General features: G+C 50.3%; 28 protein-coding genes. 14 read left to right on the top strand and 14 right to left on the bottom strand.

Annotation, left to right across the window (positions count from 1 at the left end; translation table 11 throughout):
- Positions 1-302, top strand: a 302-nt coding sequence (locus EA408_03455) for a hypothetical protein (protein TVR74156.1), incomplete at its 5' end; no start/stop codon positions are given.
- A gap of 75 nt (positions 303-377) precedes the next feature.
- Here EA408_03455 and EA408_03450 read toward each other — a convergent pair.
- The 3 genes from EA408_03450 to EA408_03440 all read right to left on the bottom strand — a co-directional run bounded on the left by EA408_03450 (position 378) and on the right by EA408_03440 (position 6485).
- A complete protein-coding gene (locus tag EA408_03450) occupies positions 378-1820 on the bottom strand; it encodes a glycoside hydrolase family 10 (protein ID TVR74155.1) in 1443 nt (480 codons plus the stop codon).
- A 100-nt stretch (positions 1821-1920) separates the two neighbouring features.
- Positions 1921-4854 carry a T9SS C-terminal target domain-containing protein gene (locus tag EA408_03445; GenBank protein TVR74154.1) on the bottom strand — a complete coding sequence of 978 codons (2934 nt, stop codon included), beginning with the start codon at positions 4852-4854 and terminating at the stop codon, positions 1921-1923.
- 41 nt (positions 4855-4895) lie between these two features.
- Positions 4896-6485 (bottom strand): T9SS C-terminal target domain-containing protein, encoded by a 1590-nt coding sequence (locus tag EA408_03440; protein ID TVR74153.1) that lies wholly within the window; start codon positions 6483-6485, stop codon positions 4896-4898.
- Positions 6486-6575: 90 nt separating this feature from the next.
- Between EA408_03440 and EA408_03435 the strand changes: the two genes are divergently transcribed.
- Positions 6576-9032 carry a T9SS C-terminal target domain-containing protein gene (locus EA408_03435; GenBank protein TVR74152.1) on the top strand — a complete coding sequence of 819 codons (2457 nt, stop codon included), beginning with the start codon at positions 6576-6578 and terminating at the stop codon, positions 9030-9032.
- 74 nt (positions 9033-9106) lie between these two features.
- Positions 9107-10036, top strand: a complete 930-nt coding sequence (locus EA408_03430) for a sugar phosphate isomerase/epimerase (protein TVR74151.1) — start codon at positions 9107-9109, stop codon at positions 10034-10036.
- Between the two features lie 35 nt (positions 10037-10071).
- Here the strand turns inward: EA408_03430 and EA408_03425 are convergent, their stop codons facing one another.
- Both EA408_03425 and EA408_03420 read right to left on the bottom strand, forming a co-directional pair.
- Positions 10072-10812 carry a hypothetical protein gene (locus EA408_03425; GenBank protein ID TVR74150.1) on the bottom strand — a complete coding sequence of 247 codons (741 nt, stop codon included), beginning with the start codon at positions 10810-10812 and terminating at the stop codon, positions 10072-10074.
- A 178-nt stretch (positions 10813-10990) separates the two neighbouring features.
- Positions 10991-11881 carry a sugar phosphate isomerase/epimerase gene (locus EA408_03420; GenBank protein ID TVR74149.1) on the bottom strand — a complete coding sequence of 297 codons (891 nt, stop codon included), beginning with the start codon at positions 11879-11881 and terminating at the stop codon, positions 10991-10993.
- Between the two features lie 182 nt (positions 11882-12063).
- On the opposite strand from EA408_03420, the gene EA408_03415 reads away from it, so the two are divergent.
- The 6 genes from EA408_03415 (at position 12064) to EA408_03390 (ending at position 19471) form a co-directional block, all read left to right on the top strand.
- A complete protein-coding gene (locus EA408_03415) occupies positions 12064-13386 on the top strand; it encodes an acetylxylan esterase (protein TVR74148.1) in 1323 nt (440 codons plus the stop codon).
- 235 nt (positions 13387-13621) lie between these two features.
- Positions 13622-15688 (top strand): M3 family peptidase, encoded by a 2067-nt coding sequence (locus EA408_03410; GenBank protein TVR74147.1) that lies wholly within the window; start codon positions 13622-13624, stop codon positions 15686-15688.
- Between the two features lie 137 nt (positions 15689-15825).
- Positions 15826-17220, top strand: a complete 1395-nt coding sequence (locus EA408_03405) for an MATE family efflux transporter (GenBank protein ID TVR74146.1) — start codon at positions 15826-15828, stop codon at positions 17218-17220.
- 133 nt (positions 17221-17353) lie between these two features.
- Positions 17354-18235, top strand: coding sequence for a YicC family protein (locus EA408_03400; protein ID TVR74162.1), 882 nt, complete (start codon positions 17354-17356; stop codon positions 18233-18235).
- Positions 18235-18813 (top strand): guanylate kinase, encoded by a 579-nt coding sequence (locus tag EA408_03395; GenBank protein TVR74161.1) that lies wholly within the window; start codon positions 18235-18237, stop codon positions 18811-18813. Before EA408_03400 ends, EA408_03395 begins: the two co-directional genes overlap by 1 nt.
- The gene (locus tag EA408_03390) at positions 18794-19471 is read left to right on the top strand and encodes a nicotinate-nucleotide adenylyltransferase (GenBank protein TVR74145.1); all 678 of its coding nucleotides are present in this window, start codon (positions 18794-18796) and stop codon (positions 19469-19471) included. Before EA408_03395 ends, EA408_03390 begins: the two co-directional genes overlap by 20 nt.
- 49 nt (positions 19472-19520) lie before the next feature.
- Here EA408_03390 and EA408_03385 read toward each other — a convergent pair whose 3' ends face one another.
- The 5 genes from EA408_03385 to EA408_03365 all read right to left on the bottom strand — a co-directional run bounded on the left by EA408_03385 (position 19521) and on the right by EA408_03365 (position 23721).
- On the bottom strand, positions 19521-20081 hold the full coding sequence (locus EA408_03385; GenBank protein TVR74160.1) for a 2-oxoglutarate ferredoxin oxidoreductase subunit gamma: 561 nt from the start codon (positions 20079-20081) through the stop codon (positions 19521-19523).
- Between the two features lie 10 nt (positions 20082-20091).
- On the bottom strand, positions 20092-20886 hold the full coding sequence (locus EA408_03380; GenBank protein ID TVR74144.1) for a 2-oxoglutarate oxidoreductase: 795 nt from the start codon (positions 20884-20886) through the stop codon (positions 20092-20094).
- 7 nt (positions 20887-20893) lie between these two features.
- On the bottom strand, positions 20894-21958 hold the full coding sequence (vorB, locus tag EA408_03375) for a 3-methyl-2-oxobutanoate dehydrogenase subunit VorB (protein ID TVR74159.1): 1065 nt from the start codon (positions 21956-21958) through the stop codon (positions 20894-20896).
- Between the two features lie 87 nt (positions 21959-22045).
- Positions 22046-22276, bottom strand: coding sequence for a 4Fe-4S dicluster domain-containing protein (locus EA408_03370; GenBank protein ID TVR74158.1), 231 nt, complete (start codon positions 22274-22276; stop codon positions 22046-22048).
- 122 nt (positions 22277-22398) lie between these two features.
- Entirely contained in the window at positions 22399-23721 is a 1323-nt protein-coding gene (locus EA408_03365; protein TVR74143.1) for a pyridoxal phosphate-dependent aminotransferase, read from the bottom strand.
- 287 nt (positions 23722-24008) lie between these two features.
- Between EA408_03365 and EA408_03360 the strand changes: the two genes are divergently transcribed.
- The 4 genes from EA408_03360 to EA408_03345 all read left to right on the top strand — a co-directional run bounded on the left by EA408_03360 (position 24009) and on the right by EA408_03345 (position 30543).
- On the top strand, positions 24009-25193 hold the full coding sequence (locus tag EA408_03360) for a twin-arginine translocation signal domain-containing protein (protein TVR74142.1): 1185 nt from the start codon (positions 24009-24011) through the stop codon (positions 25191-25193).
- A 46-nt stretch (positions 25194-25239) separates the two neighbouring features.
- Complete coding sequence (locus EA408_03355; protein ID TVR74141.1) at positions 25240-26130, top strand: hypothetical protein; 891 nt, start codon at positions 25240-25242, stop codon at positions 26128-26130.
- Positions 26131-26197: 67 nt separating this feature from the next.
- Positions 26198-27373: an oxidoreductase gene (locus tag EA408_03350; GenBank protein TVR74140.1), complete on the top strand. Its 1176-nt coding sequence runs from the start codon at positions 26198-26200 to the stop codon at positions 27371-27373.
- Between the two features lie 170 nt (positions 27374-27543).
- Entirely contained in the window at positions 27544-30543 is a 3000-nt protein-coding gene (locus EA408_03345) for a hypothetical protein (protein TVR74139.1), read from the top strand.
- 26 nt (positions 30544-30569) lie between these two features.
- On the opposite strand, the gene EA408_03340 is transcribed toward EA408_03345, so the two are convergent.
- The 4 genes from EA408_03340 to EA408_03325 are packed head-to-tail and all read right to left on the bottom strand — an operon-like array spanning position 30570 to position 40080.
- The gene (locus EA408_03340; protein TVR74138.1) at positions 30570-32633 is read right to left on the bottom strand and encodes a CoA-binding protein; all 2064 of its coding nucleotides are present in this window, start codon (positions 32631-32633) and stop codon (positions 30570-30572) included.
- A gap of 50 nt (positions 32634-32683) precedes the next feature.
- On the bottom strand, positions 32684-35581 hold the full coding sequence (locus tag EA408_03335) for a PD-(D/E)XK nuclease family protein (GenBank protein TVR74137.1): 2898 nt from the start codon (positions 35579-35581) through the stop codon (positions 32684-32686).
- A gap of 15 nt (positions 35582-35596) precedes the next feature.
- On the bottom strand, positions 35597-36571 hold the full coding sequence (locus tag EA408_03330; protein ID TVR74136.1) for a TIGR01212 family radical SAM protein: 975 nt from the start codon (positions 36569-36571) through the stop codon (positions 35597-35599).
- The gene (locus tag EA408_03325; protein ID TVR74135.1) at positions 36571-40080 is read right to left on the bottom strand and encodes a Dna2/Cas4 domain-containing protein; all 3510 of its coding nucleotides are present in this window, start codon (positions 40078-40080) and stop codon (positions 36571-36573) included. The genes EA408_03330 and EA408_03325 overlap by 1 nt, the downstream gene beginning before the upstream one ends.
- 310 nt (positions 40081-40390) lie before the next feature.
- On the opposite strand from EA408_03325, the gene EA408_03320 reads away from it, so the two are divergent.
- Positions 40391-40927, top strand: a complete 537-nt coding sequence (locus tag EA408_03320) for a class I SAM-dependent methyltransferase (protein ID TVR74157.1) — start codon at positions 40391-40393, stop codon at positions 40925-40927.
- The last annotated feature ends 28 nt before the right edge of the window (positions 40928-40955 follow it).

Here is a 40955-nt window from a genome sequence, read left to right as displayed (position 1 = left end):
ATGACTATCCCGTTGAAGGCACCGGTTCGGAGATGTCAAGGGTGGCCGTCAACCCCTACGACCAGGAGATCATTAACCTGGTAACCGCTATCAGGACCAACAACCCGGTAAACGAAGCACTGAATGTTGCATCATCCACCCTGGTGGGCATCATGGGCCGAGAATCTGCCTATACCGGCAGGGATGTGACATGGGCTGAAATGATGGAATCGGGCATGCGTCTCGGTCCGCGTGAATATGTCATGGGGCCTGTCGACATAAAGCCTGAACCACCGGTGCCGGGTACTGCCCCTGGAGCCTGAGTGTGAGATTCGCCGTAACGGCAAGGCATAGTTGAAATGATCCGACGCCGGCGACGGCCCCCTGGCGACTGAGCTTTATAAGGTAAACTGCCAGTAGTTGGTCTCTCCTTCCTGAAGGTGTACATCAAATTTTACCGTGCTGCCGTCGGGTTTGGTGACCGACACGTCGTATCTCCCGAAGAATCCCCTGAAGGAGATACTGCCGCCAGGATCAGTTACCAGGTGAATATTCCTTGTCATCCACTCATCTTTAATAAGCTTTTTCAGCCTGTCATATACAGGTTTGGGGTTGTATTCCGCATCCAGCAATCCCCCGCCCTCGAGCCAGACATTGCGGTCTGTAAATGCCCACCATGTTATTGAAGCAATCGAAGGATGCCCGAATGCCAGGGTGTAGAACTGCTCTGCAAATTCCGCCTGGGTCTCTTCTGTCCACACCCCCTCACGCCAGCCTGTGATATCTTTTCCGGATGACTGCGGAATGAATTCGGTAATATGAAGAGGAAGGCCAAACTGCTTGTAAAGATCAAAGGTTTTGTACATCTCAACAGGTGAGAACCACATCTCCCTCGGTTCATGCCCCTGGATACCTATTCCGCTTATCGGTGTATTCCTTCTTACCAGTTCACTGATCAGATCATAAAACCGGTCCCGTATCTCCGGTATTGCCAGTGTGAAATACTCATTTAATATATAATCGCCATCAGGATTTGCATCATAGGCCCACCTGTAGGATTGCTCAACCCAGCCGGCAAAATCGTCAGTTGTATATCCGGTCACGTTATATCTCAGACTGTTGTCATTGTCGGTGTCTGCCAGTGCAACATCCCAGGGAACGGTATTTACCGGCTCATTCACAACATCCCATATGTCGATCTTCCCCTTGTAACCGATAACATTGTTTTGGATTCTTGCCTTGTAAAGGTCTGTTGCCGTTTCCGGCGGAAGCCCCAGCAACCACTGCGGCGTGCCGGCCGGACTTGTCCAGCCGAGCGGATGTCCCTTTAATGTAATGCCGTTCTCAAGCGCCCATTCCAGAGCGGACTGGTTTCGCTGCCACAGGGGGTTACCGGCTGTCCTTTCGTAGCTTGCCCAGTAGAATGGCAGTATCCCAAGATTGAAAAGGGCTTTGAATCTATCTTTGAATTCATCCTCTTTATATGGCCGGGCTGAAGCGTGGCCGGCAATCTCGAAAAGAAGTGCCCCAAAAAGGAAGTCCTGCGAAACCTGGTCAATTTTCACCTCAATGTTCTCAAGCGGCTGCCCGTTCGCGCCGGTAAACACCAGTACCGCACCACTTTTTCGGTATTGTTCGATATTATGCCTGGCCACAGACAGGTAATCCTCTTCTATCTCCTGTTTAACTGACAGCAACTCCCCGGAGCTCCCCGACCCGATAAGGGATTCCATCTCCCTGATCTTTTCACTGGTGGGCTGACCGTAAGATATCCCTGTATCAAAAAGAGCTGTGCAAAACGGTAACATGATGCTGATAAAAAGGCAAATTACGGTTTTCATCTGTATTATGTTTTTGACCAGCCTGCATTCAGGTAAATTTTACCGGTAATGGATGCCGGGTGATCTGTTTAAAATTTATTGTAACATGCGAAGTTGCCTGTTAAAGCAGGATCATCCTTGCATACACTGATTTACTGCCTGAAGATACCCGTATCAGGTAGTTTCCCCCGGGCAGGGATGAAGTATTGATCAGCAGTTCACCTCCGGAACCCAGAAGCTCCTGCCTTACGATGGCCCCGTTTATGTCAAACAGACTCACAACAGCCTCCGCGTCAAAACCCGGAGCAATGATCCTCACCTCCCCTGCAGCAGGGTTTGGATAGAGTGTAACCTCCTTTTGGCCGGTGCCCGGGTATATGATCCCCACGCTAAGGGTATCATCCATGAAAGTAGCCGTAACGGAAATATCGGCAGCCGGCATTATGATGGTAGTAATACTGCTGTCAATATCAGTCACCGTCTGAACATCACCGGTCCACACATCAAAGATCTGCCCCTCAGGAGGTGTATCAGCTTCAATCTCAACCTGTGTCCCTTCCTCGTAATCACCGCTGCCACTGCCATGATTTACAGTCAGGTTGTACAGTTTGGCAGCATAAACAGCCGTAACGGTTATATCTTCTGCAGGCATGGTGACTGTGGTGCTGCTGCTGCCTACATCAGCAACATGTTCAACATCATCTGTCCACACATCAAAGATCTGCCCCTCAGGAGGTGTATCAGCTTCAATCTCAACCTGGGCCCCTTCCTCGTAATCACCGCTGCCGCTGCCGTTGTTTACCGTAAGCGTAAAAGTTTCGGCAAAATTCGCAATGATCTCCTTGTCAACGTTCATAACTATTGTCAGGGGATTGTCAGTTCCACTGGCATCTCCGGTCCACCCTGCGAAGACATACCCGCTGTCGGCAGTGGCGGTTACCCTCATTATCCGGCCATGATTATGAAGTTCTCCGTCCGAAGGTGCGGGAACAGTAACCGATCCATTCTCTGCAATAACCTCCAGCCGGTGTACCGCGCAGTTGCCGGGATCATCTGAAGGTTCGCGGCCTGTATTCCCGCCTGAACAGATGCCGCAGGCATCATAGAACGCCTCACCGTTCAGGTCGCCGTTGCAATCATATTCGGGGTTGACGAACTTGGAAAGAAGGCGTATGTATGGAAGCTGGTAACCAAGGCTGTTCTCGGTAACCGACCATGAGTTCAGCGGCCATGAAGCATTGAAATCCTTGTACGATTTCTGGTCGGGCTGGCCTTTCGGCGGATAGATAGACTCTGAATAGCATAGCTGGTTGTTTGAAGTGGATCCGCAACCTGTAGGGCAGCAGTCATCCCAGTCGTAGCCGGGATTGGGGCCTCCGGTAAGGAAGCCTGGCGCCGGCCCGTAAGTGGAGCTGCCCGCCCTGCCCCATGTTCTGCTGCCATCCCTGAACCAGGTGTGATAGAACTCCCTCACCCCGTTATTCGCGCCAAAGCGGAACATATTTGACAGGTAATTGAAGTTTAACGGATTGACGCCATGCGTATAGTTAATGTAACCTATGGCTGCATCGGCAATACGCGCAGAGTCAAGCAGGTCGAAACCGTACTGGAAGAGGCTGTAAAACATCATGCCCTGCCGGCTCTTAACACCGTTACTCCCCCATGTATAGTCCGCTATATGTGCCATATATGGATCCTTTTTACCGGTAATTGCCGGCCAGTTTTCACTGCCGTTCATCATAGCGCTGCCGTATACCTTTTTTATATCGTTTACAACATCAGGAGTTGCCCCATCAATCGTTGTATAATGAATCAGGAAATCCTGGTTTTCGGACTGAAAAGGGAAAGCAAAATTCCATGCGAACATATTGACCTTTCGATAATTATTGTCAAAAAACTCACGGTACTTTTCGTCGCCGGTCAACTCGAACAGAAAACATGCCGCCCTCAGCTTTCCCATCAATCTGCCATAATCATCGGTCTCCTGCTGACCTGCAGCCAGTCCCTGTGAGCCGAAAGCCGGGTCATTATTTCTGAATATCACATTTGGATTGGCCTCAGCCCAGTCCCATGCCGCAATTGCGCTTTCTTCAAGCAGATCAGCATAATCTTCCATGCCTATTGAGCGGTAAACTCCAGATGCTATGGCAAAAGCACCTGCGACCGCCGATGTGGCGGAAGTACTGGGCGGACCGTATCGGCTGGGGTTAGTTGCGGCAGAGGGGGGACTGGCATGAGCGGCCCCCACAACGCTCAGCACCCCGCCATCCTCTTCCTGCATCCGGAGCAGGTGATCAAGGCCCCATTTCGCTTCATCAAGCAGGTCGGGTATCCCATTGCCTGACTCAGGGATATTAAAATCATCTGTCCACACCTCCGGCCTTTCCAGATAGGCCTGCATCATTAACACGATATAGCTTGCGTTCCACCGTGTATATTTATTGTAATCGCCTGCATCATACCATCCCCCGCTTACATCCCTTTCGGTTTCCGGATCGTTTGTTGCATTGAACAGGCGGGCATTCAAATCCTGTCCCGGTCCGACGTGGCTTGCCCCATCAACCCACCCGGGCTCGGCGTAAGGCTCTTCCTTTGCAAATCCAGAGCGCTGGTAAAAGAAAGTTCGCATGGCCTGCCGCAGCACCTCGTTATAAACCGAGGGTGATATATTGAACCTGTAGGAACGGATATTCTTTTCAACATCTGCCACAAAATAGGTGCCTGTAGCCGAAACCTCTGAAAAATCAAAGTGCCACACCCTGTCGCCCGACGAAGCGTTTGTCCCCCCGTCCCTCCATGATACAGGTGTACCGGTAAAAACCGTATCACCCGTTGCGTTGTTGACGACTGCATAAAGAGAACCGGGGGTAAAAGAGTTATCAGAATCGAAACCCACCTGGGGATCTTTAATTACGGCAATCTTGGGCGCATCAGGCAGATATCCGTACTGATCGACAATGATGAATGGCGAATCAGACTGGCCTGCAGTCATGACAGGAATAAAGAGGTAAAGTAGAATTATCAATGTCCTTACCTTAAGTCTAATGTTTTTCATGGTGTATCAATGTTTGAAAGTTTATCTTATATTATTCAGATTTATTTGATCAAAAGCTTCGTAGTATAAGAATCCCGCTTATTGGAGATCCTAATAAAATATATTCCGGGTTCAAAATTATCAAGGCAAAGCAGGTTTTCCCCTGCATTAAGAGTTCCCTTCCTGATAAGTGTCCCTTTCATATCAACTATTGCCACTCGAAAACCTGATTCATCGACAGGAGTTTTTATTGTAACAAAATTTCCTGCAGGATTAGGTGCTATTAAAATATCCTCCCGGTTAAGTCCGTTTGCATCACCGGTTGAGTACCCCGGTATAACTGTTGCAACATCAATTACAGTGATTTCGGCATTAGCCTTATAACCTCCATCATGAGTTTCAATGCCAATTGATGCGTTTCCCGGGGTTAAAGCGGCTACCAGTCCACCGGAATTAACCGTTGCAATTGTTTCATCTCTACTGTTCCATGAAACATAGGTATTGGATGCATTTTCCGGGAGAAAAGAAACAGTTAACTGGAGAGTGGTACCAACGATCATTGTATCCTCCGGCGGTATTATCTGCACTCCTGTAACCGCAACTGTCTGAGGCCCATCTACAGGATAAACCAGTTCAGGGTAGGCACGGGTAAAAGCAAGGCTTCCCGGGCCGTGATCGTAAATTGATCCTAGATGGCCGATTGGATTAGAGGTCCATGGCATAATCCCCTGCCATCCAAGATCAAACGCCCGGAATACAGCTTCCCGATAGGTATAACCGGCATTCGTGCCATTTGCTCTGCATTCGCCAATAACACAAGGCTTATCATCTATTCCCCAATCCCCGGGGGATCTGTCAAACGGATTCGAAAACCATTGGTTCTGCCATTCATAATAGTGCAATTTGTAAAAATCAAGATAAGCTCCTGGTTGTTTTGAACTTAGTGACTCGTCGCTTACCAGGTTTCCGTCAGGAAAAACAGAAGAACAGTATTTCGGCCCCGCTCCCATTCCCTGGGTCACGAGAATATCACTGTTATCATGTACAGCGTTTGCTACCCTGGCGATAAGATCAATAACATCATCGCGATCAACCCCGTGATTTTCCCAAACCCATTCAATCTCATTTGCAACATCAACTGCAAAGAACCACGGGTTGTCATTATACCTGATAACCAAATCTTTAATATAATTTTCAACAAATGATTGACGGTTGTCCGCACTTGCATACATATTTCTCCAGGCATCTCTGTCTCTTCCCTGACGGGTATGATCAAATGAGATGGGGGTTGCCATAATATATATCTGGTAAGTCTCAGCAATCTCCATCAGCTTGTCAAGATCGGTCCAGAATTTGTCTGCAGGACCTGTAACGTATCCGCTGTCAGTTATCCGGATATGTCCGTCTGCATCACATGACAACCAGACCCTGGTGGAATTGACACCATATACAGTAAGTCTTTCAAACTCCTCCCTCCAGAACTCCTCATCAAAATTGCCGCCGAATTCATTCCATCTGTTCCATGGAGTGTTGGTTCCGTTTATCCAGATCTGCTTCCCGTCCACCTTAAAAATATTACCGTCAACGTAAATTCTCTGTGCTGTTAGAGGAGTAATGAGAAACAGAAAAACCAAAAGGGCTGTCACCTTCATTTCAAAACTTTTCAATCCAGGGTATTATTAAAGAGGCATAAATAGTTATTTTAGCTGAATAAAGCAAAAAAATCCAATACCTGTCAAAACATGACTAATATGACTCATGCGAAAAATATTGAGAGACGGTTTTTGTTACTTACATTTTTCATCCTTCTTATCTGCCCTCTGACAGGCCATGCCCAATCATTTACCTGGGATAATGTAAAATTCCAGGGAATGGGGTTTGTCACTGGCATCAATGCCCATCCTGCTGACCCCGGTTATGTGGTTGCCAGAACCGATGTTGGTGGAAATTACCGCTGGGATCCTGAAAACAACAGATGGATACCACTCATGGATGCCTTTAATGCTCCAGGTGTTTCAGGTGATGCAATGAGCGAATCTGACCCCGGTCTGCTATATTCAGTAACAACTGGCCCCCTGCTTCTTAAATCATCAGACAGGGGTGATACATGGGAAAAGCTTGAGGGTTTTCCTGATATACATGTGAACCCGAATTCCGCTTATTTTCGCTGGGGAGGGAAGAGACTCGTGGTCGACCCAAATAATAACGGCAAAGTTCTTTTTTACGCCTCCGAGCAGGATGGCCTGTGGAGAAGTCCGGACCAAGGAGAAACATGGCAAAAGATCGATACAGGAGAGGTCCCTCCCGGATCGGGGGGAGGAAATATTTTTACTGCAATAGACAAGAGGTCCGGAAACGGAACCCTTAACTCTCAAATAATCTATGCTGGCGTACAGGGTAAAGGCATTTATATGACAACCGACGCGGGGGAAAACTGGAAAATATTGCCGGGCGGGCCAGATTCCCTGACTCACAGACCGGTTTCGGGAACAGTCTCAACAAACGGGACCCTGTTTGTAACCTATACCGACCAGGAATCCGAATGGGGACATGACGGCAAAGATGGAAGGATTTACAGATATTCAGGGGGAAGGCTCATTGATGTAACACCCGCAGATAATAACGGGAGAGGGTTCAGTGGTATTGACACTGCTTTCGATGACCCTGACAAAGTTATTGCAATTCAGTGGAAGCCCGGATATGAGAAAGGCATCCACCTCAGTCTGAACGGTGGTGAGAGCTGGAAGCCGGTGCGCTTCAGCAATCTTAGCGAACCGTCATGGTATCCCACCTATGTGCCGTGGACCTATACCTCCCACATAATGTTTGACAAAGCTAATTCAGACAAGGTGTGGCAACCGAATGGATTCGGCGTTTATGTTACAAGTAATATTCAAGCCGCAAACCCTCAATGGGTAACCCGGATGGACAACCTCGAGGAGCTGGTTGCCGGACAGGTACATGTGCCGCCGGTAACCGATGGCAAGGCAGTCTTCTCGCTGGTAATGGACAAGATTGCCTTCGCTCACGACAATGTCGATCAGGTGCCATCAAAATCAATCTTCGGCGATCAGTTCGGTATAGGGACCGGTATGGATTATTGTGTCGGCAATCCGTCGGTATCTGTGATAGTTGGCAGCCAGATGCATAATGTAGCCGAAGAACGTCATCTCTATACCACCAACAACGGAAAAGGCTGGAGGCCTTTTCCGTCAATACCGGCTGATTTCAATAATGGCAATATCGCTATCTCCGCCACAGATGAAAGCAGATGGGTATGGGCTCCTCATAATGATGCTTCCTCAGTGCCTATTGTGCAGATGCATTATACAAATGATAAAGGAGAATCCTGGCACCCTTCATCAGGGATCCCGGCAATCCGCAACAGTGCCACCCACCACTGGGCGCAAAGCCTGGTTCTTGCATCAGACAGGGTGAATGGTGACTACTTCTACTATTATCTTCAAAATGACGGAGGAGCACTTTACCGCAGTGATGATGGCGGCGAAACTTTCTCAAAAGTCTACTCCGGCCTGCCACAGCATTATCAGTGCAAGCTGAAGGCCGTACCATTCAGGGAGGGACACCTGTTTTTCCACACCAACAGGGGTAAGCTTTTTCACTCTACAGACTATGGCTCTTCATGGTCAGAAGTTCCAGGAGTATCATCAGTAGGAGGCATAGGTTTTGGAAAACCCATGCCACACTCGGAAGATCCTGCAATATATATAGCTGCAGTGATTGAAGGTACTGAAGCAATATACCTTTCGGCTGATTACGGGAAAACGTGGACAAATATTTCACTGGGAGAGATGCCTGCAGGCAGGGTAAGGGATATTAGCGGAGACCTCCGCACAGCAGGGCTTGTATATTGTGCAACAGGAGGACGCGGAATAATGTATGGCAGAGCAGACATTCCCACATCCATATCATTTACAAACCAATCACAATTGCCGGAACTCAGGATCTTTCCCAACCCGTCATATGGATCATTACTGATTATTGAGTTTGCCAAACCAATTGAAACAGGCAGCATCCATCTATTTGACAATAGCGGAAAAATGGTGCAAACACACAATATATATGGTAAATCATCGGAGATTCTCGACACTGCAAATCTACAATCAGGAATCTATATATTACGGGTCCTGAACATGGGATATCCGGCAGGCAGTGCCAGATTTCTTGTGATTAACTGATTTTTAAGGGTAATTTTTGTTATTTTGGACGATCAATATTCAAATCTTAAAGGCAGGAAAAAAACTGAATTCATATGGACAGAAGATCATTTATTCAAAAAAGCATTGCAGCTGCGGTTATTGCAGGACTTCCTTCAACCGTTCTTGCTTCATGCAGCAATCCCGGGCCTGCCGGCATCGGGATATGTGACTGGAACCTGGGCCGGTCAGCCGATCCTTCCTATATTCCAAGGGCGGCGGGGGTCGGACTGGAAGCGATCCAGGTAAGCGTTGGAACATCGCCCGGCAATATGCCGTTGCGTGAAAAAGCCGTGAGGGAAAAGTACCTTGATCTGGGCAAACAGCATGGCATCGTATTTCCCTCCGTGGCAGCAGGCAGCATCCTCAATGAGATACCCCTTGCCACCGAACCGCAGTCCGCCATATTCGTGGTAGACGCCCTCGAGGCTGCAGCAGCGCTGGGTTCAACAAATATTCTGACTGCCTTCTTTGGCAACGGCGACCTCCTCGAAAGAGACGAATCAGGCAGTTACATAAATATCTCGACAGGAAAATTCCCTGAATACAAGTGGAAGGAAAAGGATGTTGAGAGGGTAATTGCCGTCATCAAACAGATTGTTCCCCGTGCCGAAGACCTTGGAGTAGTCATCGGACTTGAGAACACCCTTACTGCCCGCCAGAATCTTCAGATCATAGATGAGATAGGCTCCTCCATGGTACAGATATACTACGATACCGCAAATCCATGGAACAACGGATATGACGTGCCCGGAGAGATCAGGATGATCGGCAATCACCGCATGTGCGAGATACATCTCAAAAACACCAGGTGGAACCAGAACCTTTTTGATGAAACGGGAGAGGTTGACCTGGAAGCATGCGCAGCTGCCCTGCGCGATATTGGTTATGACAAATGGCTGATACTGGAGACAAGCGGACGGGAAAACAGATTCGAAGAGGATACAAAAGCCAATATTGAGTTTGCAAGGAAAGTGTTTATGTAATTTAGAAACTTTTCGTCTGCCTGGCGCCAGTCTTATCAGTTTTCCTTGATGCAGCGAACGGAGAAGCCGAATTTCTTATCTACTACCGGTCTGATCACTTCACCATTCTCCCAGATCATTGCCCTGTACCAGGCACCAATTGTCTCCTGTTCAGTTGAGGACCACCAGTAACCGGCATACCCGTTAAACAGGGGTTCTCCATCATTAGAAATAAGCCCCGCGGGAATGGCAGAGAATTCGTACTCATCGGTTGCGTTCAGGTTGGGGCTTTCCCAGCGGGGGTGAGCAACGGGTGTGGTGCGGGTACTTTTAAGTTTGCCTCCCGCAATGCCTGAGCCGCCAATGTGGTCAGTAAGGGTTGTCCAATCCCCGTCGGTTGGTATGCGCCAGCCTGCAGGGCATAGCTTGCCTGTTTTTACTGCATGCCAGTTGTAGAGGGCGCCATAGCCCTGGAGCACCTCCGCGCCGGATGTAAAACCATCAATTTCTGAATGTGGGTAAACGGCGTAGGCCCCTGTGGCTAAACCGGCCCATCCTGCTTTGGTATGCCCTGTCGGAATAGCATCGCCGTTACGGTACTTTGTAGTACGCAAGTTTTCAGCAAACCATACCTGGCTGCCAATGGTTACAGTTTTGTAGACATTGCCATCATAGTCTTTCACTGAGTCAGGATCTCCGTTAAGATCATCGTCATCTTTCTTGCAACCGCTAAAAACCAGTATAGCGGCCCCAAAAAGGGCAAGCACAAAAAACGAAAGGCTTTCTTTTGTTTTCATCTGTATAAAGCAGGTTAATTAAGTTAATAAAGATCTTCACACCAATAACAATTTACGTGCCAGAATACAATACATGCACAAATCTTACAAGCCTGTATGCCAAGCTATTAAAGTGATGTTAATAACAGGGAGGCGGACAATTAGCCGGCAGGAAAGTGAATTATGGAATTACTGCTGTTCAGCTTTTGAGAATCTTCTCAAGCCTGGAGACCAGGTCGGCAAGGCCTTCGGGAGTGTCGCCGCCTGACTGTTCGGTAATGGCCCACCCGGTGTAACCAATTTCATCCAGCGCCTTCATGACCCCGGGCCAGTTGACATCTCCCTCGAGCAGCGGGGCCCTGAAGCCGGCTCCCCTGCCCTCTGTGTTGGCCAGGTGCATGCTGAATTCCTTGATATGGACCTTGGCAATCCTGCTGCCAAGTATCCTTATCCATTGTTCGGGCCAGCCATAAAGGAGGATATTGCCGCAGTCAAGGTAAAACCTCACAAAGGGACTCCCGAACTGATCAACGTACCTGGCTGCCTCGAGGGGACTCAGCAGGAAATTGTTCCAGACATTCTCGATAGCAATGTTTACCCTCAGTCTTTCGGCAACGGGCAGGGCCTTCCTGATTGCGGGAACAGACCTTTCCCAGCACTGGTCGTAAGTGACTTCGGCGCTTACCCGGCCGGGAACGAGTAAAACGGTATCCGCGCCAAATGCTGCTGCATCTTCAAGTGAATGCACGAGCGCATCAACGCCTTTTTCACGTACGGCGGGGTCGGGATGAGACAGAGGATACTCCCAGTGCAAGGCGTTGCACACGCTTGGTATCTTTAGTCCGGTCCGCCCAGCTGCGGCAAGAACCTCATCCCTGTCCATGTGGCTCATGACCTCCACCCCTTCGAACCCTGCCTCTTTTACGGCTTCGAACTTTGCGGCAACCGTCTCCCCCACCCCAATCGTTGCCCACATAATACCTTTCCTTATAGCGCGGGATGATCCCGGTGAGGCAATGCCCGGCAATGGCATGGCGCAGAGCAGTACCGATGCCAGGGCTGACTTTCTGGTAAATTCTCTTCTGTTCATAATGCTATCAGGTTAATACTGAAAAATACAAATATTATCCATAAGCCTGCAATTTATTAAAAATAGTTACTTATTGATGCGTCAAATTTCAGGTATCCCGGTCATATCCGTTAAATTTGCTATATTCGACCTGGACTTCTGTCCGTAAACCAAAACCCATGAGAATGCAAATAAGAATGAGAATGAGAATTACAATTATAACATGCATCCTTTTTCTGTCGTGCAGTTATCTGAAATCAAACGGGTTGCAACATGACTCAGGAACCGGCTCTTTGCCTTGCGGTTCCCTGCCTGAAAGCTGGCCGCCGGTCTCCGGACTGCCCGTTATCAGACAGCTGCCCGACCCGCTGGTGATGTTTGACGGAACGCCGGTGACTTCGGTCGGGGACTGGAAGGAGAAACGCAGACCAGAGCTTATTTCACTGTTTAAGCACTACATGTATGGTTACTCCCCTGCCCCGCCTGAAAATTTTTCTTATACCATCGATTATACAGACAACACGAAATTCGACGGAAAGGCTACCCTCAAGCTTGTCACTCTCAGGTTTGGTCCCCCGGGCACTCCCGAGGTTTCCATGATGATCGTTATTCCAAACGACAGGGAGGGGCCGGTCCCTGTTTTTTTCGGGCTAAATTTCCCAGGAAATCATACCACAGCTGATTTTCCCGAAATACCTCTTACCGGGGCATGGGTCAACAACAGCTGGACAGGTGCTACCGACAACAGGGCCCATGACGACCAGCGCGGTATAAGGGAATGGAGATGGCCCTACGAGATGGTAATTGACCGTGGATATGCCGTAGCCACCATATATGCCGGCGAAATATCTCCCGATTATGACGGCGGCTTTACAGAGGGAGTACACAGGGGTTATTTCACCGAACAGCAGGAACGTCCGGGGCCCCACGAATGGGGTGTTGTGTCTGCATGGGCATGGGGCATCAAGCGGGGGGTGGATTATATTGTTGAGGATCCTGATCTTGACAATGACGGAATTATTGTTATCGGGCACTCCAGGCTGGGAAAGGCGGCCATGGTGGCAGGCGCTTTTGATGAAAGGATTGATATTATAATACCCTCGCAGGCCGGGTCGGGCGGCACCTCTCCAAACAGGTTCAACGTGGGCGAGAGCGTTGAAAGGATCAACACCGTCTTCCCGCACTGGTTCAATGATGCATTCAAGGAGTTCAACAATCATGTTGAAAGGCTGCCCTTTGACCAGCATTCGCTCATTGCCCTGGCAGCTCCAAGGCCTTTACTGCTTACCAATGCAACTGACGATGAGTGGGCCGACCCGGGAGGGCAGTTCAATATGCTTGTAGCGGCAACACCTGTTTATGAACTTCTGGGTGTTGAAGGTATTGAAACAAACCTGATGCCTCCCCAGAACCAACTGGTAAGTTCAAGGCTTGGGTTTTTTATACGTCCCGGCCGCCATGACATGACGGCAATTGAATGGGAGGCGTGGATGGACTTCTGCGACAGGCACCTGGGAAGACAATAGCTCAACAATTCAGCAATCATGTTAATATTTCTGCTGAAGGCTGATGCGGGTTTCATCCAACCATATTTATTTTTTAGCAGGATTGCTTAAATTGTGGGATTGGCGAGTTGAACAGAGGGTTGTGACTATCTGTAAGGGCATATTTGACATAATCTTAAAGAATAGCTATTTTTGCAACTGTAAAAATTCTAACCTAACTCAATTAAAAGTGAGACAAATAATCTTAATTCTGATCATGATAACAGCTGCTTCTTCCTGCACGGTGGTTGAGGAGAACCCTCTTCTTGCCGAGTTTAACACTCCGTTTAACCTGCCACCGTTTGACAGGATAGAAAGCGAACATTTCATTCCAGCCTTTGATAAGGCCATGGAAGAGCACAACAATGAAATTGATGCTATTGCCGGCAATCCCGAGCCTCCAACTTTTGTGAATACTGTTGCAGCACTTGACTACAGCGGCTATTTGCTGAGCGAGGTGCAGAGTATCTTCAGTAACCTCAACTCTTCGCATACCAACGAAGAATTGCAACAGATTGCTCGCGAGATAACCCCCAAACTGTCGGCACATTCCACGAACATCCTGCTGAACGCCGCCCTTTTTGAAAGAATAGAGGCCGTACACAACCAGAAGGATAACCTCGGCCTTAACCCCGAGCAGGCCATGCTCCTGGATAAAACATACAAGAGGTTTGTACGCGGGGGTGCCGGACTTGACCCCGAAAAGCAGGAACGGCTCAGGGAGATCAACCAGCAGTTGTCAATGTTAACCCTTCAGTTCGGTGATAATATACGTGATGAAACAAACAGCTTCGAACTTGTTATAGAAGATGAAGCCGACCTTGCGGGTCTCCCTTCTGATCTGATCAGCAACGCCGCCGAGGTCGCTGCGGAGCGGGGACATGAAGGTAAATGGGTGTTCACACACCACAACCCCAGCGTGATGCCGTTCCTTTCCTACGCCGACAACCGCGATCTGCGCGAAAAGATGAAAAAGACCTATATCAACCGCTGCAACAACGACAACGAATACGACAACAAGGAAAACATCAGGCAGATAGTTAACCTTCGAATAGAAAGGGCCGGAATGCTCGGATACCCTACCCATGCACACTATGTGCTTGAAGAGAACATGGCCGGCACACCTGAAAGGGTCAGTGATTTCCTTGATGAATTATGGGATGCGGCCCTGCCGGTAGCCAAAGATGAGGTCAGGGAACTGCAGGCCATGATCGACAGCGAAGGCGGAGGGTTCACGCTTGAGCCGTGGGACTGGAGGTACTATGCCGAGAAGGTTCGCAAGGAGAAGTTTGATCTCGACGAGGCCGAAACGAGGCCCTATTTTTCAATGGATAATGTGATTGAGGGTACTTTCATGGTGGTTGAAAAGCTTTGGGGACTCCGGTTTGTGAAGCTTGATGACGTCCCGACCTATCACGATGATGCAGAGGTGTACCAGGTGCTTGAAGCTGACGGCTCACACCTTGGCATCCTTTACATGGATAACTACAACAGGCCCAGTAAACGCGGGGGCGCATGGATGAGCAGGTTCAGGGGGCAGTCGGTCACAGACGGCGAATTCATACACCCTGTTATCACCATAAACTGCAACTTCAGCCGGCCCACCGGGGGACAGCCATCATTGCTGACTTTCGATGAATATACCACCTTCTTCCATGAATTCGGGCATGCGCTGCACGGACTGATGTCTGATGTAACCTATCCCGGACTTGCAGGGACCTCGGTCCCGAGGGACTTCGTGGAGCTTCCGTCACAGGTGATGGAGAACTGGGCCAGGCACCCCGAAGTGATGACCATGTTCGCCCGTCACTACGAGACAGGCGAGGTTATCCCGCAGGATCTTATTGACAGGATCACGGCAGCAGGGCACTTTAACCAGGGTTTTGCGACTGTCGAGTATCTTGCCACTGCGTTTATCGACATGGACTACCACACGCTTGAGCAGCAGAAAGAACTGGATCCCATAAGCTTTGAGGATCAGACAACCGGACGGATAGGTCTGATACCCGAGATAGTGCCCCGCTGGAGAAGCACCTATCTGAGCCATATATTCAGCGGCGGGTATTCTGCAGGATATTACAGCTATATCTGGTCGGGCGTGCTTGATGCCGATGCCTTTGAGGCGTTCATGGAGACCAGCCTGTTTGACAGGGAGACCGCAGAAAGCTTCAGGACCAATATTCTCGAAAGGGGCGGCACCATGGAGCCAATGGAGATGTACGTCAACTTCCGCGGCAGGGAACCCGAGATAGGCCCGCTGCTCAGGCAGAGGGGACTTAAATAATTAATAACGGTAACAGACTGTTTGCAGGGTCGCCCACGAAACCGGCGGCCCTGACTGTTTTATCGATTGAAGGCATGCCAGGAGTCGACACTTTGTGTGTTCATTCGTCCCGGCTTTTGCATCTTACAATTTGACCAGTGAAGGATCTGACAACAGGGAAAGAGGGTAAGCTTATACTGAGGTTTGCAATACCGCTTTTTATCGGCAATATATTCCAGCAGTTGTACAATATTGTCGACAGCCTTGTTGTCGGCAACTTTCTCGGGAAGGATGCGCTGGCTGCAGTGGGAGCCTCATTCCCCGTGATATTCGCGCTTATCTCGCTGATAATCGGCGTTGCCACAGGTGCCACGATAATAATAGCACAATATTTCGGGGCCAAGGAGTACGAAAAGGTGAAGCGGGCCATAGACACCATGTATATCTTCATGTTCATTGCCGCGCTCATAGTATCAGTGGCCGGCATATATTTCACCGAAGATATATTCCGGCTCCTGCAACTGCCCGAAGAGATAATGCCCATGGCCAGGGATTATCTCAGGGTTTACATGGCAGGCATGATAGTTTTTTTCGGCTTTAACGGGACAAGCGCCATTCTGAGGGGACTGGGCGACTCCAAAACACCCCTATATTTTCTTATCATCTCATCGGTTGTAAACATCATACTTGACCTGCTTTTCATACTGGTCTTCGGATGGGGTGTGGCGGCAGTGGCATGGGCGACAATAATCGCACAGGGCGGGGCTTTTGTAACAGCGATCATCTATCTGAACCGCACACACCTGATAATGAAGTTCTCATTTACGGGCTGGGTGTTTGACCGGAATATTTTCTATAACAGCATCAGGATAGGTGTGCCGAGCGGACTTCAGCATACTTTCGTGGCGCTTGGGATGATGGCCCTGATGGGAATTGTAAACACTTTCGGGACCGATGTTATCGCAGCCTATTCAGTCGCCCAGCGTATAGATTCCCTGGCGGCAATGGTAGCCATGAATTTCGGCATGGCTGTTACCAGCTTTACAGGTCAGAATATAGGCGCAAACAGGTACGACCGTGTAAAAAGGGGGTTCATGTCAACTCTCTCAATAGGCAGCCTGATAACTGTTATGGTGACAATCCTGGTGCTGTTATGGGGAAAACAGATCATGGGTTTCTTCACTCCCGACCAGGAGGTGGTGAATTACGGTACAACTTATCTCAATATAGTCAGCCCCTTCTATATAACATTTACCGTAATGTTCATTGTGGGAGGTGTGATGCGCGGCGCCGGCGACACGCTTGTACCCATGTTCCTCACCCTTTTCTCTTTATGGGTTATTAGAATTCCCCTTGCATTCATTTTGTCGCCAGCCATGGGTGAGACAGGAATATGGTGGGCAATACCTATAGGATGGATATCTGGCACCATCCTCTCCTACGGCTATTACCTCACCGGAAGATGGAAAACCAGGAAAGTTACAGGATATGGCCGCGGCGGGATTAATCCTTCTGAAGATACAGCAGAAACCGTTGCAGATGAACAGGTGTAAACAGGAGCCCCATATTGCGGCCGGAAATAAAAATTGATGTCAGCTGTTGCAAATGAGCCAGGGTAAAAAGAATTGTATCAATAAAAAAAATATCTTAGCAGATAATTATTCTGAACCGGTAACTTTTTACACCATGATAAAGTCAATGACGGGGTGCGGCAAAGCAACCTGCGAACTACCTGAAAAAAAGGTGACGATTGAGATGCGCTCGCTGAACAGCCGGAACCTTGATATCAACATCAAGCTGCCCGGTATTTTAAGGGACAGGGAGGCGTTGCTGCGCAGCGATATTTCCCAGGTGCTCTGCCGCGGAAAAATAGATGTCGTAGTAACAATTGATCATACCGGCACCGAACATATTCCGGTTATCAACAGGAACGCCGTCAGGCACTATTTTGAAGAGCTCAGCAAGACAGCCGCCGATCTGCGAATTACCGGCAACCACAACCTCGAGCTCATGAAGCTTGCCATGCGAATGCCCGATATACTGATCACGGGCCGCACCGGTGCCGATGAAAATGAGTGGGCGAAAATATACGGCAGCTTCAGGGAGGCGCTCGGGCAGGTTGACAAATACCGGGGTGACGAAGGAGAAGCAATGAAGACCGACCTTGTCAGGAGAATTGCTGATATCGAAGAGAACCTCGGCAAAATTGAGCAATTTGAGGCCCTGAGGATAGAAACAATCCGCGCAAGGCTGCAGCAAAACCTCAACGAGTTCCTTGGCAACAATAATGTTGACCGAAACCGGTTTGAGCAGGAGATACTTTTTTACCTCGAAAAGCTGGATATAACCGAAGAGAAGGTGAGGCTGTCAAACCATATGGCATATTTCAGGGAGACCCTTTCGGGGAAGGAGACGGCCGGCAAGAAGATAGGGTTCATCTGCCAGGAGATAGGCCGGGAGATCAATACTATCGGCTCAAAGGCAAATGATTTCAATATCCAGAAACTTGTCGTCCAGATGAAGGATGACCTGGAAAAGATAAAGGAACAATCCCTTAACATCCTGTGATCATGGAGGGGAAACTTGTCATAATTTCTGCCCCTTCTGGTTCAGGCAAAACAACGCTGGTGCGTTACCTGCTGAACCGGAAATTGCCTCTCGCCTTCTCGGTATCAGCATGCAGCCGCCCCGAAAGGCCGCACGAAACAGAAGGGAAGGATTATTATTTCCTGTCAGCCGCTCAGTTCAGGGAAAAAATTGATAAGGGTGAATTCGTTGAGTGGGAAGAGGTTTACCAGGACCATTTTTACGGAACACTGAAGAGTGAGATAAGGCGTATTTGGAACATGGGCATGCATGTTGTTTTCGATGTCGATGTGGTTGGGGGACTTAACATCAAAAGGCAGTTTGGAGATCGGGCACTGGCAGTCTTCATAATGCCCCCTTCGGTGGCAGAGCTGGAGCGGAGACTGGTTAAACGGTCAACCGAGAGCCCTGAAAACCTTGCCAGGAGAATCGAAAAAGCCGGTGCTGAAATGAAACGTGCCGCCGAATTTGATGTTATCATAGTAAACGAAGTCCTCGACACGGCAAAGAAAGAACTGTACGAAACCGTCAGCCGTTTTCTTGAAAACCCGCAGGAATAACAAAACCCGCCGGGATCAGGCTGGCCCGGTAAGGTTAATGTCAAAACCATCAGCAATAATGAACGCTGCCAGAAAATACAAGACCATAAGGACCGGACTTCTCTTCGGTTCATTCAACCCGGTACATATTGGCCATATTGCCATCGCTGCCTACATGAAGGAGTTTGCAGGCATGGAGGAGATATGGTTTATCGTGAGCCCTAAAAACCCTTTTAAAAGACAGGACAGCCTTGCCGATCCGGCCGACCGGCTTGAAATGGTAAAGCTGGCCATAGAACCTTATAAATCTTTCAGGGCGTCTGACGTGGAATTTGGTATGCCTGTTCCCTCCTACACTTATGATACTATGCAAAAGCTTACCGTTGACTTCCCCGGAAGGGAATTCAGTATCATAACAGGCACCGACAATATTGGAAGTATCAGGAAATGGAAGGATGGCGATAAGCTTATAGCAGTGTGTGATTTTCTGGTTTATCCGAGGCCGGAGAGCGATGCCGGGGCCATTGAAGGGTTCATAAGTGCGAAACTTGTAAAAGCACCTATGATTGACGTATCTTCTTCGTTTATAAGGCGTTCACTGAGCGAGGGACGCGACATGCGGGCATTCGTGCCGGGTGCGGCATACGATTTTATTGAGAAGAAGGGCCTCTACAGGTGACCGTTCATACCCCATTGCGGCATTCCCCCAAAAGGGGGCGCAACAGAAACTATTCCGGGGCGGGTTCAAACACCTTTTTTACTATCTCCATCCCCCGTAAAACCGCCTTTTCATTCAGGGGTATCAGTCCGTGATGCCTCTCGGGAAGCGATTCGGCAATTCCCTTTCTCACATTCTCTATCTTCACCAGTGGCTTTATCTTGAGAAAGCCGCCCAACACTATCATATTGAATATTCTGGCCGACTCCATCCTGGCAGCCTCTTCGGCCGCATCAACACGGTATACCTTTATATCCTTCCTTTCGGGATGCCTTGTTATGCCGTTTCCGTCATACAGGAGCAGTCCCCCGGGCTTGACCGAATCCTCAAACTTGTCCATCGACTGCTGGTTAAGGATTATGGCGGTGTCAAACCTGTTGATTATTGGCGAGCTGATGGGTTCGTCGCTCATGATGACCGTCACATTTGCGGTACCTCCGCGCATCTCGGGCCCGTATGAAGGCATCCAGCTTACCTCCTGATCTTCCATGATACCCGAATAGGCCAGGATCTTGCCCATTGAAAGCACACCCTGTCCCCCGAATCCTGCTATGATGATCTCTTCTGTCATATCTGATGTATTATTCTTTAACAACCAGTTTGCCTTCCAGCTTGATATCGCCGGGAGGATAGAAAGGGAACATATTCTCGGCCATCCATTTGTTTGCTTCTACGGGTGACATTTTCCAGCCCGAATTGCAGTTCGACACTATCTCAACCAGCGACAGCCCTTTCTTCAGCTTCTGGTTCTCGAATGCCTGCCTAATGGCCTTTTTTGCTTTCCTCACACTTGCCGGGGTGTGAACGGTCTGTCTCGTCACATACCAGGTGCCGGGAAGTTGTGCAACCAGCTCGGTCATCTTCATCGGGTTGCCCATCATCTGCACATCCCTGCCATAGGGAGAGGTAGAGGATTTCATGCCCGAAAGGGTGGTAGGCGCCATCTGTCCCCCGGTCATCCCGTATATCCCGTTGTTGATAAAGAATATTGCAATATTCTCACCCCTGTTGCAAGCATGTATTGTCTCTGCAGTACCTATAGCCGCAAGGTCGCCGTCTCCCTGGTAAGTGAACACGTATTTATCGGGCATCAGCCTTTTAATGGCAGTGGCTACTGCCGGCGCCCTGCCGTGTGCCGCTTCCTGCATGTCAATGTCAAGATAGTTGTACATCAACACAGCACATCCAACCGGTGTAACACCTAAGGTATCGGACTGTATATCCATATCTTCGATTACTTCGGCAATCAGCCTGTGTGCAGTTCCATGCCCGCATCCCGGACAGTAGTGCATCACGTTGTCAGTCAAAACACTTGTCTTTTGGTAGACAAGGTTTTCATCCTTTACTATATCTTTTATGCCGGTATTTTCTGCCATAATGATCCTATTTTAAGAAGTTATTACCGAGGGCGTCAACTATCTCTTCCGGAGTCGGTATTATTCCACCCATACGGCCGTAGTGCTCCACCTGAACTTTGCACTCAACAGCCAGCCTCACATCCTCAACCATCTGGCCGGTACTCATCTCAACGGTCAGTATACCCTTTACCTTTCCCGCAAGCTCCATAAGAGGTTTTTTTGGAAAGGGGAACAGAGTAACAGGCCGCAGCAGTCCGGCTTTGATACCCTTCTCCCGGGCGAGGCGGACTGATTTCTGGCAGATCCTGGCGCTTGTGCCGTAAGCAACGAGCAGGTATTCCGCATCTTCTGTTTCGGTATGCTCAAACCGCACCTCTTCCGCCTCCAGCTTCCTGTATTTCTCCTGAAGTTTCAGGTTGAATTTCTCCTGTTCGGCCGAATCAAGGTCCAGCGACGTTATTACGTTTCTTTCCCTGTCAGGTGTCTTTCCGGTAGTGGCCCATTCAGGAAAGGTTTTCATCCTCGGCTTCTGTTCCTGCAGCCATACCTTCTCCATCATCTGTCCCAGTGCACCGTCGGTCAGTATCATTACCGGGTTGCGGTATTTAAATGCAAGCTCGAATCCAAGGTCCACAAAATCGGCCATCTCCTGAACCGACTGCGGGGCAAGCACTATCAACCTGTAATCACCGTGTCCGCCACCCTTGACCGCCTGGAAATAATCGGACTGCGCAGGCTGAATAGTACCCAGTCCGGGTCCTCCCCTTACCACGTTCACTACCACGCACGGAAGCTCCGAACCTGCAATATAAGATAGCCCCTCCTGTTTCAGGCTGATACCGGGGCTCGAGGAGGACGTAAGCACCTTTCTGCCGCAGGCAGCGCCTCCGTAGACCATATTGATGGCTGCCACTTCGCTTTCAGCCTGCAGTACCACCATGCCTGTACGCTCATGTGGTTTCTCGGCCATAAGATATTCGAGTATCTCACTCTGAGGGGTGATCGGATATCCGAAGTATGCGTCGGCTCCCGCACGGATCGCAGCTTCGGCTATTGCCTCATTCCCCTTCATCAGTTTAAGTTCCTTCATGTTGAATATTGAATATGATAATTGGTATTCAGTTTTTGTTCCCGTTTTCAAAGCAGGACAACATATCCCGGAGCAACTTACTTATTATCAGGTATTGACCTTCTTCCTGTAAACGGTGATAACCCCGTCGGGGCAGACTACTGCACAGTTTGTGCAGCCGGTGCATGCATCAGGGTTTTCCATATAGGAAAAATGATAGCCCTTGCTGTTAACCTCACGTGCAAGGCTTATGACGCCGGTAGGGCATGCCAGCACACATATCTCGCAGCCTTTGCACCTCTCCCTGTCAACTTTTATGGAACCTTTTGGTTTAGCCATAGTATCGCTGTGTAATATATTATACTTATTTGTATTATGTTTTTCAAAAATAGGTATTCCGGCCAAAAACACTAATGATTAATATCATTTGACAAATATGCGGATTTTTGGGAAATAAATGCCTAATCACTTCCATAGCGCTCATTAAAGCCCTTAAGTCTCTCCTCAAGGACCGGAAGCTGATCGCGCGATATCTGCGACACGCAAGCACGCAAACCTTCCTTGCGGGTGCTGCCTGTGATCTCAAGCGAAATTGCACTGATCCCGAAACAGAGTAAGTTCTCAAGCAGCTCACCACCCTGCATTCCCGGGTAAGAGACCGTAAAATAGAACCCGTCGCCTACCGGCCTGTCCTCATCCATATCGTAAACAATCCTGAACCCGTTGCCGGTGAACATTTTTTTCATAATAGCAGCCCTCTCCCCATACTCCCGTACATTATCAACAAAATTATAGATGCCGTCGGAGGCAGCCTTAAGCATGGCAGCAAGGCCGTACTGGGACGAATGGTTTGTCCCCGCCGACAATGAGTATAATGAGCCGTAAACCATGGCATAGCCCAGCTTGTCGGATGTAAAGAACCTTTTCAGTCCGGGATACGACCTCCCGAAAAGCGAATCTGATATTACCATAAGTCCGGTTCGCTGGCCTGCATAGCTGAATGCTTTTGAACTTGAAAGCAGAAGTATGTAATTGGGAGTATAGGAAGCAACTGTGGCCTGGTAGGGAGGCTCTCCCGGAACAGATATATCGCTTCTGAAGTCCATTCCGAAATAGGCAAGATCCTCGAGTACTACCGTGTCATATTTATTTGCGAGTTCGCCAATTGTGGCAAGCTCCTTTTCAGAAAAGCATATCCATGCCGGGTTATTGGGATTGGAATACAGAATAGAGCTGATGTTTCCGGCCGACAGGTATGCCTCCAGCTTATTCCTCAGCTTTTCGCCCCTGTAATTGTAAACATCAAAGCATTCGTAATTCAGGCCCAGCACGTTAAGCTGCTGTTTATGCACGGGAAAGCCGGGATCGATCAGCAACACGGTATCCTTGTTGCTGTCAGCTCTCCCCACTGTCATGAATGCAGCCATACTTGCCTGCAGTGATCCGACTGACGGCACACACCCTTCAGGGTCAACATCTATATTCATGAACAGTTTTACAAACCTCGAGGCCTCCTTTTTCAGCACTGACACCCCCTCAATCATGGGGTAACCTGATGCAACACCCTTATCGAGAGCTTCCTTTTCAGCCTCAATACCTATCGGACAGGTATCAAGACCCGGCACCCCCATCTCCATCCTGATGTATTTCACACCGGTGGATGCTTCAAGCTGGTTTACAAGCCGCACAATGTCCCTGATATTCGCCTTGCCCAGGTCAGCCAGGTTGTTTTTTTTGATAAGGTCCGATACCGTTTCGCAGTTTACAGTTACTGATTTCTCCATGTTTTAAGATATTATTAGAGCAAAGATATGCTGTTTTAACCTTGAAAACCGGGATTCCTGCTGCTTAACATACATGATTTTAGTCATGAGAAAACCTGCAGGGGCAGCAACCAGACCGCAGTTATGTATAATTAATCCAGATATATATTGCAAAAGTATTGCTTATTAACGGCCAATATTTTGTTATTTTTCCGTTTTTATAGAGTATCAAAATCTTAAAATGCAAATAGATACTCACTATTGTCATATATAAATATAATGATAGAAACCCTCAAAATTTTTTTGCTATGAGCAGATCACTTGACCGTAGAAATTTCCTGAAACTTTCGGCAGCAGGAGCAGCCGGAAGCATTCTGGCCGGGAGCGGGTCGCTGCATGCCGGTACTTCCACCTTTTCTAAAACCACTGCAACCAATGGGATAATTCACAGGACGCTCGGGCGGACAGGCATGAGCCTTCCGGTGGTGAATCTCGGGGTTATGAGAGTAGACAACCCAAGGATCGTTACCATGGCGCTTGACGGGGGAATGACCCTGCTTGACACGGCACACGGCTACCAGAACGGCAGGAACGAGGAGATGCTGGGACAGCTTCTCGAAAACAGGCCCAGGGACTCTTTCTACCTGGCAACAAAGGTAAGTGCAAGGGGCACAGATATGTCGACCGAAGAGTTTATATCAACCTTTGAAATAAGCCTGGAAAGATTGAAGCTGGATTATGTAGACATACTGTACCTTCATGGCCCCTCTTCACGCGAAGCGGTGCTGCAGGAGGAACATCTGGGAGCACTCATGAAGCTCAGGGAACAGGGCCGCACCAGGTTTATAGGTGTCACAACCCACTCGAACGAACCGGAAGTTATCAGGGCTGCCGTAGAAAGCGGCGAGTATGATGTTGTTTGCCCTGCCTATAACTTCAACATGGGAAATCTCCCGGATCTGAAAGACGCGATTGCCGAAGCTGCCGGGGCCGGACTGGGTGTAATCGTAATGAAAACCATGGCCGGAGCATACTGGGACAGGGAACGCCAGGACCCGATAAATACCAGGGCCGCCCTGAAGTGGGCGCTGCAGAATGAGAATATTCACACCTCAATTCCCGGCGTTACTGCCTTCCAGGAGCTGGAAGACAACTTTGAAGTCATGAAGGATATATCCATGACACCCGGTGAGATTGGCGATCTGAGGCTTGACACTGCAGATACGGGCATGTACTGCCTTGGCTGTGAAAAGTGCACGGCACAATGTCGCCAAAAATTACCTGTGCCCGATATGATGCGATCCTACATGTATGCCTACGGATACAGGGACCTCTCCCTTTCCCGGGCAACAATGGATTCGCTTGACCTGATAGGCCCTGCATGTGAAAGCTGCACTTCCTGCGCGGTAAAATGCACCCAGGGATTCGATGTAGCCGGCAAGATCAAAGATATTGACAGAATACGCCAGGTCCCGTCAGAATTCATAACATAGAGAGATATTGGCACGGTATTTTTGTAACACAGGAAAAACAAAAGATATGAAGACACGTAATTACTTCACCAACAGAAAAACGGTTTTACCGGGAATTATTGCAGTACTGCTTATCCTTTCAGGCTTTTCCGGTCCCCTCAAAGCCGGACCGGACAGGTACTTTCCGGCAATTGACGGCTGGGAAAGGCAGTCCGATATCGATGTATATACACCAGAAACATTGTGGGACATCATAAACGGGGCGGCTGACCTTTTCTATGCATATGACTTCATCGAGCTCTTCTGGGCTGAATATATCAGCACGGAAGACGAAAGCGTGTACATTGTAATGGAAATTTACAGGCAGGGAGGTCCCGTACGCGCATTCGGCGTATACTCACAGGAACGCCCCATGTCACCCGAGCTGGTTGATATCGGGGTGCAGGGGTACAGGGCGCCCGGAGTCCTGCACTTCTTTGTCGGCGATTGCTACGTCAAGATCAGGAGTCATGACCGCTCGGCTGATACAGAGCAGGCAATGAATAAGCTGGCCCGTCATGTTTCAGACATGATCGATCCCGACCCGCAATTTCCCGCAATTGTAACGAGTCTGCCAGAAGAACACAAAGTGGCGTTCTCCGAAGAGTTCATCAACACCAACTTCCTTGGCCACCAGTTCCTGTCGCGTGCATTTGTCAGCACCTATGAGAGAGAGGGAGAGAGGTACAACCTGTTTCTGATTGAGAATGAGACAAAAGAAGAGAGCCGGCAGTTACTTGCCAGCTATTATGAATTCAGCGGACAAGATGCAGATCTGCAGGAGGGTGTACACAGGGTAGCTGACAGGTGGAACGGTGAAGTTGGCATAGTATGGAAAGGCAACCGGCTCTACGGATACTACAATCTTGAAAACAGTGAGCTGCAGGAGAAATATCTGGCCCTTTTCTCAGGGAATTAAAGCAGTTTCAGGAAAAAGCATCAGCTGCAACCTGATATTTAATATTAACCTCATAATATATAACTGAATGCAAAGATCATTTGACCGCAGAAAGTTCCTTAAGCTTTCTGCTGCAGGAGCTGCCGGCGGACTCCTCACAGCTGCCGGTCCCCTGAGGGCAGCCACAACCCATGGTAAGTCCCTGACAGCAGAAAACGGGATAATATACCGGACACTCGGAAAAACCGGAATCAAACTGCCGCTCGTGAACCTTGGCTTCGTGCGTTCCGATAATCCCCGGATCGTCAACCTGGCGCTTGACATGGGCATGACATTGATTGATACCGCCCACGGATACAATAACGGCAGGAACGAAGAGATGCTGGGCCAGGTGCTGAAAAACAGGGACAGGGATTCATATTATATTGCAACAAGACTCAGAGGCGATACCGAAGAACAGATCATGGAGGCGTTCGAAACCAGTCTCGGACGACTGGGACTGGACTATGTTGATATGCTGGGACTTCATGCATCGGCATCGCGCGAGCATACTCTTGATGAAACCAGGCTTAAAGCTTTCTCCAAAATAAAGGAACAGGGTAAAGCCCGGTTCCTTACTGTATCGACTCACTCGAACGAACCCGAGGTGATACGGGCTGTTGCAGACAGCGGTGTATATGATGTGGTCTTTACAGCATATAACTTCCGGATGGAGCATTTCAATGAAATAAATGAAGCCATCGACTATGCTGCTGCTGCAGGAACCGGCATCATTGCAATGAAGACGATGGCAGGTGCATACTGGGACAGGGAAAGGAAGGATCCTATCAATGTAAAGGCGGCTCTAAAATATGTTTTTCAGAATCCCAACATTCACTCTTCCATTCCGGGTATGGATACATTCCAGGAACTTGAGGAAAACTTTGAAGTCAATCATGACATTGGTCTGACCCCTGATGAATTGAGGGATCTCAGGATTGACCAGGCAGATACCGGTATGTTCTGCCTAGGATGTGAAAAGTGTGCGGACCAGTGCATAAGAGACCTGCCTGTCAACGAGATCATGCGTTCCTACATGTATGCCTACGGATACAGTCGAACAGCGCTTGCGCGCGAAACCATGGATAAACTGGAGATAGACGGAGATGCGTGTGCAAATTGCGATTCCTGCAATGTGAAATGCATACAGGGATTTGATGTTGCAGAAAAGATCAGGGATATCGACAGGATCCGTATGGTCCCCCGGGAATTCCTTACAGGGTAATACAATACGGCACCAGCAGGTTCATATTAAAACATCTCCTTCAGGTGAAAAAAAGCGGGTTCATTGCCCGCTTTTTTTTGGCATAAATTATTATCTGCGAGAACAAAATTTTTTTGTACTTTTAGTGATCGTGTCAGAAGACTGAAATAACCATTAAACTTCTTCAGATCATGCAAAAGTTCACAACTTTTTTATTTGCCGGAATTATTTTCTCCCTGCCTTTTTTATTTTTTTCCCAATCTTCCCTTGCAGCCCCGCCCGGAGAATCAGCACCGTGGCATAGCTCAGAAATTTATGAAATGTATGCCGAGGGGACAGCAGGCGGACACGACCACTCAGGCGCCGACCACCATGATGGCGATATGAGCCCGCTTTTCTTTATCATACTAGCCCTTTTTATAGGAACAGCAACCAGGCACTTCCTCAAGAAAAGTCCCCTTCCTTTTACCATCACCCTTTTTGTATTCGGGCTTTTGTTGGGATTTGCCAGCCGTTTCGGCATTTTTGGCATAATCGGCTTCGGATCCTTCCGTATCGATCTCGGTATCCTTGCCCAGTCCGTTAACTGGGCCGGTAACATAGATCCGCACATCATACTGTTTGTGTTCCTGCCGGCACTCCTCTTTGAGGCTGCCTTCGCCCTTGATATTCATACTTTCAAAAAATCGGTAGGAAACGGGTTTATACTTGCCGTACCGGGAATAATAGTGGCCCTTGTCCTTACCGGAGCAACGGCCATGGGAATAAAGGGACTGGGACTCGGACTGCATCACTGGACATGGCCCGTGGCCCTTTTATTTGGCGTTATAGTCTGCGCCACCGACCCTGTGGCCGTTGTATCCATCCTCAAGGAGCTAGGGGCCAGCAAAAAGCTGGGGACCCTTATTGAGAGCGAATCGCTACTGAATGATGGTACAGCCATCGTTATCTTCATGGTGCTCCTGCTTTCAATAACCGGCGCCGGCAGTGACACGCCTGTACTGCTCGAATTCATAAAGGTTGCCCTTGGAGGCACCTTTATCGGGATCCTTATCGGTATTATAGTTATTAACTGGGTAAAGAGGGTTTTCAATGATGCCCTCTTCGAAATAACTGTCATAATCGGTGCCGCTTACCTCTCCTTTTTCGTTGCCGAGGGATTTTTTCATGTATCGGGAATTCTTGCGGTGGTTGCATTCGGGGTAATTATGGCAGGTGCCGGGCGCACCCGCATCAGTCCGGAGGTAGGACACTTCCTCCACGAATTCTGGGAGCTTGCCGCCTTCATAGCCAACACACTGATATTCCTCATCGTTGGCGTTGTCATAGCCCGGAGCATTACCTTTGCCCCTTCCGACCTGCTGATATTGTTGATACTATATTTTGCAACCATTATTATCAGGGCTCTGGTTATAACCGGTTTCTACCCGCTTATGGCCAGGGTTGGTTACGGCCTCTCAAAAAAGGATGGGGTAGTGGTTTGGTGGGGCGGACTAAGGGGTGCCATCTCACTGGCACTGGCGCTTATTGTCGCTTCGGAAATGAGCATAGCCGAAAATATCCGTAACGAGATCCTTTCGCTTACTGCCGGTATGGTGATCCTGTACTCCCTTGTCAATGCCACAACCATAAAAACCCTGGTTGAGAAACTGGGACTCACACGCGTTGGCTCGGCAAAACTTGCCATGGTGGAGAGTGCCAAAAGATATATCCACAGAAGTACGGAAAATGCAATAGAAAAACTTAAAGAAGACAGGTTTATGAGTGGTGCAAACTGGAATGCCGTTAAAGAGTACCTGCCTGAAAAACCTGATGATCAGGAAGCAGAAGATGAACAGAAGGAGTTACAGCTGGAAGCAATATCAGAAACCAGGAAACGGCTCCTTCAGAAAGAGAAGGCAAGCTACTGGCGGCAGTTCAGTGAGGGACTCCTGGGCCCCGCCGCTGTACAGCAGCTTTCTGATGATATTGACGTTCTGCTTGATGCCGGAGGCAATATATCCCTCTCACAGAGAAAGGACCTTGAGCAGTTCTGGAAAACGCCCAGGTACATGAACATTATGCAGTCCATTCCTGTGGTTGGAAGAATTGCCGAACGCTTTTTCTTCGAAAGGCTGGCAGTCAGTTATGACTCCGCCAGGGGATTTGTGACGGCCCAGGAAGAGGTTGAGAAGTTGGTGGCAAGCCTTCATATGTCGGTCAGCTCCGATGCCGGCGATGACAGCAAGGAAGCACGCAACCTGACCATCATTGAAGACGAAATAGCCGAAAACCGCATTCAGGGTCTTACATTCCTGAGAAACCTCAAAGAGGCTTTCCCTGAGATCTATAATGCCATCGAAACAAGGCAGGCGATCAGATCGACCCTGAACCACCAGCGAAACACCGTAAAAAGGCTTCTCAAGGGCGGCAGAATAGAGCCGGACGAGGCAGCCAAGATGCTTGGCGGCATTGAAGCCCAGATGAAATCACTCATTGACCGGCCGCCGCAGTATAAAGCTCCCGAAGCGATGAAAATGCTTAATGAGGCTGAATGGCTCAAGGGGCTGGAGCCTGAAGTATTCAATAAGGTTGTTGCATCCTTTACAACAAGGGTGTTCTCGGTAGGCGAAAAGCTTTCAAAGCAGGACAAATCAGGCGAAGGCCTGTTTGTCATACTCAGGGGAAATGTAATAGTTGAGATGGGCAATTCGGTAATCGACATCCTCGGCCCGGGCACCGTTATAGGCGAAATGGCTCCACTTATGGGTGTTTCCCGCACTGCCACCGTCACTGCCGAACAGCCGGTGACTGCCCTGAAGCTTCCTGTCAAAATGATGGAGAAGCTCATGAAGGAGTCACCCGAGCTGGAGCTGAGGTTATGGAAGATAGCCGGCAGCCGTTTTGTTGAAAACTACCTGGCTAAAATGGAGCCCTACAACAAGTGGAGGCGAAACAAGCTGAAAAAATGGATATCCACAGGAGAGGTGATTTTCCCGGGCGACGAAGAAAGCGTCACCATTAAAGATAAGACAGGCATACTTATGCAGGGTCATGTGTATGTAACAAGCAGGGAAAAACCTATCGATGCCCCAGCCATGCTTTATGCTCCGGTGGTCAAGGTCAAGGACCATGCGAAGATCTACATCTGCCCCCCCTACCAGGATAAAGAGGGCAGGAAAGATTCAGGTGCCACAGAAACCAATCAATAGGTTATGACGGGGCAGAGCCCCGGGTGTCAGGTAGTTTTATTTATACTTATACGTGCATCCACCGCTATCACCCGGTCGGGAGTGCCGAGAAGTGGGTTCAGATCCATTTCAGCTATTTCGGGGGCGGCCTGCACCAGTGCAGAAAGCCTGACCAGTATATCGGCAAACATGCCGGTGTTTACCCCTTTCAGGCCCCTTGTGCCCTCAAGAACAGCTTTTCCCCTGATCCGACCGATAATATCAAGCGCCTCTTCCTGGTGCAATGGCGCCAGTCCCCCGGCAACATCGCTGAAAACCTCGACAAAAATTCCACCAAGTCCTCCAAGCACCAAATGCCCGAACGGGGGCTCTTGCTTGACACCGGCAAATATTTCGGTGCCTGACAACATAGGCTGTATCATGACCGCCACAGCACCCTCAATTGACATCAGTCTGCCGAATTCATGCCTGACCCGGTCTTCATCTTCAATATTCAGCACAACACCACCGGCATCCGATTTGTGCAGGGGTCCTACCACCTTCATCACGACAGGGTATCCGAACAACCCCGCCCTGTAAACGGCATCTCCGGGATCATTTGTCACGGCTTCTGCAACCCTTGGGATCCCCGCTGCATCAAGCAGCCTGTTGATCTCTCCCGGTTCAAGGTATCCTGCAGGATTACTCTCCACAACCTCTCTGATCGTTGCGTTATCCAGGGCCGGCAATGTAACGGTTGCCGGGACAGGATGCGGCGTCGAAGAAACGATGTTAAGCGCCTGCCCCAGCGCCACTTCATCCCTGAAACAGAAACGTCCCCGTTCAGTAAAGGCCCTGATCTCCTCTGCTGCATTTATTACAGAAGGCAGTACAGGATATATCGGTTTACTGCAGCTATCCATCTTTTCATGAAGCAGGTCATACACATCAAACACGGGTGCCAGACCGGGACTCCCGAAAATAACCGCCATTGCATCGATATTGTCAAACTTCTCCTCACAATGGTCAATGATATGGCCGAGCTGTTCAGCGTTTCCCGTGGCAAGAAAATCGATGGGATTGGCAACCGAGGATCCGGGATACAACATGGAGAGCAGCTCCCGGCTGTGCTCCCCCTCGATAGGCGGCACCTCAAGTCCGCCCTCCGAAAGGGTGTCGGTAAGCATAACCGCCGAACCTCCGGCATGTGTTATTATGGCGTACCTGTTACCTGCCGGCGGACTGTGCATGAATACCCCTGCTACGTTAATAAGCTCCTGCCTGCTGCGGCACCTCACAATCCCCGCCTTGCGGAACAGCGCACTTACTGCCGCATCAGAACCTGCAAGAGCTCCGGTATGCGAAGTAGCAGCCCTGCTGCCCGCTTCCGATGATCCCGATTTTATTGCGGCAATCCTGCATCCCTTGCTGATAAGCGATGAAGCATGCCTGAGCAGCATATCGGGTTTCTTCACGCTCTCCATATAGAGCAGCTTGATCCTGGAGCTTGAACGCCTGTCGAAAGTCTCATCCAGATACTTCACCACCTCCTCCACACCGGTCTGGGCGCTGTTACCTACCGACCAGACCGACGCGAAGGAAAGTCCAACATCATAACCTGCCTCCATCGTATAGACCGCCACTGCGCCAGATCCTGAAACAAAGTCCACCCCCCCCTCATGCAGCCGGGGGACCGGAGTGGTAAAGACACTTGCATGCCTGCCGTTCATCATACCGATGCAGTTGGGACCGATAAGGCATGCACCTGCTGAGTTGATCACCTCCACTATCTTCCTTTCCATCTCTGCTCCCTCCGCACTCTCTTCAGAGAAACCGGCAGAAAGTATTATGAATGCTTTTGTGCTCTTCTTTTTTGCCAGCAGCTCTATCGCAGGCAGGCAGTGACGGGCGGCAACGGCCAGAATTGCAAGGTCGGCCCCGGGGAGGTCCTCCATATTCCTGTAGCTTTTAACACCCTGCACAGTATCTTCTTTGGGATTGGCAACAAAGAGGTCGCCTGTATACCCGTTGTCAATTATATTCTTTACTACCTTGCCCCCTGGTTTCCTGACATCATTGGAGCCACCCACGACGACTATGCTGCGCGGATCAGTGAGATGTTTGTTGATCATACCGTTTCTTTTTTACAATTACTGTTTTACTGGTTATATTATGTAATCTTTTACCTGTGACACAGGACCCTGTAGGGGCAATACCTGCAAATACTCCTTTCACCGGCCTGCCTGAAGGGCGTTCCCTCATCAAAGATCTCCTCCAGCAGAAGCGTCATGTTCTCTTCAAAAGGGCCCATATACTCCCTGAAATCGTTCACCGGCCGTGGCGGACTCCTGTCAGGCTTCTCTCCTATCACCATCTCTTCATCAGAGAACAACTTTTTGACCTGGTAAATGAGAGGCCTTACAGGTCCGCCTCCCCCCTGCCTTATATAGAGCCAGGAATAGAAGAAGGTCTGGAACACCGCCTTTTTCCTTTTCGGATCCTCCCGTTCAAAAAGGGACTCCATGGTCCGGTATATCGCGTCGTCACCACCTGTCTTGTAGTCGGCAACCCTTGTCACACCCTGTGAGCGGTCAATACGGTCAATTATGCCTCCCGTGGCGATCTCCGTTTCACCCTGTCCTCCGGAAAGAGATATATTATTACGGTACCTCTGTTCCAGTGCGACAATTTCGAAAGGTGCCTCCCTCCTGTCCCTTTCCAGAATCTGTCTCAGATATGATGCAAGCACTCCCCCGGCTATCCTTGCCAGTCCGTCAGTCTCCGGCAACGGGTAACCAGGTTCATCTCCGCCGGGGTCAAGGAAAGCCCGCTCGACACAATTCTCTGTAATGCCGCTTTTTCCTGTCATCCGGTCAATATCATCAACTGTCACCATTTTCCCGGCCAGCGGCTCATACAGGAAAAAGGCCGCCCTGTGCAGAAGGCTGCCGAAGGCCGCCATATCGATCCCGCCCGTCATCTTCTCCGGCTCCTGCAGTCGCGCAATATACCTGAAATAAAACCTCATGGAGCAATCCATGTAGCTGTTCAGGGCATTGGCGGACAGGTATCCCTGTGATCTGCCGGCACCGGCAATCTCACGGAGCCTCTCCATGATGTCGGGGGACTTCTCAATCAGAACCGGGCGCTGGTCAGGGGGACTGAGGCTGAACACAAGGTTCCTTTGCCGGACTTTGAAAAGACCCGAGTATTGTAGCTGATGGATGTACCTGCTCACCTCCCCGGTGTATAACCCGTCGCTGCGTGTATTGTAAACAAGAGTAACCTTATTTGCCCTGTGCAGCAGCCTGTAAAAATAGTAGGAATAGACGGCCTCGTGCTGTTCATGGCGCGGCAGCCGGTATGCCGCCCTCAGTGTATAGGGTATGAACGAGGGGGCAGGCATCACAGAAGGGAACACGCCCTCATTCATCGACAGCCACAGCACATTCTCAAAATCAAGTCCCCTGGTCTCCAGCACCCCCATAACCTGTAGCCCGCCCAGCGGCTCACCGTGAAACGGTATCCTGACCGATGAGAGCACCCTCTTTAGTAGCTTCACCATGGTCGCTGAACCGATTGCCGTACCTGCGCCGGCAACGGTATCCCTCAGCCGTCGCAGTGCAGTGCACATACTGCTCAGGAATTCCCTTCCGGGGATGACAACGTCACTCTTTTCAGGCAATCCATCGTCATCACCTTCTCCGTTGCCGGGTGAACGCAGCCTCTCCATGTATTCGAGGATCTCCAGCAGGTAATGCAGCAATTCCATGCCGCCGTCAGCTTTTCTGAATACAAGCCGCCCCATCTCACCCCGCCCTGCAATCCGGCTTTCAACGCGCAGCATATTATTTTTCCTGATGGCGCTTACAAGCTGCATGGCCTCCTCCCTCGCCTCTGCAGGGTATTCGGGGTGACGCAGCAGTGAGATCACCTCCCTCCCCGGAAATGTGAGTTTTCCTTTGCTGCCGGTGTGTGACGCCAGCTGCATATCGGCCAGAAGCATGGCAAAACCGAACAGGCTTGTCTCCTTCAGCGGGTATCCCATGGTAATGTTGACGCTGCCCGCCTCATCAGGCAGAGACGACAGCACGGGCATCAGAAGGCTTTCGTCGGGAAGTATGATGGCCGACTTCAACGGGTCATCGCCGGCACCCGGATCAAGTCCCGCCTCTTCCATTATCTTGGCCTGCCCGGTATTGGAGGGAACTGCAACTATGTCGATATCAGGCGGGGTAACTGACAGGTTTCCGGTATCCCCTTCATATCCGTCATGAGGATACCGCCTGATGTTTTCCCTCATAAAAAGACCCGCCTGGTGCAATCCGTCATTTGTGTAGTATTCGTCGTAATCCCAGAAGAACTCCACCCTCCCTTCCTTCTTCAGATGGTCAAAAAGCCTCTTCTCACACTCGTTAAGGGCGTTGAAGCCGGCAACAAAATATTTTACGGCACCGGTGCCGGGCAGTTTGTCATCCTCCACCAGTCCCGCCACATGCCTGAAGATCATACCCTCATAGGCCATGCCTTCGCCGGAAAGAAGTTCCCTGTATTTCATATATATATTATACAGCGCCTCCCATATCCAGAGGAACTCCTTCTGATGCCCGGAGGGGGATCCCTGGTTGAAACTGCCCCAGAACTGCCTGACCAGTTCAACCTGCTCAGGCGACATGAAATCAAAGTGGTTTTCAATATCCTTCAGTGCACTGATGTTCATGAACAGCTTATCTGCATCAACAAGGTATTTGTCTGCTTCATCAAAATCCCTTATCATCACCTCCCCCCAGTTGTAAAAACGGTCAAACTCCTCGGTACTGCCGGTAACCGACCTGAAAACATTGTAGAGCTTCAGGTTAAGGGTAATACTGTCTGCTGCCTGCATCCCGCTCAGCTCCCCCATCAGGTCCGATATGGTCATCACCCCCGGCATCCAAAGTGGCCTTTTCACCAGTCCGCCGAGGTAGTTCCTGAAGAAAAGGCCGGCACGCCTTCCGGGAAATATCATGGCACAATCACCCAGTTCTTCACCGTACTTGCCGTACAGGTACTCGGCCACACTTTTCAGAAATGGTTGCATATAGCTCTGTTTTTATCAGGCATCGCTGCCAGCGCCCCTGTAGTATTTCCCCTGCCAGCTGTCCCTCTCCTCCAGCTTCTTTTCAAACATAGCTGCGATCCTGTCATTCCTCACCCCCCACCTTATGCCGCCTGCAATGCTCCGGAGCGGCAGCTCTCCCGCAAACCTCTCGACGATTATGGCAGGGTTAAGTCTTTCAACAAACCCGGCTATGAAATCCAGGTACTCATCCAGTTCGAACAGCCTGAACCTTCCCGGATCCCTGCTGTAAAGCTCCGCTATCGGTGTATTTTTAACTATCTGCAGCTGATGGAACTTAAGGCTGTGCAACGGAAGCTCCGAGAGTACCGGTGCTGATGCCAGCATCTCCTCCCGGGTCTCTCCCGGAAGTCCGAATATCATGTGCCCCCCGGTCTTTATCCCTAAGGCGGAAGTTTTTTTTATGGCTCTCACAGCGGTGGCAAAATCATGTCCCCTGTTAACATCTTTCAGCGTCTGGTCGTTACAGGACTCGATACCGAATTCGGCAACAAAATAGCAGCGAGAAGCCATATCAGCCATAAGATACAGTACATCATCATCAACACAATCGGGCCTGGTGCCCACCACTATTCCCCTGATGCCAGGCACCGACAGGGCCTCGTTCCAGATACGCTCCAGAGTCGCTGTATCGGAGTATGTATTGGTATACGACTGGAAATAGGCAAGGAAGCTTTCTGCCCGCCGGTACCTCCTGGCGTGGAACCTTATACCTGTTTCAATCTGCTCCCTCACGCACTTCCCGGGCAGGCAATACGCCGGCACGAAGGTGGTGCTGTCACAGAAGGTGCATCCGCCGGTGCCCACGGTTCCGTCACGGTTAGGACAGGTAAAGCCGGCATTTACTGATACCTTCTGGACCCTCCCGCCAAACTCTCTTTTGAAGTAGTCCGCCAGCGAGTTGAACCTTCGCCTGCTGCCCCATGCGTATGTCTGTTCACCTTTGATCATCAGCCGGTTTTTACTTCAACGATTTTTCCCTTACCCGTATACCAGAGAAATCCCCTGACCCTGTCATACCCCATACTCTCAATATCCCTGATATAGCCGCGCATCTGCGCGCCGTGCTGCTCAGACTCCCCGGCGCCCGATTTGTAGTCCACCACCACAACCTCTCTGTCCCTTATCATGACCCTGTCGGGTCTTCGTGTCATGCCGCCCGGAAGGAGCACCGACGCCTCGTTCATCACCTTCCAGCTCCCGTCAAACCAGGAAGCTGCACCGCTCTTTTCAATAAGAGATGCAATGCCGGCCGATAACCTTTCAGCCCGGTCTGAGCTGAGGCGTCCCTCAAAACACCGTTTCATCACGGCCCGTTCAATATCTCCCGCCACCACAATATCGGCGAAGATATCGTGTATAAGTCTTCCCAGCACTGCCGGGTCGTCGCTGTCGGCGACAGAGGCAGCCCGGGGTGTCCCTGCAAGACGCAGGCCCGGCTTGTTAACCACATCATGCACACGGTATCTTTCTGCAACAAGTGCCTCCCCGGGGCGATCCTTCGCGGAAGGCTCGACGGTCAGCTTCGATCCGCAGCTGTAGACGGCACCCGAGGTATCCCACTGTCCGGGCATCCCGGCACCGCCATCCTGCTCCTGCACCTTTGTACTGTCAGGTATTTCCACCGGCTCCTTCCCCTGGAACTTCACACTGCCGGTATTTTCCACCGGTTCCATCCCGCCACTTCCTGCCCCCCTCGGTTTCTGCCGCAAAACAAAATAGAGCAAATCCGACACGCTCTTTATATCACCACTTTCAATCCGTTTTTCTCCTGGCAGGGGAGCATGCACGTACAGCTCGTCGGCCGCACGGGTGAGCGCCACATACAGGAGGTTCAGGTTATCTACGAACACCTGCATCTTCTCACTGAAATAATCGGCAGCAAAAATGCTGCCAGCCAGGTCGGACCTGTATCTTACCGGCACCAGCGGCAACCCGTCAAACGGTTGCACACGTGGTCTGCACCACAGGAAATTGTCAAACAACGTATTATGATCAGTGAGCCAGTCCCCGAAAGGCACCACTACAACCCTGAACTGCAGTCCCTTCGACTTATGGATGGTCATGATGCGTACGGCATCCTGGTTATCGTTACTGCTCACCGCAAGCCTTGCCCCATTTTCCTCCCACCACTGCGCGAAAGCGGCCGGACTGCCGGATTCCCTCCGGGAATAGTCGACCACGGCATCCTGGAATGCCATCAAAAAGGGAATCTCCCTCTCCCTCCTGTCAAGACCGAAACAACTGATAAGCTGCTCAACGAGTTCATAGATGGAGAGTCTGCCGAGCTCAGCAAGTCCCCCGGTGAACCCGGGCGGCATTAGCCTGTCCCATCCCTCGTCCAGGTAGTTGTCCTGAAGCCCGAACAGCAGGTGGTCGTTGCCATACCCTGCAGGGGCCTGCTCCAGGTACCTGCAATATTCGTTTATAATGACAGCCCTGTCAAGCTTTTCCGACGGATCGGCAATATACCGTATCAGTGCAAGCAGGAGACGCACCGACACCGATTCGTTAAGAAGCAGGAACTCCTCCGATATGAAGGCAAGGCTGCTCCCTCCTTCCCTGTGCGACGCCTGCCATTCCAGCAGCATGCTGGCTATCTCGTTGCCATCGCGGTTGTTCCTGACCAGGATGGCGATATCTCTCAGATCAAAACCCCTTGACAATATATCCAGGAGCATTCCGGGAAGCCGGCTGAGCACCTCCTCCCTAAAGCTACCGGCGCTGTTGTCGCCAAAGGTTACCTGCACGTAACCCCCTTCACGGTCAGCCCTTTCGGGGACCATCTGAGCATGGCCGGCGTAAGCGTTCCTGATCTGCTCCTGCAGGGCGGCAGTTTCCGTTTCGCCGAATCCTGCAACGGCACATTCCCTGCCCAGCTGATCTGTCATGAGCCGGGGAGCATCGCCGAAGAGGGCATTATTGAAACCGGTTACCATCCTCCTGCTGCGCCAGTTGTAACCAAGGGTCTCGACAAGGCAGCCATGCCTTCCCGCGGCCTCTTCGACCTCCGAAGCCAGTATGTTCCAGTCGCTGTTCCTCCACCTGTAAATGGACTGCTTGACATCACCCACCAGTATGTTGCGCTGCCCCTTTCCAAGGCTTTCTATTATCAGCGGTATGAAGTTCTGCCATTGCACCCTTGAGGTATCCTGGAACTCGTCAATCATATAGTTCCTGTAGAACCACCCGGTCTTCTCATATATGAAAGGAGCCTCATTGCTCCCGATAATTCCCCGAAGCAGTGAGGCTATCTCCGTCAGGAGCATGGTATTGGTGGCGGCTGCATCCTCACGAACGCGCAGGGCGATGTCGTTCAGTATGCCCAGCGTATAGAAGCTGGAGAGTATATGTCTTGCCGAGACCCATAGCGGGTGCCCGTTACTGTACAGATCAAGAGCTTCATCGAGCACCTGTTGAAGTCCACCCTCCACCAGCGCCCCTATCTCCTCACTCTTAGGCGAGTTCTTCGCGAACCAGTCCCCTACCCCGCTAACCCCGGCCACCCTCTTACCGGGTGCATACTCCTTCTTAACGGCTATCTTTTCAAAATAGCCGGCCACCCCGCTGCTTCCGTACTTGAAATCACCCACCTCCAGTCCCCTACCCCCTATCATATCAAGCCCTTTCCTGCCTGCTTCTTCCATTTTCTTTTCGTAGCGGGCAGCCACGGCATGAAGTTGTCCCATGTATTCACCAAGGAATGAGCGATCGGACAGCCTGCCGGTCATCTCGCCCCTCATCTGCATGAACTCCTCGCTGAATACCTGCCGGCCCAGCCGGCCCAGCTCCTGCCTGAAATTCCACGACCTCCCCTCCCGTATCCTGCTTTCGGCAAAATCCATCAGCCATCCCTGCAGCTCGTCATCAGCGGCGCAATCAGCTATTATCATATCCAGGACCCGGTCGAGCACCCTGCTGTTATCAAGTTCGAGGTCGAAAGCGGACTGCAGTCCGGCCTCCCTTGCAAATCCCCTTATTATCCGCTGGAAAAAACTGTCTATTGTCCCCACCGAAAACCTTGAGTAGTTCTGCAGAATGGAGTTCAGTATCTCTCCTGCCCTGCGCCTTACTGCCTGCTCGTCAGTGCCCAGATGCCCGGCAAGCATTTCCAGGTAGTCGCTTTCAGCTCCCGCGGCAAGCCGGTGAAGCACATAAATGATCCTCGATTTCATCTCGGCGGTGGCCTTGTTGGTAAAGGTAACGGCCAGGATGTGCCTGAAATCGCCCGCAAAGGCAAGCTTCATATACTCGCCGGTAAGCCTGTGCGTTTTACCGGAGCCGGCTGAAGCTTTGTAGACTATGAGATTGTTCATAAGGAACTGTATGGTAACCTGTCTGCCGGTGGAAAAGCTGCCGGTTTGCAGAGTGCATTGTGCAACCTCTGTATCATTGACGAAATTAGGAAAAAAAACCATGACCTCAAGCTGCGGTTTATCATGCGGATGTGTGCCCTGCATAATTTTTGACTCTTCCCAAACGGAACGGCCGTATGTTCAGCGCAAAAGACGGCCGGCTGTGAAGTGTCGCAGGAAAATGATAATTTTGTTCCCGGCAGCAACTTCTTTCGGCACCGGAGACCCTGTCTGCTGCAGCAGGCTGTCCACGGCAAAGGAAAAACCCTATAAAAGGATGATCATGCAAACCGGTAACGACAAAAACAGGCAGGATAAAGGTGCAGGCTGCCCTCTTTGCGGTTCTGCTTCCTCATTCCTTTTGCACTTCAGGGATACCGGGTACCGCAGGTGCCATGGCTGCACAGGGGTCTTCATGGAGCCGGCCTGCCGCCCTTCCCCCGAAAGGGAAAAGGAGAGGTATGAAAAGCATAACAATGACATCAATGACCAGGGGTACAGAGCTTTTGTCCGGCCTCTCGTTGAGATGGTTGCCATGCATCACGGTCCGGGTGAACGGGGACTCGATTTCGGGGCTGGTACGGGTCCGGTTGCTGCTGCAATGCTGGTTGAACAGGGTTATGATATTTCGCTGTACGACCCTTTCTTCTGTAACGACCCCGGCAAGCTGGAGGTAAAGTACGATTTTATCATCTGCTGTGAGGTGATGGAGCATTTTCATAACCCCGCCGGCGAATTCAGGCTGCTGAGGTCGCTGCTCAACGAAGGCGGCAATCTCTTCTGTATGAGCGGACTGCTGCTTCCCGGCACCGACTTTGGGAAATGGTGGTACAAGAATGACGAGACTCATGTCTTTTTCTACACTCCTGAAGGCATCACCTGGATCGGTGAAAATTTCTCCTTTCTGCCTGAAATTTACGGCAACAACCTGGTGCGCTTCACAGCGGTCTGAAGACCGGCCCTCAGCAATCCGGGCAGGC

It is taken from the genome of Marinilabiliales bacterium, from assembly GCA_007695015.1.
Classification (GTDB): Bacteria; Bacteroidota; Bacteroidia; order Bacteroidales; family PUMT01; genus PXAP01.
Note: the sequence above shows the minus strand (reverse complement) of the source record. Positions and strands in the feature narration are given on the sequence as shown.

Coding starts and splice junctions, on each gene's coding strand:
- EA408_03370 (TVR74158.1), bottom strand. CDS start 22,276: ATGGCTAAACCAAAAGGTTCCATAAAAGTTGACAGGGAGAGGTGCAAA.
- EA408_03355 (TVR74141.1), top strand. CDS start 25,240: ATGAAGACACGTAATTACTTCACCAACAGAAAAACGGTTTTACCGGGA.
- EA408_03345 (TVR74139.1), top strand. CDS start 27,544: ATGCAAAAGTTCACAACTTTTTTATTTGCCGGAATTATTTTCTCCCTG.
- EA408_03400 (TVR74162.1), top strand. CDS start 17,354: ATGATAAAGTCAATGACGGGGTGCGGCAAAGCAACCTGCGAACTACCT.
- EA408_03340 (TVR74138.1), bottom strand. CDS start 32,633: ATGATCAACAAACATCTCACTGATCCGCGCAGCATAGTCGTCGTGGGT.
- EA408_03440 (TVR74153.1), bottom strand. CDS start 6,485: ATGAAGGTGACAGCCCTTTTGGTTTTTCTGTTTCTCATTACTCCTCTA.
- EA408_03330 (TVR74136.1), bottom strand. CDS start 36,571: ATGATCAAAGGTGAACAGACATACGCATGGGGCAGCAGGCGAAGGTTC.
- EA408_03380 (TVR74144.1), bottom strand. CDS start 20,886: ATGGCAGAAAATACCGGCATAAAAGATATAGTAAAGGATGAAAACCTT.
- EA408_03420 (TVR74149.1), bottom strand. CDS start 11,881: ATGAACAGAAGAGAATTTACCAGAAAGTCAGCCCTGGCATCGGTACTG.
- EA408_03350 (TVR74140.1), top strand. CDS start 26,198: ATGCAAAGATCATTTGACCGCAGAAAGTTCCTTAAGCTTTCTGCTGCA.
- EA408_03425 (TVR74150.1), bottom strand. CDS start 10,812: ATGAAAACAAAAGAAAGCCTTTCGTTTTTTGTGCTTGCCCTTTTTGGG.
- EA408_03430 (TVR74151.1), top strand. CDS start 9,107: ATGGACAGAAGATCATTTATTCAAAAAAGCATTGCAGCTGCGGTTATT.
- EA408_03410 (TVR74147.1), top strand. CDS start 13,622: ATGATAACAGCTGCTTCTTCCTGCACGGTGGTTGAGGAGAACCCTCTT.
- EA408_03360 (TVR74142.1), top strand. CDS start 24,009: ATGAGCAGATCACTTGACCGTAGAAATTTCCTGAAACTTTCGGCAGCA.
- EA408_03335 (TVR74137.1), bottom strand. CDS start 35,581: ATGCAACCATTTCTGAAAAGTGTGGCCGAGTACCTGTACGGCAAGTAC.
- EA408_03415 (TVR74148.1), top strand. CDS start 12,064: ATGAGAATTACAATTATAACATGCATCCTTTTTCTGTCGTGCAGTTAT.
- EA408_03435 (TVR74152.1), top strand. CDS start 6,576: ATGACTAATATGACTCATGCGAAAAATATTGAGAGACGGTTTTTGTTA.
- EA408_03320 (TVR74157.1), top strand. CDS start 40,391: ATGGAGCCGGCCTGCCGCCCTTCCCCCGAAAGGGAAAAGGAGAGGTAT.
- EA408_03450 (TVR74155.1), bottom strand. CDS start 1,820: ATGAAAACCGTAATTTGCCTTTTTATCAGCATCATGTTACCGTTTTGC.
- vorB (TVR74159.1), bottom strand. CDS start 21,958: ATGAAGGAACTTAAACTGATGAAGGGGAATGAGGCAATAGCCGAAGCT.
- EA408_03445 (TVR74154.1), bottom strand. CDS start 4,854: ATGAAAAACATTAGACTTAAGGTAAGGACATTGATAATTCTACTTTAC.
- EA408_03365 (TVR74143.1), bottom strand. CDS start 23,721: ATGGAGAAATCAGTAACTGTAAACTGCGAAACGGTATCGGACCTTATC.
- EA408_03325 (TVR74135.1), bottom strand. CDS start 40,080: ATGCAGGGCACACATCCGCATGATAAACCGCAGCTTGAGGTCATGGTT.
- EA408_03385 (TVR74160.1), bottom strand. CDS start 20,081: ATGACAGAAGAGATCATCATAGCAGGATTCGGGGGACAGGGTGTGCTT.